This is a genomic window from Candidatus Brocadiaceae bacterium, from assembly GCA_012728835.1.
Taxonomy (GTDB): domain Bacteria; phylum Planctomycetota; class Brocadiia; order SM23-32; family SM23-32; genus JAAYEJ01.
Genome location: JAAYEJ010000012.1, coordinates 171471 through 211903, shown reverse-complemented (window position 1 = coordinate 211903; position 40433 = coordinate 171471). Strand labels below are relative to the sequence as shown.

The following is a 40433-nucleotide window of genomic DNA, read 5'->3' as shown; positions in this document are numbered from 1 at the left end:
TGGCGCGGCTCCGCAACGCGCCGCCGAAGAAGCGCACGAAGCTGCCGCCCGAGCAGGCGAAGTGGGCCAGCCTGGGCCACGCGACGATCCTGACGGTCACGGCCGTCTGCGTGGCGGCGCTGGCGGCGTGGATCCTCCTGCGGCGCCGCGCCGAACGGGAACTCTCGGCGCCGGCTGTCGGACGCCGCCGGAGTATGAAGGAGGGTGCTGCGAGAGCCGGGACGGAGAGGAAGACCGGTTGACGGCCGCACCGAATGCCGCCATAATCCCTGTGGTCGGCGAAGCGGGAGCGGGCACTGCTGAGGAGTTACCCGCCTGGGCTTGCCGGCCGGCTGTGTGGAGGGATGGCCGGCTGGGCCGGCGACGCCCCCCATTCCTCAGAGAGCCTCGTTCTGAGTAGCTCGGCGTTTCACTGTCTGAGGAACGGGGTACGGTACACCGACAAGCCGGAGGCCGTGTTTCAGTTCCTCGGTGATCATTGCATGATTGTGAAGACATGACACGTGGGGGAGACAGGGACGAGGCACGCGCCGTGCTGAAGCTGTCGATGTGCAGGGGCGTCAGCCACGGCACGATCTTCGCGCTCGTGGCGCATTTCGGCTCCGCCCGGGCGGCGGCCGAAGCCCCTCGCAGCGCCCTGAAGGCCGTCCCGGGGCTCTCCGCCCCGGCGCTGGGCGGCCTCGGCCGCCCGCCGTCGGATGACGACGTCGAACGCGAATGGGAGCTGGCCACCGACTGCCGCACGGAGCTTGTGCCCTTCACATCCGAGCGCTATCCGCCGCTGCTGCGCTCGCTGGAACGCGACGCGCCCGCCCTGCTGCGCGTGCGCGGCGATTACGCGCGCCGCGATCAGCTCGCGGTGGCCGTTGTCGGCACGCGCCGGTGCACGCCCTACGGCCGGCAGCAGGCGGGGCGGCTGGCCGCCGACCTGGCCGGCATGGGCTTCACAATCGTCAGCGGCATGGCGGCCGGCATCGACACGGCCGCGCACCGGGGCGCTCTGCTGGCCAGGGGGCGCACGGTGGCCGTGCTCGGCTGCGGCATTCAGACCGCGCTCTTGTCGCCCGACGCGGAACTGGCCCTGGCCGTCGCCGAGGCGGGCGCGCTCGTGAGCGAACTCCCGATGGAGGCCCGCCCGCATCCCGGCCATTTCCCGCAGCGCAACCGCATCATCAGCGGCCTCTCGCTGGCCACCGTCGTGGTGGAGGCCGCGGACCGCAGCGGCGGCCTCATCACCGCCCGCTTGGCCGGCGAGCAGGGCCGGACGGTCTGCGCCGTGCCCGGCAACGTCGACAGCCCGGCCAGCCGCGGCTGCCACGCGCTCATCCGCGACGGGGCGGTCCTCGTGCGCAGCGCCCACGACGTCGTCGAAGCGCTCGGCCCCCTGAGCGAGCCCATCGCGCTGGCGCCCGACGAATCCTCAGAGGAGCGCCCTCTGGTCGACCCTCGCGTGCTGGCCCTCAACGAGCGCGAGCGGGCCATCCTGGATCTCGTCGGCCCCAGTCCGCAGCACATCGACGAGCTGGTTGTCGCCGCCGACCTCCCCCCGTCCATCGTCTCCAGCACCCTCATGACCCTGGCCATCCGGGGCCTCATCCGCCAGCTCCCCGGCCAGCGCTACGCCACCTCCACGTGAGCCTCGCACCTGTCATCGAAGGCTTCGGCCGTCCCCGGCTCACTCTGCCGGTGCGGATTCGGCGGAGGGCGAAGCGGGCGGATAGAGAACGGCGCCCGTGCGGGGGTGGATCTTCGTACTGGGTGCGCTCGAGCCGCTTGGCCAGGTTCCGCCTGCGATTGCGCAGGATTCTGCTATCCTTGTCTTTCACTCGAAATGCCCCATCTGGATAGAGTTGTCTTTTTGGGAGAGACGCATTCTATCCAATAGAGACGGGCATTTCGAGTTTTTCATTGCATCCGACGCGCCCCGACTGCGCTTGAATAGGGCCTAGTCGCCCCTGCCCGGCCACTCGCCGGGCCCTCACGGACAGGCACAACCATGGGTCCTCGGCCCGGGGCCTCCCAGGTGCCCTCGCCGCACGCCTGCTTGATCAGCAGAACAAGGTTCTCGGCCCGCGTGGCAAGTGCGCCGATATCCGGCTCGGCCGTTCGCCCCTGGGTTCTGCCTTCGGCGCTCACCAGCAAGTCGGCGACGTTGTACCCGCGCATCTCATGCGTAGCCAGCGCGGCGGGGCTGCCGATCTTCACCAGCCCGCCGTCCACCTTCCACGCCATGCCGGTCAGGTCGGCGATCCGGTTGAGGCCGTTCTCCAGCGTGGTGTCCACGGCCAGCGTCACCGGCGCGCCGTCCCTCGGCAGATCTTTACGTCGCAGGCTGAAGTTGACGCCGGTCGTTTCTTGCACGAATACGACTACTTGCGCCAACGGCGTCCTGTCAAAACGCAGGCTGACCTGCTGCTTCAGCTGCTCGCGGACAGCCCTGTCTTCCGTCGGGTCGCCGGCGACCCTTCCTGCGGCGCCCTTCGCCCCTTAGTGCACGTCCCAGGACTCATAGCGCGTACCCTTGATGTCCCGCGGGGACATTACCCGTGCCTGCACGGTCACCTGGAACAGGAGCGCCTTGTCGTCGGCCGCGGCGATCTGCACAGTCTTCGCAACGCCCTGATCCAGCAGCAGCTCGAACTGCCATTCGCGCGTGCGAACCATCGGAACATCCATCAGATCCAGGCCGCCACCGCGAACGACGCCCTCCTTGTCACGAAGCTCGGCCTTCAGATGAAGGGCGATCTTGCCGGGTGCAGCCGTCTGGATGCGCGGTGTGACCTCGAACTTCAACCCTTCCGTCCATGTCCCCACGCTCGGCTCGGCGGCATCCGGTGTCCCGTCACCAAACACATACATCTGTTCGGTGCTAAGCTCGATCCGCGCCATCTCGCGGTCCCGAACCACCGCAGCGGGCCTCGACAGCGTCTTCTGGCCTTCGGTTGTGAACTGACTAAGCGCCATCTCCACCAGCACGATCGGACCTTGCGCCGCAGGCTGTGCCAGAGCTGTCGCAGCCGGGCCTCTTGTGGCCTCCCGCACCGCCTCCGCCGCCGCCTCGTCGGGGGACACCTGCGCCGCGGGGGCCTGCTCCGCTTGCGGCGCCATCACCACATTCACGTCCGTCTTCTGCCCCGGTTGGAGCGAGACGTTCCGGAACTCCACGCGGTCACGCGGCCGTACCTCCAGACGGAACTCCTTGACCTGAGCGGCATCAACTGCGCGGAACCTCGCCGTTGTCTCCCACGGACCTCCGGCGTCGCTCACTTCCGTGGACGCGGCAGTGGGCAAGCGAACCCGACCGGATGAGTCAATCCCAACCACGCGCCTATCGCAGTATCCTGCCTCGTCGCTGGCGGTGATGCGAACGTCCTTCCCATCAAGGCAGGCGTTTGTGAAACTCACGTGACTCCGATCCAAAGCCGGAACGCCTCCGGGTCCGGATGTGCCGATGGTATGCCATGTGCCCGAGGCAACGCCGAGGGTCACGGTGCAGGCTTCCTCTCCGTCCATGATCGAGGCCGCCAACCCGCGCACATCCGACCTGAGCTTGCCGTCCACTTCCACATTGCCGCCGCCGGCATGGGCACGCGCTCCATCAATCGCCCAATTGAGCCATATGTCATCTGTCGGAGCGCCGGAAAGGCGGACGACGAACTCGCGCCACATGCCTCGAGTGTCTACGCCCGACGGAAGCCCGTCGTAGCCTGCCACCGGCAACGGAGAACCGTCCGGCCGCCACCAGGGCTTTCCGGCGGACGGGTGGTAAGAGACGCCGATCAGCTCCACCGTGACGCCGTTCGGCAGCGTGGCGGTGAAATGCGGCAAGACTTCCTCTTCCGTACCGCCGGCCGCTGCGATTCCCTCTTCGGCTACCGCCCCGCCTTCGGCCGGAGCCGTGCCGCCGCTCACCAGCGGAACGGCCGCAATGGCAAGCAGTACGGCCACCGTGAGAATGCCTGCCAGCCAGCGGCTGGAGGAGGCCCGTTCACGGGCGTCCGGCTTGCCCAGGATGCGGCGGACGCGGGCGAGGAGGTCGCCGCCGCGGGCGCTCAGGCCCGGCGAGGGGGCTGCCCGCAGGGCCTCCATCGCGGCCAGAGCGCGGCCGTAGAGCACCCCGCCGCCGCAGGCCGCCACCGCCACGTCGTCGCAGCACTGCTCGCGCTCGATCCGCATCCGCCTCGACAGCCACCACACCGCCGGATGGTAGAAGAGCAGCATCTCGATGACGGCCTGCAGCACGTTGACCAGGCCGTCGTGACGCCGGATGTGCGCAAGTTCATGCGCGAGCACGGCCTCCAGTTGCTCGGGCGTCAGGCCCGTCAGCGCCGCCGTGGGCAGCAGGATCACCGGTCGCAGCCAGCCGATCACCGTCGGCACCGTCGCGATGCCGGACTGCACGAGCCGCACCGGGCGCGACACCCGCAGCCGCGCCGCCAGCGCCGACAGCGTCGCGCGCAAGCCGGCGGGGACGTCGGACGTGCACCGCCGCTTCAGCCGCCGCACCTGCACCCATCCGCCCGCCCGCCAGGCCGTCAGCAGCAGCACGCCCACGAGCCATCCGCCCACGATGTGCGGCAGCCACGGCCGGAGGGCGGCCTCGATCCGCTGCCGGAGCGAGACGGGCGGCGGCTCGGGCGCCGCGATCACTTCGACAGGCGCCGGGCTCAACGGCGGGACGGCAGGCGCTAACGCGGGCGCGGGCTCGGCCATGGTCTCAATGTCGGGAGCCCATGCCATTGGCTCCGCCGGTGCCGGTGCCGGCGGGTCCACGGGCGAAGTCGCCCCGACCGCAAGGAACGTCACGACCGGGGCGGCTGCCAGGATCAGCAGGCCGGCCGTCGCCACCAGGTAGCGACCGGCCGGTCCCCGCTTGCGCAGCAGCGCCAGGACCGCGGCGGCCGCCGCCCAGACCAGCGCGCCCTGCCAGACCAGGTGCAGCAGCGTCCACCCCAGCCGCGCCGCCTGAGGACCCCTCAAGACCTCCCCGAGGATGTTCATCGCCCCTCATCCTCCATTTCATCGAGCAACCGCCGGATCTCGGCCAGCTCCTGCTCCGATGCGCGGTGTTCCGAGAGGACGCGCAGGATGAGCTGCGCGGCCGAGCCGTCGAAGGCGCGCTTCATGAGGCGCCGGACGAGCCGCGCCTGCGTCTGTTCCTTCGGCTGGCGCGGCCGGTAGACCTGCGGCCGCACGGACTCGTCGCGGGCCAGCATGCCCTTTTCGAGCATGATCTGCATGATCTTCAGGGTGGTGGTCTTGCCCGTGGGGCGGAGCGCGTTGACGGCTTCATTGACTTCGTTGACCGTGCTCGGCCCGCGTTCCCAGAGCACGCTGAGCACTTCCAGTTCCGCTTCCGTCGGTCCGTCGGTCGGCCGTCTGGCCATCTGCCCGCTCCTTGAGTCGCTGTCGCCCGGGGCCTGTTCCCCGGAACTGCGGACATGATACGTCAGAATTCGTATCTTGTCAACGATGAAATTCGTTGATTGGCCATGGCAGCGGACTCCGGGCGGCTGACGGACGAAGACAACCGGGCCAGAGGGGTCCGGCGCAGAACGAGCCCGCCCGCCGTTTGCCGGTGCCTTGGGCTTCGTCTTCGTTCCTGGCGCCTCGGCGTGGGGCCGGCCGTTTCTCACCATTCGCCGGCACACGAACACAGCCGAGGGCCTGCCCGGCGGGGCAGGCGGCTGGGCCACATGGACGGCGCGCACAGGAACCCACTTCGGTCCGGCAGCGGTTCGAGCGGTCGTCCGTTCTTGGCGTCTTGGCGGCTTTGCGTGAGACCGCCGTTCTTCTGCCGTCCTGGATGGAACACGGGTGAGGGTCGGCTCCGGGTGCCCGGCCGGCGAGATGCTTCGACGCCCGCAGCCGAGGCGCCTCAGCATGACAGCAGCGGGGGGCAGCGGAAAAGCGGGCGTGACGAAGCACGCCCCTCCAGGGCCCACTGGGGCCAATGTCGGCTCGAGCTGTAGTCCGTTCTTGGCGTCTTGGCGGCTTTGCGTGAGACCGCCGTTCTTCTGCCGTCCTGGGTGGAAAACGGGTAAGGGTGGGTGCGGGAACGGCGAGGTGCTTCGGCGCCCGGAGCGGCGCCTCAGCATGCCACCTCCGGGGAGCGAACAGCGGACCGGACCGAACAGGTCGCTCCACCGGCGGCCGCGTGCCGTCGGCGGCGCTACCCGCAGAACTCGGTGAGTCCGACACGCGGCCCACGGCAGGGACGGGCCTGATCGAGCGGTCTCCGACGACGTGAAGCCGGTGCGCAGCGCTCCATGCATGGCCCGAAGCGCTACTCCACCCCGCCGTGCTCGCGCAGCAGGTCGGCGATCTCCTCATGGCCGTTCTGGACGGCGAGGCCCGTCGGCGTGCGGCCCCGCAGTTCGGTGGCGTTCACGTCCGCGCCGGCGGCTGCCCAGCCAATCAGACAGTCAGAGCAGCATTGAGCGATGCCAACGGCGTTCGCGAGACTGCCCCACTGCGCCGGATTGAAAGTCGCCTCAATCCTGCGCCGCCCGGATGCGCCGCGCCTCGCGCAGCCCGGCCAGGTATGCAAGGAGGTCGCCCGCCGAGGCTTGGTCTTGGTCAATCAGGTTGCCATCCGGACCCACCAGGCAGCCGCCCAACGGCGCGGTGACCCCGTATGCTTCGAAGACGCCCCCAGGGCCGGGGCCGTCGGGCGTGCAGATGCATATGGGGAATTCCAGGCCGTGGGCCCGTGCGAAGGAACGGACATCATCAGGTGCGTCCCAGGCGGTGAATACGCCGACCAGACGGACGCCCAACTCCGGCAGCATTTCGGCCCACTCGCCGAGGGTCTCTGCCTGAAGCTCACAAGGAGGAAAGCTGGCCGACATGAACACCAGCAGCACGTGGCTGCCGCGCAGATCCTCCAGATTGACCTGTTCTTCGCTGATCCAGGTCACGCCGCTGAGCGCAGGCGCGGTGCTCCCCATCCGTTCAGCCGTCCGGCGCCTTCGCTCGAACTCCATGTGTAGCGCTTCGTCCGCAGAAAGTAGCTGCCTCGGCTCGGGCTGCCCCATCTCGGCAGACCATTCGTAGTTCACCGCCTTGATGCCCATCGGGTCGAAGGTGAAGTCCGCGACCTGCGCCCCCTCCGGGATCTGCAGGTCAAACACCGACTCGGGCAGTTCAGGATTCACCTCGATGCGGGTGATACGGAGAACGGAGTGGCGCTCGCTCGTCCCGTCTTCGTCGGTGTCGTAGACGTCGGCGCGCATGGGCACGATGAGTCCGAGCGGGAGTTCCTTGTGTTCACTGTAGTCGAGTCGGCGCGATTCCACGGCGTGCTCCCGTTGGGCGCGCCATGTTTCCTCCTGCGAGGCGCCTCCCTGATCGTGTACCCGCTCCGCCACTTCCCTGGGCATTCCCCGTCGATCGACGTACGTGATCAACCGCATCAGCCGGCGAGACTCAGAGTCGAATTCCAGGATGGAGAACCAGCCGTGGTGGCCGCAGCGGGCTGCCACTGCGAGCCGTCCGGGCGGCGACCGGTGTATGTCGGGCGGAACGGCGCAGAACTCGTGTTCGCCAAATAGTGTGTTGTAGAGTTCACGCGCGACATCCAGTGCTTCATCAGCGGACAGCGCCTTCCCGGACAGTGCTTCGGCAGCTCGGCGAAACCTCTCCGGATGCTGCCTGCATTTCGCCTCCAGAAACGCGTGGTACGAGGCATTGTCCCACCAATGCTGCGCAACGGGGAAGAACGACCGGGCCAGCCCTGGTCCTATCATGAGGCTCACGCTGGCGAATGCCTGCAGACTCGCGCTGGGCACTTGGCCAGCCCGCAGCGTCAGCCCAACGGTCTGATCCGGGCCGCCGACCCATGTTATGCCGGAACCGTCCTGCGGCCAATGAAGCCGCCAGTAGATGCGCCGCCCTTGCCAGGCAACAGAGAAGGCACTCAGCCGAGCGCCATCTCCGCGCATGACGCTCTCTTCCCACTCGAGCAGGAACGAAGTGGCCTCGTCGACGCCAGCCTGTTGCTTCAGGAACTCCTGTCCCATCTGCTCGGGCGACAGCGGGGCCGGCCGGTCCAGGGCTTCGGAATCCTCCGCGGGCACAGCCGATTCGATCTGCTCGGTCACCGGTCCAGGAGCCTCCGCGGGCAGGGCAGCCGCAGCGCCCAGAACCGCGCCAGCGACGACAAGGCCAACGGCGGCCGCCTTCGCCAGGCTCAGGCCGAGGATCGTGTAGCTGGCACCCGCCGCCTTCTCGGCTGCCGTCGCGCCCAGGCCCGCCAGCACCGCCGCCGCGAACGTGCCGCCGGGGGCCGTCGTCGAGAGCGTGTCCTCGACCAGCGCCGCGACCCTGCCGCGCAGCATTTGCCGGCCGCGCGCCAGGCGCTGCCGGACCGTTGCGCTGGAGATCTGGAGGTCGCGCGCCACGCGGCGGGTTGACTGCTCCTCGCGGTAGTAGAGGACGAGCGGGACGCGGTAGGTCTCCGGGATGGCCCGCAGGGCGTCCCAGACGATGTGCTCTCGCTCCTTCGCCGTGGCCTGCTCGAGCGGCGTGGGCAAGGCGGACTCGACGGCCGGCACGTCCTCCACGGAGGCCGCACGGGCCTGGACGTCATGCTGGCGGCGGCGCAGATGCTCGGCCGTCAGGTTGCGGGCAATGCCGCAGAGCCAGGCGCGGAGCCGCGACGGATCGCGCAGGGAGGCCAGCCCCTTCCAGGCGGACAGGAAGGTCTCCTGGGCCAGATCCTCGCTGGCGGCCACGTCGCCGGTGGCGCTGTAGGTGATGGCGCAGACGAGCGCCTGGTAACGCCGCACGATCCGCGCGAACGCGTCGTGATCGCCACTCAAGGATGCCTTCAGCAGTCTCGCGTTGCCCGCCATCGTCCCGCCCTCCCGGGTCCACTACCTTGCCATTTCCCCTTGCTGGTTACAAGTCGTACATTGGCCCCAAAGTGTGACAGGAAATCCGGGCCCGCCTTCACAGCCGAGGGCCTGCCCGGCAGGGCAGGCGGCTGTGCTACATAGACTGCGCGCGCAGGGACCCATCCCAATCCAGCAGCGATTCGAGCCTTAGTCCGTGCTTTGCGCCTTTGCGTGAGACCGTATGTTCCCTCGCCGTCGTGCGTGGAAGCAGGTAAGGGCCGGTTCGGGTGCGGGAACGGCGAGATGCTTCGGCGCCCGCAGCCGAGGCGCCTCAGCATGACAGCAGCGGGGGGCAGCGGAAAAGCGGGCGTGACGAAGCACGCCCCTCCAGGGCCCACTGGGGGCAATGTCGGTTCGAGCTGTAGTCCGTTCTTGGCGTCTTGGCGTCTTTGCGTGAGACCGCCGTTCTTCTGCCGTCCTGGGTGGAAAACGGGTAAGGGTGGGTGCGGGAACGGCGAGGTGCTTCGGCGCCCGGAGCGGCGCCTCAGCATGCCACCTCCGGGGGAGGAACAGCGGACCTGACGGAGCAGGTCCCTCCAGGGCTTGCGCCCTCCACGTGCCGTTCGTGATTGGCAGGCCGTTCTCTGCGCCCTCGGCGCCCTCTGCGGTAGATGTCGTCGCCTTCGTGGTTGCCGGCGTTCTTGACACGCACGGCCCGCCCTGCTGAAATGGTCGGCGACACTTCAGCGGAGGCTTGCGCGGCGCATGGACGAGGTGCATTCCGAGGATGCAGGGCTCGGGGCCCTGATCGGCGAGGAGGTCGTCGTGGACGTCAAGGGGCGCTACGTCTACCTGGGGACTCTGCACGGGGTCGCGCGCGACAGCCTCGTGCTGCACAACGCCGACGTGCACGCCTGCGAGGACTCCCAGAGCACCAACGAGTTCTACGTGCTCGAGGCGAAGAAGAACGGCGTGCGCGCCAATCGCAGGGTGGTCTACCTGATGCGTGCCGATGTGCTGAGCATCTCGCGCCTGCAGGACGTCGTCGACTACTGACCGCCCGCCTGCAGCGCCTCCTCGCTCCCCTGCGCGGGGGGCGCGTAGCCCGGGTCCAGGGCGAGCGCGTGCCGGAACGCGACGAGCGCCTCTTCGGCCCGCCCCTGGGCCTTCAGACGCCAGAGCCCGAGCAGCCAGTATCCGCGCGCCGACCGGGGGAACCCCGCCAGGTAATCGGCGAAGGCCTGCTCGGTCGCCGCTTCATCGTCGCCGGCCACCGCGTCCAGGACGTCGGCCAGTGCGGCCAGATGCGGCGGCAGGTCGTGGCGGGCCGGTTCGGGGAGGGGCGCGAACCGCCCCGTCTCTCCGGCGGCCGCCGCGGCCCGGTAGAAGGCCGCCAGCAGGGCGAACGGGCCCGGCCGTGCCGCCCGGCGCGCGGCCGCGTCCGCATGGTCCGCCGCGTCCGCCCACCGGCCGGCGCGTTCGGCTTCGAGGGCCGCCCCGAGGCGACGCCAACCCTCGGCGTCGGCTTCCGTGACGGCCGGCGTCGGCGCGGGCGCATCGGGATTCCGCCGTGCGGCCGCATCGGCCAGGACCTCCCCGACCGCCCGTTCGAGGGACGCCCAGCCGTCCGGCGCGCCGTCCTCGACGGCCGTCTCCCTCCACGCCATCCACGGCTCCCCTGCCGGGCGTTGCAGCACCACCATCCAGCGCCGCCGGCCGAGCCCCGCGGCCGGGTGCGCCGTGAGGACGTACTCCGCATCGAGCGCCCGGGCGGCGTCCTCCGGCGTGCGGCCGTCACCCGCCACCTCCTGCACAGCGCCCGGGTCGACGCCCTCGAGAGCCGGGAAATACGCAAGCGCATGGCGCATGAGCTGCAGGACGGCCTCCGCATCGCCGGGCGGCAGTTCGGTGTCCCCGCGCCCGACCGTCAGGAGCACCCGGCCCGTCCCGTGCGCCATCCGCCGGGGCGCGACGCGCCCGCGCCGGCGGCACATCAGCGTGCCCGGCACGATGGCCAGTGCGAACAGCAGCAGGGTGACCAGCGTCCAGGCGACCGTCCAGCGCACGGCGCTGCGCGTGCGTTCGGACGGCGTGAGGGCCCCCGCGACGGGCACGATCCGCCGCCGTCGACTGAGGTCCACGGCGAGCTTCCGGAGTTCTTCGAGGGCCTGTGCGGGCGTCGCCGGACGCTCGGCCGGGTCGCGGGCCATCAAGCGGTGCACGAACGCGGCGACGGCCTCGGGGACATCCGGGCGCAGGACCAGCGCGTCGGGCGCGGGGCCGGCCCGGTGTGCGGCGGCCACCTCGGCGGCCGTGCGGCCGGCGTACGGCGGCCGGCCGGTGAGCATCTCGAACGCCACGGCCCCCAGCGAGTAGAGGTCCGAGCGCACGTCGCCCGGGCGGCCGCCGGCCGTCTCGGGAGCCATGTAGAAGACGCGGCCCGACGGCCGCCCGGCGGGGCCGAGCGTCAGGCGGTCCAGGTCCTCGGGCCGTGCCGGCGCCGACAGGTGATCGAGCACGGGCGAGCCGTCCACCGCCAGCAGGATGCCCTCCGGGGTCACGTTCCCGTGGACGAGGCCGGCCTGGTCCACGGCCGCCAGGCCGGTCAGCACGCCCTCCAGGACCTCGATCACGCGGTTGACCGACAGGGGAGCCTTCTCGTCGATCAGCGCGCGCAGGTCCGACGGCGTCCACTCCTGGATGATGAACCAGCAGTCCGAGCGCCGGCCGATGTCCAGGACGCTCGCCACGCGGGTGCTGCGGAGCCCGCGCGTGGCGGCGGCCGCCCGGAAGTGGTCCTCCAGGCAGGATGCATGGCGCGCGGCGAACTCGGCGGTGAACACCTCCACGCGCGCGGTCGTCCGCAGCGGACGGTAGTCGGCGCGGTAGACGGAATGCGTGGGCCGGACGGCCAGCCGCTTGCGGAGGCGGGCGCCGGCGATCGTGCGGCGCCGGAAGGGGTCGGCGTCCCGCAGGGGCGGGCGCTCGTCGTCGCCGGCCAGCCGGGCCCCGCAGGCCGAGCAGTGGAGTTGCGCCCCAACGGGCACCGCTCCGATCCGGTATCGGCGGCCGCACCGGGTGCAGTAGAGGGCGGGATTCGACATGTCCGGAGTCTACTCCAAAGCCTGCGCGGCGGCAACGGCTGGGGGCGGATGCCGGCAGGGACAGCCTCGCTGCCTGCCAGTCTGGCAGGTTCCGGCCAAATCTGCAGTCGGGTTCGGCCGCCGCCTGGGGCGTCGCGGGCCGCTCGGGTCCATCGTCCCTGTATCTGCCGGGGAAAACGGGTAGAATGGCGGCTTCCGTCGGGCCGCTCCGTGCATCGGCACGAGGTTTGCGAATCTCGGGGCGGCCCCTCCCAGTGTACGGGGGCAGTTCCAGGGTTCCCATCGGGGAAGCGCAACACGTCCAACACGGAGGTATGAGCAATGGCCAGGATCAGGCCCCTCGGAGACCGGGTTCTCATCAAGAGGCTGGAGGCCGAGGAGAAGACGGCCGGCGGGATCGTCCTGCCGGACACGGCCAAGGAGAAGCCGAAGAAGGGCAAGGTGGTTGCGGTCGGCGAGGGCAAGCAGCTGGATTCGGGCGAGAAGGTCGCCTGCCAGGTCAAGAAGGGCGACGTGGTGCTGTTCGGGTCCTTCGCCGGCACGGAAGTCACCGTGGAGGGCGATGAGTACATCCTGATGTCCGAGGACGAGATCCTGGCGATCGTAGAATAGAGGAGGGACCGGCAAGATGGCCGCCAAGAAGATCGCATTTGACGCAGAGGCCCGCGAGGCCATGCGGCGCGGCGTCACGCAGTTGGCGCGCGCCGTGAAGACCACGCTGGGTCCGCGCGGACGCAACGTCGTGATCGAGAAGAGCTTCGGCGCCCCGACGGTGACCAAGGACGGCGTGGCCGTCGCCAAGGAAGTCGAACTGCCCGACAACGTGGAGAACATCGGGGCCGAGCTGGTCAAGCAGGCCGCGGCCAAGACGAGCGAGGACGCGGGCGACGGCACCACGACGGCCACCATCCTGGCCGAGGCCGTCTTCGAGGAGGCCCTGAAGAACATCGCCGCCGGGGCCGACGCGATGGCCCTGAGGCGCGGGGTCGACAGGGGCGTGGCCGCGATGGTCGAACGCCTCAAGAAGATGTCGCGCCCCGTGAAGGGCAAGGAGGAGATCGCGTTCGTGGGGGCGATCGCCGCCAACAACGACCCCGAGATCGGCAACCAGATCGCCGAGGCCATGGAGAAGGTCGGCAAGGACGGCGTCATCACCGTCGAAGAGGGCAAGACCCTGGAGACGACGGTCGACCTCGTCGAGGGGATGCAGTTCGACCGCGGCTACCTGAGCCCGCATTTCGTCACGGACCGCGAGAACATGGAGTGCGTCCTGGAGGACTGCCAGATCCTGGTCCACCAGGAGAAGATCACCAGCGTGCAGGACCTCGTGCCCCTGCTGGAGCAGGTGGTCAGCTCGCACCGTCCGCTGCTGATCGTCGCCGAGGACGTCGAGAGCGAGGCGCTGGCCACCCTGGTGCTGAACAAGCTGCGCGGGCTGCTGCCCTGCTGTGCGGTCAAGGCCCCCGGGTTCGGCGACCGCCGCAAGGCCATGATGCAGGACATCGCCGTGCTGGTCGGCGGCCAGGTCATCAGCGAGGAGCTGGGCCTGGAGCTGAAGTCCGTCGGCCTGGCCGACCTCGGCCGCGCCAAGAAGGTGGTCATCACGCATGACAACACGACCATCATCCAGGGCGCCGGCTCCACCGAGGACGTGCAGGGCCGAATCAACCAGGTCAAGAAGGAGATCGAGACCACCACCAGCGACTACGACCGTGAGAAGCTGGAAGAGCGCCTGGCCAAGCTGGCCGGCGGCGTGGCCCAGATCAACGTCGGCGCGGCCACCGAGGTGGAGATGAAGGAGAAGCAGCACCGCGTCGAAGACGCCGTGCACGCCACCCGCGCGGCCGTCGAGGAAGGCATCGTGCCCGGCGGCGGCGTCGCGCTCGTGCGGGCCGCCAAGGTCCTGGACAACGTCGAGGCATCCGGCGACGAGGCCGTGGGCGTCGACATCATCCGAAGGGCCGTGCGCCGGCCGCTCATGCAGATCGCCGAGAACGCCGGCCTGGACGGCGCGATCGTCCTGGACAAGGTGCTGCAGGGCAAGAAGGAAAGCTGGGGCTACGACGCCTCCAAGGCCGAGTACTGCGACCTGGTCGAGCGCGGCGTGATCGATCCCACCAAGGTCGTGCGCACGGCCTTGCAGAACGGCGCCAGCGTGGCCTCCGTGCTGCTGACGACGGACGCCATCGTCAGTGAGATCCCCGAGAAGAAGAAGCCGGCCGCTCCGCCCATGCCGGACTATTGAGCGGACTGAGTCGGTTCGGCGTATCCGAGGCCCCGTGGCCTGCCGCGGGGCCTCGTCCTTTCAGGGCGCCTCCGCAGCAGGCTCCGTGACGGGTGCCGCGTCGGCCTCCGCGCGTGCACGCACGTGATACGGCATGTGACCGGCAGGGCTCCAGTTGCCGTTGCCGTCGTGGGCGATGACGTGGACCCAGTGCGTGCCGGGCTCCTCGAGCCGATAGCCCCCGGCCTCCTCCGTGGCGGTGACCTCCCTCGGCGGGATGGTGTGCATCTGCCGGTCCACGACGACCGAGTAGCCCTCCACGCCCGTGATGTCCTCGGACTGCCAGGTGAACTCCGCCTGCGGATCGCCATAGGCGGCGAACGCCAGGTTGTCGACGAGCATCCGGGCGTTCCGGTTGTTGGCTCCGCGGATATCGTCGCGGAAGTCGACGGCCGTCAGCCGGTAGGCCGACGCCTCCGGGGCGACCTTGCGGACCATCTCCAGAAGGTCCACGCAGACATGGTGCCACTGCCCGTCCGCGAGCGAACCGGGCACGGACCCGATCACCTGAAACGCCGGCCGTGGGCCCGTCATCGTGACCGTGTACCAGGCGGCATTGACCTGCACGTGCATGTCCGCCGCCACGGGCGTCGCCATGCACAGATCGAAACACAGGAGCGCGTGACCGGTCAGATCATGCTCTCCGCGCCACGCCGAGAGGTTCAGCGCGGCATTGTCCTGGCTGGCGGCGATCTCCAGGCAGTGCCCGCCGATGGCTGCGTCGTGCTGGACCCGCTTCAGGGCAAAGCCCCGTCCCCCCGGCTTCACCTGCCACTGGCCGATCCCCTCCTCGAAGTCGGCCTGGGGGACCCAGAGCCCCGTTGCGCTCGCCAGGGCGGGCCTCGTGGGCGGGACCCCGTCCAGCGAGTGATCCATGACCCACTGCCACCGGTGGGTGTCCATGGGATTGCCCGCGAAGTCCGCAGCGCTCACCTCCAGTTGCATGGTCGTCCCGTCCGGGATGTGCCGCTCATCCTGCGGCCGGCCCACCACCCAGTCCCAGACCATCTGCCCGGTCTGCAGGTCGTAGTCGACGCCCGGGCTGTGCGGCCGATAGGAGCGCCCGTTCACCTTGAGGATCAGCGTGTCCGGGTCGACGGCCGAGCCCTTGTCCTCCACGGCAACCGAGATCCGCGAGGACGCCGAGCGGACGTCGGGCCCGGGGCTGGTGCGCGCGAAGACGGGCGGGGTGCCGTCGACGCGGAAGCGGAATGAACGGACGGGCCCCCAGTTGCCGGCCCGGTCGCGGGCCTTCACGTGCAGATACGCGTCCGGGACCGGCAGATCCGTGAAGGTGGCGCCGCCCTCGACCGTGTCGATCTCGTCGTCCGGACTGTCGTCCGGCGCGGCCGACATCCTGTAGCTGTATCCGGCGACGCCGCCGACGTCGTGGGCGTGCCAGCGCAGCGTCACCTCCCCGCACCCGGTCACCAGGGGCACGAACCGGAAGTTGTCGATGTTGTAGGACGCCCCCAGGGAGTTGGCGCGGTAGCCGAAGTCGCCCAGGGCCACCCAGCGCTGTTCGAAGACGCCCATCGCATACGGCAGCTTCTTGAGCCCCTCCAGCAGGTTGAACTCGCACCGGCGCCAGGTGTCGTCGGCCTCGAAACCGCTCACGTTGCCGAGGAACGTCCCGTGCCTCGCACCGTCCGAGATGCCGACGGTTGCATTGCCGCGCACGGTCGGCATCGTCAGATCGAACTGCACGCCCGGCGCCGCCCTGCAGTCGAACTCCAGCAGGGGGTAAGCGCCGGCATTCAGCCGACCCCGGCGGGCGAAGGCGGTGAACGCGCTCCCCCATCGCAGGTTCTGCACCTTCAGACTGCGGCGGCCCGATGCGGCGGTGGACGCGTCCAGCAGCAGGGCGGTGTCGCGGCTGCCCTCCCAGGCGACGCGACCGGTCTCGAAGTCCTCGCCCGGCAGGTAGCCGTCGAGCACGACCGGCGTCGGCGGGTTCACGTCGGCGTCCCGAGAGGCCGTCAGGGACGTCGCGAAGGACCCGCTCCGGCCGGCGGTGTCCTTGTACGTGACCGCCAGCGCCACCTCCTGCCCGTCTTCGAAGACGAGCCCCGTCCCGGCCAGGTCGATCCGCAGCCGGGCCGCGGGCCAGTCGACCTCGAACAGGCCGTCCCGAAGCTCGATCGCCTGCCCGTCGACCTCGAGGCTCAGCGTCGTCGGGTCGAGGAACGGGGCGGCGTGCGAGTTCATCCGGAGGGCGATGGGCCCGAGCCCCCAGGCGGCCCCTTCGGCCGGTTCGGCGGCGGCAAGGGCCAGGGGCTCGGCGGCGACGAAGAACGGCAGGTGGGCGACCCCGCTCACCGTGCCGTCCGCCCGCCGCACCCGTGCGTGGCAGAACCACTCCCCGCCGTCGAGCGAATCGCGGCGGAGCGGACCCTCCGCACCCGGTATCGTGAGCGGGTGCCGGTCGATCGTGCCGACGACGGCCCCTTCGGGCACGTCGGCGGAGCGACACTCGGCCCCGAAGTCGGCCGGACCTTTGGAGGTGACCCGGAAGTCATCGATGCCGTAGGCGAGGCCGGGGCCGTTGCCCCCGATGCCGGCCTGCAGCAGCCCGCGATGCAGATTCCCGAAGACGGCGTTCTCGAGCCTTCCGTCCGCCGGGCCGTCGGCGCCCCGATAGGCGCTGCCCAGAGGGAACCGGGCCTCGTGCCACCGATCGTCCGCCTCGACGGCGATCCGGCCGAGCCGCCGGTAGAAGGCGCTCTCCTCGTCCGGGCCGGTCATGTGGACGTAGTAGTACTGGTCCCCCTGCTTGAAGTAGAGGTTCACGCGGACCTCGGGGGGAATCCGGTAGCGGAAGCTCACCGTGTGCACGTCGGCGGGACGGATACGGGCATCGCCGAGGGGAGCGATGGCCTCGAACAGGCCGCCGCCGCCCGTGTTGGTCACACGCAGGAACCGCCGGCCCGGGGAGCCAACATCGTCGACGATCTCCGGCACGGCGCTCTGCTGCCCCTCGTAGGTGTGCCAACCGCGGGGGCCGCCCTCGAAATCGTCGAAGAAGCCGGGGTGCGTCCGGGAGACGATCAGCGGCGCCGGCACACGGGGCCCGGTCTCCGGCACGCGCATCTCCTCGGGGGCGGGCACCAGCCGGCCGGGCACTTCGCGGGTTTCATAGGATATCTTCACGCGCGCGACGACGATCGTGGCATCGTAGGTCCACACGGCCGGCGCGAAGCGGTCGATCGGCTCCGGGTCGACAAACGTGCAGGCGGGATGGTTGTCGACGTACGAGGCCAGTTCCCCGCCCTGCTTGCGCGCCTTGATGTAGTACCACGCCCCGTGGATGGGACGGCCGCTGCTGATCCACGGCACGGGCAGCACGCGCTGCTGCGTATCCTCCCGGCGCACGTTCGGCAGAAGGCGTTCGGTCGTCCGGGCCAGGCATTCGGAGCCCTTGAGCATGTAGGTCACGCTGTCGCTCCAGGCGGGGTCCCAGCCGGCCACGATGAAGTTGTAGCCGCTGTCCAGGCGCCCGGGCTCGGCGCAGAGGGCCAGGTTGTAGTCGCCCACGCGCCAGTAGCGGCTGCCCATCTGCCGCGTCGCCATGCGAGGCCCCATGTGGGCCTCGATGGTCACGTCGCCGCTGTAGACGTACTTGTTGTGCAGGGCCGCGTTCTGTGTGGCCAGTGCCGTCATGAACGACCAGCGCGGATCGCACGTGAACCGGGTGGTGATGCGCCAGTCGCCGACGCGGATCCAGTCGGCCGGCGCCTCCTCGAAGTAGTAGTCCTTGACCTGGAAGCGTCTCAGGTTCAGGCCGGCAAGCTGGTCTTTGGACACGCCGGTCAGCGCCACCTTGCGCCCCGGGAGCGGGTCGGGGTCACGGAACGTCAGCACCTCGCGTCCCCCAACGGTCACCCACAGATACGGAGCCTCCCGGCAGACGACGAGCCGCCCGGCCTCGACCTGGGCCGGCTCCAGCGTGACGGCCGCCACCCCGTCGCCGAGCCGCAGCAGCGTGAGCCGGACGCGGCCGCCCTCGGCCCGCTTCTGGGCCAGGCAGTAGCCGGACGCCTGGGCGATCTCCGTCGCGCAGTGGATCACGGACGCCCGCCCACCCATGGGCAGTTCGATCTCCGAACGCCCGTAGAAGTCGCCCACGTGCCACCAGGCGTCGCCGCGCCCCTCGACGGGCCACCACGCCCCCTCCGGGCTCGACCAGTGCTTCATGAAGGGGTCGTCGCGGAATATCTCGGCCTGCGGCAGGCGCTCCTGGTCCTCCTCGCGCTCGAACGCGACCCGGAGGTCCCGGAAGGTCGCCTCGGGGAAGCCCTCGGCGAATACCCTGACGCCGCCGGCTCCCGGGGTCTCCCGGGGCACGTGCAGGCAGAGCCGGCCCTCGACATACACGTTCAGTTCGCCGGGCCGGGTCAGGTCGGCGGCGAGGGCCAGCGTGCCGCCGTCGGTCACGGGCAGGTCTCGACAGGCCGCCGCCGACACCGGCGGGGTGCCGTCCATCGTGAAGACGGTCAGGTGCGGCCCGTCCGCGTCGCACGAGAGCGCGATCCGGACGGCTGCGACGCCGGCATCGTTCAGGCCGAGGTCGAAGCCGATGGTCTGCCCCGGGGCGGGCATGGAGACCGAGGCGCTCACCCGGGCGTCGGGCCATCCGGCGTGCCCCATGGTCATCCGCCCGTCGCGGTCGCGCAGGACGGCTGCCCAGTTGGCCGGCCGCGCCGGTCGGGCCGCCTCGCGCACGTCCCACCGGCCTTCTCGCGAGGTCGTGTGCCGCTCCAGCCACACCGGGTCATCAAAGTCGTAGGCGGTCACGCTGCGCACGTGCACGTCGTCGAAGACGGCCGCGTTGTCCGCGTCTCCGCCCTGCACGTAGAGCCCGATGAGGCCGCCAATGCACTCGTCGGACCGGAGGTCCAGGATGGGGGCGTCGTCCAGGTACGCACGGATGCGACGGCCGCAGGTGCGCACGGCCAGGCGGTACCACTGCTCCCGCCGGCCGTTGACCCACGCGCAAGCCAGCTCGCGGGTCTCGCCTCCCTTCACGCGCAGCAGCCGGATCGGCGTCGGCCCCGTGGTCTCGCGCACGCCGTCCCACCGGAGCACGAACATGTCGTCCGGACCGCGCACGTCGAAGGCCAGGCCGGCGGCGTCCGCGCCTTCGTTCCGCAGCGCGGCGGTCAGGTCGAAGTCGTCCCAGAACCAGTACCCCGTGGTCAGGACTCCCACACCGTCGGCGCTGCCGCTGATGCAGAACGGATTGGCGCTCCGCTCGTTCTGGGGTTCCTTGCCTTCTCCTGCGGCCCGGGTGCTCTCGGGATCGTCGCGAACCGAGTGCAACTGCCAGAGGCCGCACTGGGCCGTCCACTGCCCCAGGCTCATCTCGTCCTGGGGGCGCATGAACGTGTCCGCAAACCGCAGAGCGGCGACGGCCTGGAGCACCGGCTCCCCGGCGGGCGCACACAGGGCGGGGTCGACGGCGAGGATGTCGCCGGCGAGGCGGTCGGCGTCCGCCACTTCCGCCAGCACATGGCCGTCGGCGGCCACGGTGACCAGCCAGGCACGGCGCTTGATGAGCAGCGTGAGGGGCCCTGCCTGCGGAAGGGGCGAGCGCGAGCCGGCGGCCAGTTCGCGCGGCCCGGCGGCCGTCAGGCAGTGCAGCGCCCACCCGGTGCGGTCGGCCTCGAACCGATAGCCGCGCCCGGCCTCGTCGGCTCCGAACAGCACTGAGAGCCCGTCCACCGACTCCCGGCCCGGCAAGGGGCCGAGCGCAAGCCGCGCGCTGTAGGTGGGATGGTCACAACGGCCGACGACGACGTACGTCCGGTCATGCACGTCCAGCACCTGACCGGCGGCCGGCCCGCTGACGAACGCCAACACGAAGAACGCAAGGAGAACGGCGCGTGCCATAGCGTCTCCCGGGCAGGGTACACGGAGTTCCCGGACTTGTTGCAGGTACTATAGCACGGCCCCGGAGGGGGGGCAAAGGGCGGGCGCGGCCCGGTCTCAGTCGCTCTGCTTCCCGCGCCGCTCGATGGAGCCGAGGCCCAGGCGGCCGAGCAGGCTCTGAACGTCGGGGGCGGGCTCCCCGGCGACCTTCTGCTCCTGTTCGCCCGGGGCCGCGGGCCTGGGGGCGGGCGGCTGCTCGTCCGACGGAACCGGCTTCCTGGCGACCGCCGCCTGGCCCTTGCCCGGGCCGTCGTTCAGCGACGCCTTCTCGACGCGTCGGCTGTGGACGCCCAGAGTGCTTCGCGGGGTGCGGATGCCGCCGGCCAGAGGCCCGACGGGCACCTCGCGAACCGGCCGGGGTTCGGAGCGATCGGACTCCCGTTCGCGCCGCTGGCGAGGCTCGCGACGGGGCCGCTCGCGGCGCGCGCTCTCGGACCGCATGGAGAGCGCGATCCGCTTCTTGTCGAGTTCCACGCGCACCACGCGAACCTGCACGACGTCGCCGACGGAGACGACGTCATACGGGCTCTGGACGTAGGAGTCGGACAGCTCGCTGATGTGCACAAGCCCGTCCTCGCCCACGCCGATGTCGACGAACACGCCGAAGTCGACGATGTTGCGCACGGTGCCGCTGACCCACTCGTCGGCCTCCAGGTCCTCCAGCGTGGGCCGGCGGCGGCGCAGCAGGGGCCCCTGCCCGTCCGCCCGCGGGTCGGGCCAGGGCTCGGCCAGTTCCGTGATGATGTCCTTCAGAAGCAGGTAGTGCACGCCGAACTGCTTCTCCAGGTCGGCGAGTTTGATCTCCGAGGCCCGCTCCTTGACCTTCGCGCGCACGTCCGGATCGCCCAGGTCGGCCACGGCGATCTCCAATTGCCGGCATATCTCCTCGGCCACCGGGTAGAACCGCGTGTGGATGCGCGTGCGGTCCAGAGGGCAGTCCGAATCCTGAACGCGCAGGAACCCCGCGGCCTGGTCATAGGCGGCCTGGTCGATCTTGGGCACCTCGCGCAGTTGCCGGCGGTTCTTCAGCGCGCCGTAGCGGTCGCGGTACTCGACGACCTCCAGGGCCTTCTCCGGCCCCAGACCGCTGACATAGCGCAGCAGACTGAAGTGGGCGGTGTTGACCTCCACGCCCACGCGGCAGACGCACTCCTCCAGGACGCGGTCCAGCAGCTTCTTCAGGGCGCCGCCGTTCACATCCTCGGCGTAGGGCGCCGGGCAGAGTTCGCGCGGGTTGACCTTGACCAGTTCCGAGAGGGGATCCTGCAGGCGCCGGCACAGGGCGACGGCGTAGCGTTCGTCCGGGGCGACTTCGGCCAGTTCGTTCTTGGCCGAACGGCTGCGCGCGTAGGCCTCCACCCCGACTTCCGAGACGACCGTGTAGCGCAGGTCGGGCAGCGGGCCGGCGATCAGTTCCGCGACCAGCGCCTCGGTCTCCTGCGCACCCGTTCCGTCGCCGATGGCCACCATCTCGACCCGGTGCGTCTCGACCAGTTGCACAAGGACGCGCTTGGCCTCTTCGGGCTGGTTCTGGGGCGGATGGGGGTAGACGGTCGTCGTCTCCAGCAACTCGCCCGCCTCGTCCACGACGGCCAGGTTGCACCCGCTCCGGTAGCCGGGGTGGATGCCGATCATCCGGCACCGCACGGGCTTGGCCATCAGCAGGTTCGTGACGTTGCGCCGGATGACGTCGAGGGCCAGTTCCTCGGCCTGCTTGCAGAGGTCCTTGTCCAGCTCGCGGGCGGCGATGTCCGTCAGGATGTTGCCGAGGCTGTAGTTGATGCAGGCCGCCAGGAACTCGGGGCCGTTCAGCCCCTGCAGGGCCCGGCCGTCGGGGCCGGGGAGGTTCGCGCCCATCTCGGCGCGGATCTGCTCCCACTGCGCAACGCCGCCGGGGAAGTACAGCTCGGCGGCCGCCCGGATCATGGGCTCCAGCGGCGGCTCGAAGCGGTACTGCAGCGCCTTCATGCGCTTGCCGCGCAGGATCGACAACATGTGGTACGGGTGCAGCCGGGCGACCTTCTGGCGGTAGTCGAAGTACTGCTTGAACTCGCGCGCCATGCGGCCGGGCAGAGAGCGCGACACGCGCCGCACGACGATCTCGGCCTCCTGCCGGAAGACCTCGCGCTGGCGGTTGCGGTGGCTGCGCTCCTCGGCCACCCAGTCGCTGACGATGTGGAAGACGCCCTCCAGAACGGCGGCCTCATCGGCGAGCCCCTTCTCGGCATCGACATAGGGCTCGGCGGCCGCCTTCATGTCCGCAACGAACTCCTCCTGCGAGAGGACCTTCGCGGCGATGTCCTGCAGCCCCTGGGCGAGGGCCTGGCGCGAGTGCGAGCGCTTGCGCGGCCGGTAGGGCACGTAGTGGTCGATCAGCTCCCGCATGTCGGCGGCGCGGGATATCTTCTCCTCCAGCTCGTCGGTGAGGATCTCCCGCTCCTGGAGCTTCTTGAGCACCTTTCGCCGGCGCGAGTCCAGCTTCTCGAGTCGGCGGCGCTCTTCCATCAGTTCGTGAAAGCCGTCGGCCTCCAGCGAACCGGCCAGCTCCTTGTGGTACCGCATGACGTACGGGATGCTGAAGCCCGCGTCCAGCAGGCGCAGTATCTCGTTGGCTTGCTCGGCGGTCAGGTGATACCTGGCCGCGACGGACTTGAGGGCCTTCTCAGGCATTGGCGACAGCTTCGTCTTCTGCTATTGCCCCTGGGAAGAAGATGAACGGCGACAGGGGGAGGATTGCGGCCGTGTGCACCCGCACGGAGCGGGATGCCTCTTCAGCAAGTCTCCTCGTAATTTTAGACGTTGCCCCTCACCTTGTCAATGGGAAGTGCGGCTCCGTGTCAAAACCAACGCGCACCGGCCGCGGCCCGCCGCTCACTCGCTTGAAATCTCCATTCGAAAGCGCTCTGCTATTGAAGGAGGAGTCCGGGAAGCCTGTCCCGCAGAACCTGAGCGTCGAGGCGCGCACGGCCATGCAGGAACAAGAGAAGAACGACCGACCGAAGGTGAAGGTGGACGAGGACTGGAAGAAGGCCGTCGCCGAGGACAAGGCCCGGGCACGCACACAGGATTCCGCCGGCACCGGCGGTACGCGGCCGCACCCGCACCTGCCCGAACCCAGCATCCAGCTCTTCATGGCCGGGCTCTACGGCCAGACGCTCGTGCTGCTGGGCGAGATGGAGAATCCCGCGACCGGGCAGAAGGAGGAGGACATCGACGAGGCCGCCTACATGGTGGACACCATTGCGATGCTCAAGCAGAAGATGGAGGGCAACCTGACCCCCGAGGAAGGCGCCTACGTGCAGACCATCCTGACCGACCTGCGCATGCGCTACGTACGGGCCGCGCAGGGAACCGAGCAGAACCGGCCCGCCCCTGAAGACCCGGCGACCCCCTGAGGGCCGGGACGGGCGGGGTGCCCACGGAGCACCCGATGGACCTGTCCATGGTGATCGGCGACTGGCCGTACGACTCCGAAGACGCCAACAACGTGCGCAAGGTGCCCGGGGTCGACGGCACGATCAAGGTCCAGCTCCGAATCCGCTGCGGACTGATTCAGTGGGAGACCGAGGGGCGGCCCGACGGCCGGCCGGCCCATAGCTTCCCGTCCATGCTCGACTACTGCAGCCATCTGGTGTCGCACCGGCGGTTCCCCTCCGCCGACTCCGCCCTCGGCCGCAGACTGGTCGAGGAACTGGCCGAGGAGATGTTCGACTACTACCGCCGGGGACGCGCCCTGTTCCTGCTGGGCGATTACCGGCGCTCGCTCGCCGACGCCGTCCACAACCTGCGCATCCTCAGGCTCGTACGCAACGAGTGCCGGGACGCCAGCGCGGTGTCCAACTACGACCGATACCGGCCGAATCTGCTCCTGGAGCGCTCCCGCTCGGAGATGCTCCTCCACCTCCAGGAGGGCGACGTCCGCCTGGCGCTGGACGCCCTGAGCCGAGGCGTGCGGGACATCGAGGCGTTCTACGCCGAGTATGACATGCACGACAAACTGGGAGAGAGCACCGAGCGCCAGATACTGGTCGACCTGAGGCGGAGCCTCCGGGAGAAGCACAACGTGCCCCTCAACGACGAAGAACTGCTCCACAGCCTTCGCGTCGAACAGGAGATCGCCATCAGCCGGGAGAACTACGAGATGGCCGCCCGGCTCCGGGACAAGATCCGGCTGCTGCGCCACCGGGCCGACGGCACGGACTGACGGCGCGCGCCCCGGGGGCCGCTTCGCTGCAGGAGCATCCGCCGATGCCTGACGAACCGCAGAGCCATGCGCACGCCGAGTCCCAGGCGGACGGCTCCGACGCCTGGCAGGGCCTGCCTCTGCAGTTGGAGGGCACCCCGGGCGAGGAAGACACCCCCCTGTCCGGCCGCGACACCGTCGCTCAGACCCTGCCCCCGCAGCGCCCGCCGGCCGTCTGCCGGAGCGCCCCACTGGCGCACGCCCTCCTTCTCTGGTCCGGCATGCCCGCGCTGGCGCTCGCGCTGGCCGCGCTGACGGCCACCGCCCTCCAGGGCGTGCTGCGCGTGGACTGGCGCGGCCCCCTGCTGGCCTTCGACGCGGCCGTGGTGCTGCTGGTCCTCTGCGGCCTGGCCGCCGCCGGCGTGCCTGCCGCCCGACTGTGCCGTCGCTTCGCGGGGGTCGCGGGCCTCGCCGTTGCCGCGCTGACCGTCCTGGGCACCCTGCTCCATGCGATCGACGAGTTCATCCACGGCGCGCCTCCGGCGTCGATGCTCCCGGAAGCGCTGGCCTTCGGCCTGCTCGGGCTGGGGGGCTGCGTCGTGTTCGTGGAGTTCCTGCGGGACCGCGGCTGGGCGTATCGGACGGCCGCGGCGGCCGCGGCGGCCTTTGTCCCCCTGGCGGTTCTGCGCATGGGGCAGACCACGGCACCGGCCGCCGCGCGCGAATCCCTGGCGCTCTGGACGAAGGCCGACTACGCGGTGGCGCTGGCGGCCTGCGCCGTCGTCGGCGCCGGCCTGGCCACCTCGCGGCGGCTGCTCGGTGTCCGCCGGAGCCGCTGGAGGACGCCCCTGAGCGTGGCCTGGCTGCTCATCCTGCTGGCTGCGGTCGCGTTCACGACGTTTCTGATGATCCGCAACGAAGGCGTGCAGCGCGCGTCGGTGAGTCTCTGGGCGGCGGCCGCCGCCTGGTGCGCGCCGGCCTACGGCGTCCTGCTGACGGCCGGCCTGACGTCCGCCTGGAGGCGCCGCGGGCCCGCCGGAGCGGATGCCCTTCAGTCGACGGCATTCGCCTGGCAACTGGTGGCCGCCGTGGGCCTGGTCCTTCTGGCCCTCGGCCTGCACAGCCACGGATGGACGGCGGGCCTCGATTCCCTGCTGATCGCCGGCGGCGTGGCCGCGGCCCTGGCCGTCGCCCGGCTGGCCACGCGGTACGGCTCCTGGACGGGCCGGTGGGCGCTGCTGCCGATCGCGGGCGCCGCCATGGCCGCCGCCTGCAGCCTGCGCCGGCTCTTCGACCTGGGCGCCGGCATGAACGTGGGCCGGACGGAGGCATGGGACCTGGCCGCCGCCCTTCTCTGGTGCATCGTCGTGGTCGGGTTCGCCCATGCGTTCTTCGGCGCGCTCGTGGCGCGGCGGCAGAGCCGCGCCGTGCATCCCGCGCGCGCCCTTCAGGACGACGTCGCGCTACTGACCACGGCCGGCGGCCTCCTGGCCGGGCTGTGGCTTGCAGCCGCCCTGGCGCTGTGGCTGGGCCGTCCGGAGGCGGTTGCCGGCGTACGCACGGTTCTGGCCGTCGGCGCCTCCTTCCTGAATGACCTCGCGACGCTGGGCAGCGCGCCGGGCGCCTGGACGGCCGTCGGCCGCGCGGCCGACGCGGCCCTGTCCGTACCCGCTGTGCGGCTTCTGGCGGGAGTCGCCGCTGCGGGCGCGGTGCTCGTGCACGTCCTGGCCCGCAGCGGCGTGCGCTGGGCGCTCCGGGCGGTCGCGGCGGCCTGGTGTGCGGCGCTGACGGCGGCCACGGCGTTCGCCCTGACCTGCGCGGGCGGCCTGTTCACCGCCCCGCCGGCAGCGGAATGGGCGACCACGGCCGGTCGCGTCCTCGCCTCCCGCTTCCCGGCCCGCCTGGCCGCCATGCTGCTTCTGAGCGCCATGGTCGCCCGGTTCTGGCAGGCCGCGCCGTCCGCACTGCGTTCGGCCCGGGCGGGCGCACGTGCGGCCGGCCCGGCATGGCCGCACCGCCCCGGCTGGGCCAGCGCCCATCTGCGGTTCCTGGTCATCGCGGGCGTGGTCCTGTCGGCCGTGGGTCTGACGCTCGCCGTGCTGATCGACCTGCATCCGCAGGCCGAGGGCATCCTGTTCGAGTGGACCCGGCTGGCGCGCGGTTGGGCGCAGGGCGCCGCCGGCCTGGCATGGCGGATCGGGCGCAGGGCGGGCACCCAGGGGCGCTTCGCGATCGCTGTCGGCGCAGCCGCCTACGCGCTGCTGATGGTCCACGAGGAGGCGCGGAACGGCCGGCCGGCCGTCTATCCCCTGGTGGCCGTGCTGTGGCTGGGCCTTCTGACCCCCTTGGGGGCCGACCTGGTGCGCCAGGCCCGGGCGCTGCCGCGCCCCGCGATGCCGGGTCGCATCGCCGCCCTCGGCGTGGCGGGCGCCCTCGCCCTGATCCTCGGCCTGGCCGCCCTGGCCCTGCTGGTCCGCTGGCGGGCGGTGCGGCGCGAGGGCGGCCTGGACGAACCGGACCAATCGCCCGCCGCCGCGGTCAGCCGGGCGGCCGGGCAGGCATTGGGCACCCTGGGGCTGCTCCTGACCTTGGCCGGCGGGCTGGCCGTGCTGCACGGCATGCTGGAAGGACGGGCCGCGTCTGCGGGTATCGCCTCCGGACTGGGCCGAATCGCATCGGATGTGGGCGGCCTGGGCGCCCTGCAGGTGGCCAGGCTCGAGCTGGCTCTGAGCGAGCGGGGCAACGCCGGGATCGTCGCCCTTCTGCTGGCCGCGGCGGCCGGGCTCTCGCTGCTGCTGCACGCGGTGGCGCGCCATCGAGTGCTCTTCGCGCGCAGCGCCGTCTACGCCGTCTGGTTCGTGGGAGCCCTGGCGGCCCTCGTGGCCCTGGGTCTCCTTGCACACGGGCACCCGCCGGGCACCTGGTCGGGCGCCCGGATCGGCGGCTGCCTGGCCCTGGGCGCCCTGATTGTCCGCACCGGCATCGCGCTGGCCAGCCCCGGGGGCTGGCTGGAGCAGCGCGCCGGGGGCTTCCGGTGACGCATCCCCTCGGGGCTGCTATAATGGCCGGCGGTTCCCCGTCCGACGACGGCCGCCGGAGCACAGATGAAGAAGCCGAACCTCGGCATGTTGATCAAGCCCGTCAGCGCCGACTGCAACATGGCGTGCGGCTACTGCTATTACCGTCACGTGGGCGCCCTCTACCCGGCCGCGCAGGGGCATCGCATGGCCCCGGAGGTGTTCGAGGCGGTCTGCGAGCAGTACCTGGCCCTGGACCCGTGCGAGGTGAAGGTCGGCTGGCAGGGCGGCGAGCCCACACTGATGGGGCTGGATTTCTTCCGCCGGGCCGTCCGGATCCAGGCCGACCACGCACGCCCGGGCGACTGCTTCGGCAACAGCCTCCAGACCAACGGCGTCGTCCTCGACGACGAATGGTGTCGCTTCCTGGCGGAGAACCGCTTCCTGGTCGGTCTGAGCATCGACGGCCCCGAGGACCTGAACGCCCAGCGCCGCTTCGCGGACGGCCGCCCCGGGTACAGGACCGCCATGGGCGCGCTCGAGCGCCTGCGGACGCACGGCGTCGAGTTCAACGTGCTGGTCGTCATCAGCCGGGCCAACGTGCACGCACCCGAGCGGGTCTTCGAGTTCCTGCGCGCGCACGACCTGCACTACAGCCAGTTCATTCCCTGCACCGAGCCGGCAGGGGCCCCCGGGGCGACCTCCGAGCAGTCGATCACCGCGGCCGAATACGCCGAGTTCATGCTCAGGATCTTCGATGCCTGGGTGGCCAACGACGATTCGTCCTACTACGTGCGGCGGATCGACAACTGGCTGCACCAGTTCTTCGGGCTGCCTCCGGAGTGCTGCGAGTACCGTCCCGACTGCTCGAACCTGCTGACCATCGAGTGGAACGGGGACGTCTACCCGTGCGACTTCTTCGTCGAGCCCCGCTTCCGGATGGGCAACGTGCGGACGCAGACGCTGGAGAGGATGCTGCAGGGCCGGCCGTTCCGGGACTTCGTGCGGGGCGCCGAGTCGGTGCCGCCGGCCTGCACCGAGTGCGAATGGCTGGCCGTCTGCCATGCCGGCTGCTACCGGCACCGCCGGAAGCTCGGGCTCTCCGACACGGACAGACCCTACCTGTGCGAAGCAAACCGGCGGCTCTTCGCGCACGTGTTCGCCGAGTTCCGCCGTCTCAAGGACGGTCCGCCGGGGCCGCACCTGCACGCGTTTCTGAACCGGATCGCACAGGAGGTCGCTGCGCCGCCGCCTCCGCGCGCGGCCGCCACGCGCCCGCCGGCACGCCCGCACGGACGTGCGCCCGGCCGCAACGCCCTCTGCCCCTGCGGCAGCGGCCTGAAGTTCAAACACTGCTGCGGACGGGCCCGGCCCGAGACCGCTCCGCCGGGCGGCCGGTGCGCCGCCCCGAACCGACGCTGAGGGAGAGACGAGGTTGGCCGAGAAAGACCACATCGAGGTTGCGGTGATCGAACGCACCGTCTACCTGAAACCACTCGGATTCGCCACGCAGGCGAACAGCCTGGGCATTCCCGACTTCATCGGCGCCATGTTTCGGGCCGGGTGCAACTCCGTAACGTTCGACCTGGCCTGCTGCAAGGGCATGGACAGCACGTTCCTGGGCGTCATCGCCGAGGCGGCCACGGCCCGCGTCCGGGGCCAGGGCCGGACGGTGGTCGTGCTGAACGCCGACGAGATGCTCGCCCGCCAGCTCTGCCGCATCGGCCTGCTGCCCATGGTCTCCCTCCACCAGGAACGGGTGGACCTGCCCGAGGGCGCCGAACTGCGCCAGATCGACTTCCTGCACTTCCCGAAGACGGAGTACGAGAGGCTGCAGAAGGTCAGGGAACTGCATGAACGCCTGTCGGAGTTGAACGAGCACAACCGCCTGCTGTTCGGACCGTTCCTGCGAATGCTGGAAGAGGAGCTGGCCGCCGGGGCCGACAACGCAAGAACCCCCCAGGAGTAGAGCCCGCCGGGAGGACGACGTGAAGTTCGCCATCTGCAACGAGATGTTCAAGGACCTGTCCTTCGCCGAGGTCTGCCGGTTCGCAGCCGACGTGGGCTATGAAGGGGTGGAGATCGCGCCGTTCACCGTGGCCGATTCCATCGAAGACGTCGACGCCGGACGGCGAGAGGAACTGCGGCGGGCGGCCGCAGACGCGGGCGTGGAGATCGTGGGCCTGCACTGGCTCCTGGCCAGCCCCAAGGGCCTGCACCTGAACAGCCACGACCGCGCCGTGCGGGGCCGGACGGTCCGGTATCTGGATGCCCTGATCGCATTCTGCGGCGACATCGGGGGACGCACGCTCGTGTTCGGATCGCCCCGCCAGCGCAACGTCCTGCCGGGCCAGACCTACCGCGAGGTGTGGGACAACGCCGTCCGCGTCTTCGGAGAACTGGCCCCCCGCGCGGTCGAATGCGGCGTCTGCCTGTGCATCGAGGCCCTCGGCCCGGTCGAGACGAACTTCATCAACACCGCCGCCGAGGCGCGGCGACTCGTGGACGCCGTCGACCATCCGGGCTTCCGCATGATGCTCGACGTGAAGGGCATGAGCGACGACGACGAACCGATCCCCGACATCATCCGCCGCCACGCCGACCGCATGGAACACTTCCATGCGAACGATGCGAGCACCATGGCGCCGGGGTTCGGCAAGACGGACTTCGCCTCGATCGGGGCCGCGCTGCGGGAGGTCGCCTATGACGGATGGGTCTCGGTGGAGCCGATCGACTTCTCGCCCGACCCGAACACCATCGCCCGCGAGAGCCTGCGGTATCTGAACGAGCACCTTCTGCCGAAGGGCTGAGATGGCCACTGCATGCCCTGCACGGTCGTGCCGGCAACGACACCGGGCGGGACGCCCGGCGCTGCCCGGGGAGGGCGGGACGGGAGGCAGTGGAGGACTTGTGTCAGACCAGCCGACCCGGCCCGGAGACTGAGGATGGAGCCGCCATGCAGGAACTGAAGATCGCCCTCGAAGGCACGCCGCGCAATGTCCGCTTCTGCCCGGTGACCGCCGCCGTCAACCGCTCGCTCCGCGAACTCGAAGGCTGCGTGTTGATCGACGCAGCGCGCGGCGCCCCCGTTCCCTATCAGGCCGAGTCCACGCCCGGCGGCACCCGCATCCACTGGATCGTGGACTCCCTGGCGCCCGGCCAGCACGCGGAGTACGCCCTGGAGCCCGGCGACGCCCGACCTGCGGGCCCCGGCGTGAAGGTCAAGCCCGATGGCGACGACGCCCTGCGCATCGAGATCGGCGGCAAGTTGTTCACCCGCTACCTCTACGGCGGCGACGCCGCGCACCCCTGCCTCTATCCGCTCCGCGGGCCGTTCGGCGCGGGCGTCACGCGCGCCTACCCCCAGGAGGCCCTGCCGGACGACTCCACCGACCACATCCACCATCGCTCGCTCTGGGTCGCCTGGGGCGACGTGAACGGGTCCGACAACTGGAGCGAGCAAGAGGGGCACGGACGCGTCGTGCACCGCTACTTCGACGCCGTCGAGAGCGGCCCCGTCTTCGGCCGCGTCGTCGCCCTGAGCGACTGGCAGGACGCCCACGGAACGCCGCTCATGCAGGACCGCGTCGAGTTCCGCTTCTACAACGTGCCGCCCAGCTTCCGCCTGCTGGACGTGGACGTGACGCTCTATGCCGGCGACGACGACGTGCGCCTGGGCGACACCAAGGAGGGCGGCGTCCTCTCCGTGCGCGTCGCGCAGTCCATGGAGGGCCGCCGCGGCGGCCGCATCCGGAACGCTCACGGCGCCGTCACAGAGGCCGAGACCTGGGGCAAGCGCGCCGCCTGGTGCGACTACTCCGGCGTCGTGGACGGCCACACCGTCGGCATCGCCCTGTTCGACCACCCGTCGAACTTCCGCCACCCGACCTACTGGCACGTGCGCGACTACGGACTGATGACGTCCAATCCGTTCGGCCTGTCCTTCTTCGAGGGCCAGGGCCATGACGGCACGCACGTGATCCCCGCCGGCGCGAACCTGACGTTCCGCCATCGGATACTGATCCACGCCGGCGACGCCGCGACCGGCGACGTGCGCGATCAGTACCTGAACTGGGCGTTCGCGCCGGCCCCGACCATCGTCGAATAGGAGACGCGCAGCCATGAGCGCCCCAGGGCTGTGGAAGCTGGCCCCCGCCGTCGTGACGAAGCCCTGGGGGCTCGTGCATCAGGAGGCGCTGTCCGCCACGGGCATCGAGGTGGGGCTGGGCGAGTTCTGGCTCGCCTCGGCCCAGACCGGGGTGGGCAACTACAGCAATGCCGTCGTCGACCCGCCCCTGCGGCGCACCCTGGCCGAACTGCTCTCGAAGGCCGCCGCGCGCGGAGACGCCGCCCTGGAGGCCCTGATCGGCCGGCGGGCGGCGGCCCATCTGCGCGAGACGCCCCACCGGGGCAAGACCGAGGCCTGGTGCGTGCGCGCGGTCCGGGGACGAACGGGCGTGGCCGCCGGACCGGCCACCGCGCAGGACGCCGAGCGACTGCGGGACCTGATTCTCACGGAGGGACTGCCCCCGGACGTGACGGCCTGGTCTGAGGAGGTGCAGCGCCTGTTCGGCCTCATCGAACCGCTGCAGGGCGGCGAGGTCTTCCTGGCGCCCGCCGGCGCGCTCCACACGATGTTCGCTGTGGGACCCGACAGCCGCCTCGTCATCGACGAGATCCAGCAGGGCTACGGTGAGGCGCGGTTGCCGACGCTGAGCAAGATACTGTGCGTGCAGAATGACCTGCTCAGCGTGCAGGTGCATCCGGACGACCGCACCGTCGCCGACGCCGCGGCCGGGCGCACGGCCGTCGCGCAGGACCTCCAGGCGAACCCGACGGTGCGCGTCTACGACTTCGGCCGGCGGCCCGGAGAGGACCCCGAACTGGGCTTCCGCCTGGTCGAGCCCGACGCCGGCCTCCGGGCCGTGCCGCCGGTGACCGTCCGGCCGGCCGACGGCCTGCGCATCGAGGCCCTCGTGGCCGACCCGCATTTCGCCCGCAGCCGGGTCTTCCTGGACGCCGCCGGCCGCACGACGGCGACGCCCCTCTGCGCCGGCTACCACGTGCTGCACTGCCTCGAGGGCAAGGGACGACTGACCGCCGCCGAACGGACCATGCCGGTCCGGCGCGGGGAGACGGTGTTCGTGCCCGCATGCCTCGAGGCCGAACTGCGGATCGAGGCGGACGCGGACTGCGCCTTCTTCGACGATTCGTTCGCCCCGGTCGAGTCCCTGGTGGACCTTCTGACGCGCAACGGGGCCGCAGCCGACCAGGTGGAGCGCCTTCTGGCGCCGCCGCGGGCGGTCATCCGGGCCGAATGACCGGGCAAGGACACGTCCCATGAACATCACGGACATCCGGCTCTACGCGCTCCTGACCGAACGGTTCTGCCGGCTGCACTGGCAGAGAACGGCCGAGGCGCTGCTGGCCGGAGGCGTCGACGCCGTCCAGTTGCGCGAGAAGGACCTGTCCGACCGCGAACTGCTGGTCCGCTCGTGCACCTTGCGGAAGCAGACCGAAGCGGCCGGCGCCCTGCTGATCGTCAACGACCGCCCCGACGTCGCCGTGCTGGCGGGCGCGGACGGAGTCCACCTCGGACAGGACGATCTCCCGCCCGCCGAGGCGCGCCGCATCGTCGGGCCGGATCTGCTCATCGGCTGGTCGACGCATTCGGCCCGGCAGGCCGCGCAGGCCCGGGACCTTCCGCTCGACTATATCGGCGTCGGCCCCTTCGCGCCGACCGCCACGAAGGGCTACGAGGTCGGCTTCGGGGCCGATCTGGTGCGGGCGGAGCGGGCCGCCACGCCCCTGCCCATGGTGGCGATCGGGGGCATCACGGCCGACAACGCCGCCGATGCCATCGAGGCGGGCGCGACGGCCGTGGCCGTGTGCGCCGCCCTGTGCGACACCGACGATCCGGAGGCGGCGGCGCGCCGGCTGCGCGCGGCCGTGGTCGCCGCCACAGAACGCCGCGAAGGCAGGCAGCCATGAACGAGATGCCCGACATCCTGGCCCGCATCTGCCGGGCGAAGCGAGACGAGATCGACGCGCTGGCCCGCGTCGGCCGGTCGGCGCTGCTGGCCCGGGCGGCCCGGCAGCCCGCCCCGCGCGCATTCCGGAAGGCGCTGTGCGACGCGCCCGGCACCGCGCTGATCGCGGAGGTGAAGAAGGCGTCGCCGTCGGTGGGCGTCATCCGGGCCGACTTCGACCCGGCGCGCATGGCCCGCGACTACGAGCGCGGGGGCGCGGCCGCGCTGAGCGTGCTGACGGACCGGCCGTTCTTCCAGGGAAGCCCCGACTTCGTCGAGCACGTCCGGCAGGCGACCGCCCTGCCCGTGCTCCGCAAGGACTTCCTCCTGGACCCCCTGCAGGTCATCGAAGCGCGCGGCCTGGGCGCCGACGCGTGCCTTCTGATCGTCGCCGCGCTCGAGGCCGCCGCGCTGCGCGACCTGATGGCTCTGGCCCGCGACCTGCACATGGATGCGCTGGTCGAGGCCCACGACGGGCACGAGCTGGACGTCGCGCTGGACGCGGGCGCCGACCTGGTGGGCGTCAACAACCGCAACCTGCGCACCTTCGAGGTGACTCTGGAGACGGCGGAGCGCCTGGCGGGCCGCGTGCCCGACGGCGTGGTGCTGGTCGCGGAGAGCGGCATCCGAACCCCGGCCGACGTCGAGCGGCTGAGGGCCTGCGGGGTCAAGGCGATCCTGGTCGGCGAGACGCTGATGCGGGCGGCGGATCCGGGGGCGGCCGCCCGTGCCCTCATGGGCGGCCCGGCATAGCGCGCAGCGCCTCCACGATCCGCCGGTTGGCCGACGGCATCGGGTAGGCGTCGAGTTCCTGCACGGGCACCCACTGATGCGTCGCGTCCAGCGGCAACGCGTCGGGCGGTTCGCACAGGAAGGCGTGCAGGCGCACCTCGAACACGGTGTAGCAGTGCGTCAGCTCGACGAGCTTCGGCCCGACGCGGCAGGCCACGGCCAGTTCCTCACGGCACTCGCGTTCGAGCGCGCGCGCGGGGGTCTCGCCGCCGGCCGCCTTGCCCCCGGGGAACTCCCACATGCGCGCAAACAGCCCCGTGCGCGGGCGCTGCTGCAAGTAGACCTTGCCGCCGCGGGCGAAGACGGCCACCGCCGCGCGCACCTTCTGGAGCTTGCGGCGCCCGGGCGGCGGGATGTCGTACTGGCGTCCCCGGACGAAGGCTCCGCACCGTTCCCGCAGGAAGCACTCCCCGCACCGCGGCGACCGCGGCCGGCAGATCAGGCTGCCGAAATCCATCAGGGCCTGGTTGTACTGCGCGGAGCGGCCCGCCGGCAGGGCCGCCTGGGCCCGGCGCATCGCCTCGCGACGGACCTGCGCGTCGCCCGGACGCCCCGGCAGGCAGCACAGCCGCATGAACACACGGATGAGGTTCGTGTCCAGGGCCACCTCGTCGCGCCCGAACGCCAGGCTCAGCACGGCGGAGGCGACGTACGGCCCGATACCCGGCAGCGCAAGCAGTTCCGCCCGCGTCGACGGCACGAGGCCGCCGTGGTCGCGCACCATGCGGCGGGCGGCCCGGTGGGCGTGGATCGCGCGGCGGTAGTAGCCCAACCCCTCCCAGGCGGCGAGCACCTCGCGCTCGTCGGACTCGGCCAGTGAGCGCACGTCGGGAAAGCGCTTCATCCAGTCCGCATAGCGCGCCGCCACCGTGCCGACGACCGTCTGCTGCAGCATGATCTCGCTGATCCAGACGGAGTACGGCGTCGGGTCCCGCCGCCAGGGCAGGTCGCGGGCGTTGCCCCCGTACCACTTCACCAGGCGCCGGCCCAGCCGGCGCGCCGCCTTCTCGTCCATGCCGTCCCGCATGCGTCGGCCCCGTCACGTGTTCCTGAAGGCGCGGGCGGTCAGAAGTCCGGCGAGTTCTGCAGGTGCATCCGGACGTCCAGTATCTCCTCGGGCGTCAGCCCCCGCCGGCGGACGTGCAGCACCTCCAGGGCCGTCATGCTGTAGAGAAGGGGGTAGCGCTCGCGGCGGTTCAGGAGGACCTCCCGCAGGAAGCCGCTGAGCACTTCCCAGTGCTTCTCGAAGCCGATGCGGATGGGAACGGGGCTGCTCGGCCAGTCGTGGCCTTCCAGGCTGAAGACCGCCTCCGGCTGGTGGAAGTACCAGTGCTCCAGTGAGTCCACGAAGGCATCGATGACCTCCCGGGCCGGCTCGCCCTCGTATCCGTAGCCCAGGTCGCCGGTGACGATGAGGCTCCGGACGGCGCCCGGCGTGGCGGGGTGGTACGGCGGAGCGTAGCGGTCGGGATGGACCTTCTCCACCTCATCCCGCCAGTTGTAGTCGATGTCCCTGGCCCAGTAGACCTCGCGACTGACCTGGCGAAGCGTCTCACGGTGGATGCGCGGGTCGCCGGGCCGTTCGAAGCCGCCTCCCCCGCTCTTCCAGTGATAGAGCCGGTCGCAGCCCATGATGTTGCCGTGCAACCAGTTGGCGCCGCCGCCGCAGTCCAGCCGCACCTCGTCGGCGGTGCGCGCCCAGAGCGCCTGCCCGTCGGGGTTGTGGTGCAGCGAGTGGTTCTCAAACTCGCAGCCGCGGTCGAAACACCGCTGGAGGAGCATGGTGCAGTATTCGAAGTCATGGCGCGAGAGGCAGGCCACGTACATGCGCGGCGCCCATCGGACGTCCCGGGCGGCCAGTTCCTCGATCAGCCCGACGAAGCGCTCCATGGACTCGATCGTCGTGCAGTCATCGAAGGAAACATGCAGGAAACGGGGCTGCCCGTACGTGTCGGCCGGCGCAGGCGGCACGGGCGGGAGCGGCCGATCGACGGCCGCCGCCGGTGCGTCGAGCGTGCGCAGGGCGGACTGCATGGCCAGGGCGGTCGCGCGATCCGCCTCGGCGGCCAGCGCGGCCGCCAGCGGCGGCACCGCGTCTGCGACCCCGAGCCTGCCGAGCAACCGGGCCGCAAGGCGCCGCACGCCGGCATCCCCATGGCCGAGCGCCTCAAGAAGCTCGCCGCGACCGAACGGGTCGTCCAGAGCCGCCAGGGCGTAGGCCAGGTACAGCCGCCGGTGGAACACGTCCGCAGGTTCCTTGAGCCGGCCGTAAACCGCCTTCAGCTCGTTCAGCACGCGCACGTCCCCCAGTGCGGCCACCACCTCGGCCGCCCGCCGGAAGACGCCGTCATTGACGGAGTCGCCCCCCCTGTCCGCAGCGGGCTCGCGTTCCGGCGCGGTCAGGTAGTGCCGCGTCAGAAGGACGGCCCCGTCGTCCGGCCGGAGCTTCCCGATGATCTCCGTGATGAGCCGCTGGTGCTCGCGCCAGTTGCCTTCGTCCTCAATCACCTCGCGGACGAGGGGCAGGACGGAGGCGTCGCCGTGCTCCAGGAGCACATGCAGCGCCTCCATGCGGATGAAGCCGCCGGGCAGGCGGATCTTGTCCCGGGCCAGTTGGACGATCCGTTCCCGGCGGGCGGGGTCTCCCATGATGCGCAGGGCTCGGATGGCAAAAAGCCCCGGGCTGTCCTCGCCGAACACCTCGCACTCGCCGGCGATGCGCAGCAGTTCGTCGGTCGCCTGCCGGAGGTCCATCAGGACGGCATACTGGGCGGCCATCTGAACGACCGGCCTCGGGTACTGCCCGGCCAGGACGGACAGGACGGTCGGCACGCCGGCCTCGCTCCCGAGCCGGTGGAGGGCCAGGGCGGCGGCCAGGCGGTTGAAGTACTCCTCGTCCCGCAGCGACGATTCAGGGCCGATCCTCTTCCACCACCACAGCCCGGGGCCGCTGCCGGGCGGCGCCGGTGGGGGGGGCACGAAGTTCAGCGCCTTCTCCAGGGCGGGGACGGCCCGCCGGTCACCCAGCTTCGACAGCACGGCAATGGCGCCCCGGCGAACCCAGGACGACTCGTCCTCCATCGCCGCCAGCGCGGCGTCGAGGGCCGACTCGTCGTGCGTGAACACAAGCTGGGCGATGGCGGCCCTGCGCACGTCGAGGTCATCGCTCTTCAGGGCCTCGCAGAAGACGGCCACGTGCTCCGGCCGATTCTCCAGCCCGAGACGGTACAGCAGGGCGACCTCGGGGCCCCGGTCCTCGAACGTGAACCCCCGGTTCGGATGGTTGGCCGCCGCAACCGCCTCCCGGGCGCCAAAGAACAGGGCGACGGCGAACACGAAGACCAGGCAGGCGACCGGAACGGTTATCATTCGCAACCTCCCCCCCGAGAAGGCCGGAGACGGACGCAGACGGCACGCGGCCCGCGATGCTATCACGACGCGGGGTGCCGGGCAACCTCAGGCGACGCCGGGGGGCAGGGGTGGTATACTGCCGTGCAACTCCATCAAGGGGCAGAGCATGAGCATCCTGGTGACGGGCGGCGCCGGCTTCATCGGCAGCTATGTGGTCGAGGAGCTGGCGGCGCGCGACGAGCATGTGATCTGTCTGGACAACTTCGACGCGTTCTACCCCCCGGAGGCGAAGCGCCGGAACATCGGGCAGGCGCTCGAGAGCGGGCTGGTGGAGCTTGTGGAAGGCGACATCCGGGACGCCTCCCTGTGCCGGTCGCTGCTGGCCCGGCCGGGCGTGACGGCCGTGATCCACCTGGCGGCCAGGGCCGGTGTGCGCCCGTCCATCGAGCAGCCGGCCCTCTACGAGGAGGTCAACTGCCGGGGGACGGTGAACCTGCTGGAGGCCGCGCGGCAGGCGGACGACCTGGAGGTCTTCCTGTTCGCCTCCAGTTCGTCGGTCTACGGCGTCAGCGAAAGGGTCCCGTTCCGCGAGGACGATCCGGTGCCCTGCCCCATCTCGCCGTATGCGGCCACCAAGCGCGCCGGGGAGCTTCTCTGCCACGTCTACCACCACCTGTACGGACTGCACGTCGCGTGCCTGCGCTTCTTCACCGTCTGCGGGCCGCGCCAGCGCCCGGACCTGGCCGTCCACAAGTTCACCCGGCTGATCGCGGCAGGCGAACCGATCCCCGTCTTCGGCGACGGCACGAGCCGGCGCGACTACACCCACGTGGGCAACGTCGTGGACGGGATCCTGGCCGCCCTGGAGGCGGCGCCGGCGTTCGAGATCATCAACCTGGGCAATTCCGAACCGCTGGAACTGCGCGCGCTGATCCGGCTCATCGAGGAGGCGCTGGGCCGGGAGGCCCGCATCGAGCGGCTGCCCGAGCAGCCGGGCGATGTCCCGGTCACGTATGCCGACGTGTCCAAGGCGCGCCGGCTGCTCGGCTACGACCCGCACCGCCCGATTGGACAGGCCGTGGCGGAGTTTGTAGAATGGTTCCTGCGCGACGGCGTACGGGGTCCGTGACGCCGCTCCCGCCGCGCATCCTCGCTCTCCCCGGATGTCCTGCAATGTCAGAACCCGAACGAACCGTTCCTTCCTGCGGCGACGTGCCGGCGGCGGTCGAGGCATTCCGCCGGGGCGAGTTTGTGATCGTCGTGGACGACGCCGACCGCGAGAACGAAGGCGACGTCTGCCTTGCCGCCGAGCACGTGACGCCGGACTCGATCGCCTTCCTGCTCAACCACGTGCGGGGGTTCCTCTGTCTGGCCATCGGGGCGGAACTGGCCGAGAGGCTCGAGTTGCCTCCGATGGTGGAGGACAACCGAAGCGCCTTCGGCACGCCGTTCACGGTCACGGTCGATGCGCGCGACGGCGTCACGACCGGCGTGAGCGCCCGCGACCGGGCCCATACGATCCGCACGATGCTCTCGGAGGACGCCGGGCCGGACGACCTGGTGCGGCCGGGCCACGTGCTGCCCCTCCTGGCGCGTCCGGGAGGGGTGCTCGTGCGCGCCGGGCACACGGAGGCCGCCGTCGATCTGGCCCGCATGGCGGGGCTCAAGCCCGCCGCGATCGTCTGCGAGGCCATGAACCCGGACGGCACGATGGCCAAGCTGCCGGAGCTGCAGGCGCTGGCACGCAAGTTCGACATGCGGATCTGCACCATCGCGGACCTGATCCGGCACCGGCACCAGTCGGAGTACCTCGTCCGGCGGAGTGTCTGCGTGGATCTGCCGACCCGTTACGGACGGTTCAAGGCGCACTTCTACCGCTCCATGGTCGACGAGAAGCAGCACGTCGCCGTCTGCTCCGGGCCGGTGGGCGCCTCCGGCGATGCCCCGGCCCCTCCCATCGACGCCCCGGTGCTGGTGCGCGTGCACGACGAATGCTTCACGGGCGACACGCTGCACTCACTGCGCTGCGACTGCGGCGAGCAGTTGGAGCGCGCCCTGCAGATGATCGGCGACGCCGACTGCGGCGTGCTGCTCTACATGCGCCAGGAAGGGCGGGGAATCGGCCTGGAGAACAAGCTCCACGCCTACGCGCTCCAGGAGAACGGCCTGGACACGGTGGAGGCGAACATCGAGCTGGGGTTCCCGGCCGACAAGCGGGAGTACGGCGTGGGCGCGCAGATCCTGCGACACCTCGGGGTGCGCAAGATGCGGCTCATCTCGAACAACCCCCGGAAGTTCCACGCCCTGAGCGGCTACGGACTGGAGATCGTCGAACGCGTGCCCATCCAGGTGCCCCCCCGGGCGGAGAACCTGCGCTACCTGCGCACGAAGCAGGAGAAGATGGGGCACATGCTCGACCTGCAGTTCCCGGAGGAGCCTCCCCGGCCGGACGCCGCCGGCGGCCCCTCGCCCGACAACAAGGAGTGAAGGCTGATGACCGCTGAACAGCCGAGCACCACCCCTCAGCCGCCGAGCACAGTGCGGATCTGGAGCAGACGCCTGCGGCTGACCACGCTGTTGGTCGTCGTCGTGCTGGTGCTGATCGTGATGTTCCAGAACGGCGCGCGGCAGGACTACCATGTGCTCTTCTGGAGCACACGCGTCTCGCCCCTGCTGATGCTCCTGGTCGTCTTCCTGTGCGGGGCGGCCGCCGGGGCCCTGGCCGTGACCCTGCGTCGACGTCGGTGACGGACCTGTCGCCGCGCCCGAACTGAGGACCGACCGACGGCCTGGGTCACTCCCGGCCGGCGATATCCTCCACCACCCACACGGTTTCCTGCAGGACTCCGTCCTCCCCGAAGATCGGCACGCCGCGACAGGTCAGGCGTCGCGGCTCCGCCTTGTCGGC

29 protein-coding genes (1 of these 29 only partly in view) are annotated in these 40433 nt (G+C 70.8%); 18 read left to right on the top strand and 11 right to left on the bottom strand.

From position 1 onward, the window contains the following. On the top strand, window positions 1-242 hold a 242-nt coding region (locus tag GXY85_02560; protein NLW49710.1), incomplete at its 5' end, for a hypothetical protein. A gap of 254 nt (window positions 243-496) precedes the next feature. After that, window positions 497-1636, top strand: coding sequence for a DNA-protecting protein DprA (dprA, locus tag GXY85_02555; GenBank protein NLW49709.1), 1140 nt, complete (start codon window positions 497-499; stop codon window positions 1634-1636). Between the two features lie 269 nt (window positions 1637-1905). Here dprA and GXY85_02550 read toward each other — a convergent pair whose 3' ends face one another. From GXY85_02550 to GXY85_02530, 5 genes are all read right to left on the bottom strand, one after another. Continuing rightward, entirely contained in the window at window positions 1906-2382 is a 477-nt protein-coding gene (locus tag GXY85_02550; protein NLW49708.1) for a hypothetical protein, read from the bottom strand. 105 nt (window positions 2383-2487) lie between these two features. Further along, on the bottom strand, window positions 2488-5001 hold the full coding sequence (locus GXY85_02545) for a M48 family metalloprotease (GenBank protein ID NLW49707.1): 2514 nt from the start codon (window positions 4999-5001) through the stop codon (window positions 2488-2490). After that, window positions 4998-5387 carry a BlaI/MecI/CopY family transcriptional regulator gene (locus GXY85_02540; GenBank protein ID NLW49706.1) on the bottom strand — a complete coding sequence of 130 codons (390 nt, stop codon included), beginning with the start codon at window positions 5385-5387 and terminating at the stop codon, window positions 4998-5000. The genes GXY85_02545 and GXY85_02540 overlap by 4 nt, the downstream gene beginning before the upstream one ends. Before the next feature lie 899 nt (window positions 5388-6286). Beyond that, the gene (locus GXY85_02535) at window positions 6287-6418 is read right to left on the bottom strand and encodes an ankyrin repeat domain-containing protein (protein ID NLW49705.1); all 132 of its coding nucleotides are present in this window, start codon (window positions 6416-6418) and stop codon (window positions 6287-6289) included. 76 nt (window positions 6419-6494) lie between these two features. Beyond that, window positions 6495-8855 (bottom strand): sigma-70 family RNA polymerase sigma factor, encoded by a 2361-nt coding sequence (locus GXY85_02530; GenBank protein NLW49704.1) that lies wholly within the window; start codon window positions 8853-8855, stop codon window positions 6495-6497. A 747-nt stretch (window positions 8856-9602) separates the two neighbouring features. Between GXY85_02530 and GXY85_02525 the strand changes: the two genes are divergently transcribed. After that, window positions 9603-9893 (top strand): hypothetical protein, encoded by a 291-nt coding sequence (locus GXY85_02525; protein NLW49703.1) that lies wholly within the window; start codon window positions 9603-9605, stop codon window positions 9891-9893. Here GXY85_02525 and GXY85_02520 read toward each other — a convergent pair. Further along, the gene (locus GXY85_02520) at window positions 9887-11941 is read right to left on the bottom strand and encodes a serine/threonine protein kinase (GenBank protein ID NLW49702.1); all 2055 of its coding nucleotides are present in this window, start codon (window positions 11939-11941) and stop codon (window positions 9887-9889) included. The two genes, GXY85_02525 and GXY85_02520, sit on opposite strands and share 7 nt — an antisense overlap. A 321-nt stretch (window positions 11942-12262) precedes the next feature. On the opposite strand from GXY85_02520, the gene GXY85_02515 reads away from it, so the two are divergent. Together GXY85_02515 and groL are read left to right on the top strand one after the other, a co-directional pair. Further along, window positions 12263-12553 carry a co-chaperone GroES gene (locus GXY85_02515; GenBank protein NLW49701.1) on the top strand — a complete coding sequence of 97 codons (291 nt, stop codon included), beginning with the start codon at window positions 12263-12265 and terminating at the stop codon, window positions 12551-12553. A gap of 16 nt (window positions 12554-12569) precedes the next feature. Beyond that, a complete protein-coding gene (gene groL, locus GXY85_02510; protein NLW49700.1) occupies window positions 12570-14186 on the top strand; it encodes a chaperonin GroEL in 1617 nt (538 codons plus the stop codon). A 60-nt stretch (window positions 14187-14246) separates the two neighbouring features. Here groL and GXY85_02505 read toward each other — a convergent pair whose 3' ends face one another. Continuing rightward, a complete protein-coding gene (locus tag GXY85_02505) occupies window positions 14247-20114 on the bottom strand; it encodes a hypothetical protein (GenBank protein ID NLW49699.1) in 5868 nt (1955 codons plus the stop codon). 96 nt (window positions 20115-20210) lie between these two features. Continuing rightward, on the bottom strand, window positions 20211-22823 hold the full coding sequence (locus GXY85_02500) for a S1 RNA-binding domain-containing protein (protein ID NLW49698.1): 2613 nt from the start codon (window positions 22821-22823) through the stop codon (window positions 20211-20213). A gap of 299 nt (window positions 22824-23122) precedes the next feature. Between GXY85_02500 and GXY85_02495 the strand changes: the two genes are divergently transcribed. From GXY85_02495 to trpC, 10 genes are all read left to right on the top strand, one after another. Beyond that, the gene (locus GXY85_02495) at window positions 23123-23548 is read left to right on the top strand and encodes a DUF1844 domain-containing protein (protein NLW49697.1); all 426 of its coding nucleotides are present in this window, start codon (window positions 23123-23125) and stop codon (window positions 23546-23548) included. 35 nt (window positions 23549-23583) lie between these two features. Next, entirely contained in the window at window positions 23584-24357 is a 774-nt protein-coding gene (locus tag GXY85_02490; protein ID NLW49696.1) for a hypothetical protein, read from the top strand. 44 nt (window positions 24358-24401) lie between these two features. Further along, complete coding sequence (locus GXY85_02485; GenBank protein NLW49695.1) at window positions 24402-27374, top strand: hypothetical protein; 2973 nt, start codon at window positions 24402-24404, stop codon at window positions 27372-27374. A gap of 66 nt (window positions 27375-27440) precedes the next feature. Further along, complete coding sequence (locus GXY85_02480; protein ID NLW49694.1) at window positions 27441-28775, top strand: anaerobic sulfatase maturase; 1335 nt, start codon at window positions 27441-27443, stop codon at window positions 28773-28775. Window positions 28776-28788: 13 nt separating this feature from the next. After that, complete coding sequence (locus tag GXY85_02475) at window positions 28789-29322, top strand: hypothetical protein (protein NLW49693.1); 534 nt, start codon at window positions 28789-28791, stop codon at window positions 29320-29322. Between the two features lie 19 nt (window positions 29323-29341). Next, window positions 29342-30163: a sugar phosphate isomerase/epimerase gene (locus tag GXY85_02470; GenBank protein NLW49692.1), complete on the top strand. Its 822-nt coding sequence runs from the start codon at window positions 29342-29344 to the stop codon at window positions 30161-30163. Between the two features lie 146 nt (window positions 30164-30309). Then, window positions 30310-31461, top strand: a complete 1152-nt coding sequence (locus tag GXY85_02465) for a hypothetical protein (GenBank protein NLW49691.1) — start codon at window positions 30310-30312, stop codon at window positions 31459-31461. Between the two features lie 13 nt (window positions 31462-31474). After that, window positions 31475-32674, top strand: coding sequence for a hypothetical protein (locus GXY85_02460; GenBank protein ID NLW49690.1), 1200 nt, complete (start codon window positions 31475-31477; stop codon window positions 32672-32674). Between the two features lie 19 nt (window positions 32675-32693). After that, a complete protein-coding gene (thiE, locus tag GXY85_02455) occupies window positions 32694-33344 on the top strand; it encodes a thiamine phosphate synthase (GenBank protein ID NLW49689.1) in 651 nt (216 codons plus the stop codon). 5 nt (window positions 33345-33349) lie between these two features. After that, window positions 33350-34135 (top strand): indole-3-glycerol phosphate synthase TrpC, encoded by a 786-nt coding sequence (gene trpC / locus GXY85_02450; GenBank protein ID NLW49688.1) that lies wholly within the window; start codon window positions 33350-33352, stop codon window positions 34133-34135. On the opposite strand, the gene GXY85_02445 is transcribed toward trpC, so the two are convergent. Next, the gene (locus tag GXY85_02445) at window positions 34116-35189 is read right to left on the bottom strand and encodes an A/G-specific adenine glycosylase (protein ID NLW49687.1); all 1074 of its coding nucleotides are present in this window, start codon (window positions 35187-35189) and stop codon (window positions 34116-34118) included. The genes trpC and GXY85_02445 overlap by 20 nt on opposite strands. A 50-nt stretch (window positions 35190-35239) precedes the next feature. Further along, the gene (locus GXY85_02440) at window positions 35240-37543 is read right to left on the bottom strand and encodes a hypothetical protein (GenBank protein ID NLW49686.1); all 2304 of its coding nucleotides are present in this window, start codon (window positions 37541-37543) and stop codon (window positions 35240-35242) included. Window positions 37544-37691: 148 nt separating this feature from the next. On the opposite strand from GXY85_02440, the gene GXY85_02435 reads away from it, so the two are divergent. The 3 genes from GXY85_02435 to GXY85_02425 are packed head-to-tail and all read left to right on the top strand — an operon-like array spanning window position 37692 to window position 40273. Continuing rightward, entirely contained in the window at window positions 37692-38654 is a 963-nt protein-coding gene (locus tag GXY85_02435; GenBank protein ID NLW49685.1) for an NAD-dependent epimerase/dehydratase family protein, read from the top strand. A 44-nt stretch (window positions 38655-38698) separates the two neighbouring features. After that, window positions 38699-40012 (top strand): bifunctional 3,4-dihydroxy-2-butanone-4-phosphate synthase/GTP cyclohydrolase II, encoded by a 1314-nt coding sequence (locus GXY85_02430; protein NLW49684.1) that lies wholly within the window; start codon window positions 38699-38701, stop codon window positions 40010-40012. A 6-nt stretch (window positions 40013-40018) separates the two neighbouring features. Beyond that, a complete protein-coding gene (locus tag GXY85_02425) occupies window positions 40019-40273 on the top strand; it encodes a hypothetical protein (protein NLW49683.1) in 255 nt (84 codons plus the stop codon). A 46-nt stretch (window positions 40274-40319) separates the two neighbouring features. Here GXY85_02425 and GXY85_02420 read toward each other — a convergent pair whose 3' ends face one another. Beyond that, window positions 40320-40433, bottom strand: partial view of a GAF domain-containing protein gene (locus tag GXY85_02420; protein NLW49682.1) — the final stretch only. It continues 924 nt past the right edge of the window; 114 of the gene's 1038 nt are visible here — the last part of the coding sequence; the start codon falls outside the window, past its right edge; the stop codon is at window positions 40320-40322.

What these genes read in the sequence shown, in the direction of transcription:
- dprA (NLW49709.1), top strand. Translation starts at nt 497, where the DNA reads ATGACACGTGGGGGAGACAGGGACGAGGCACGCGCCGTGCTGAAGCTG.
- GXY85_02545 (NLW49707.1), bottom strand. Translation starts at nt 5,001, where the DNA reads ATGAACATCCTCGGGGAGGTCTTGAGGGGTCCTCAGGCGGCGCGGCTG.
- GXY85_02540 (NLW49706.1), bottom strand. Translation starts at nt 5,387, where the DNA reads ATGGCCAGACGGCCGACCGACGGACCGACGGAAGCGGAACTGGAAGTG.
- GXY85_02530 (NLW49704.1), bottom strand. Translation starts at nt 8,855, where the DNA reads ATGGCGGGCAACGCGAGACTGCTGAAGGCATCCTTGAGTGGCGATCAC.
- GXY85_02525 (NLW49703.1), top strand. Translation starts at nt 9,603, where the DNA reads ATGGACGAGGTGCATTCCGAGGATGCAGGGCTCGGGGCCCTGATCGGC.
- GXY85_02520 (NLW49702.1), bottom strand. Translation starts at nt 11,941, where the DNA reads ATGTCGAATCCCGCCCTCTACTGCACCCGGTGCGGCCGCCGATACCGG.
- GXY85_02515 (NLW49701.1), top strand. Translation starts at nt 12,263, where the DNA reads ATGGCCAGGATCAGGCCCCTCGGAGACCGGGTTCTCATCAAGAGGCTG.
- groL (NLW49700.1), top strand. Translation starts at nt 12,570, where the DNA reads ATGGCCGCCAAGAAGATCGCATTTGACGCAGAGGCCCGCGAGGCCATG.
- GXY85_02505 (NLW49699.1), bottom strand. Translation starts at nt 20,114, where the DNA reads ATGGCACGCGCCGTTCTCCTTGCGTTCTTCGTGTTGGCGTTCGTCAGC.
- GXY85_02500 (NLW49698.1), bottom strand. Translation starts at nt 22,823, where the DNA reads ATGCCTGAGAAGGCCCTCAAGTCCGTCGCGGCCAGGTATCACCTGACC.
- GXY85_02495 (NLW49697.1), top strand. Translation starts at nt 23,123, where the DNA reads ATGCAGGAACAAGAGAAGAACGACCGACCGAAGGTGAAGGTGGACGAG.
- GXY85_02490 (NLW49696.1), top strand. Translation starts at nt 23,584, where the DNA reads ATGGACCTGTCCATGGTGATCGGCGACTGGCCGTACGACTCCGAAGAC.
- GXY85_02485 (NLW49695.1), top strand. Translation starts at nt 24,402, where the DNA reads ATGCCTGACGAACCGCAGAGCCATGCGCACGCCGAGTCCCAGGCGGAC.
- GXY85_02480 (NLW49694.1), top strand. Translation starts at nt 27,441, where the DNA reads ATGAAGAAGCCGAACCTCGGCATGTTGATCAAGCCCGTCAGCGCCGAC.
- GXY85_02465 (NLW49691.1), top strand. Translation starts at nt 30,310, where the DNA reads ATGCAGGAACTGAAGATCGCCCTCGAAGGCACGCCGCGCAATGTCCGC.
- GXY85_02460 (NLW49690.1), top strand. Translation starts at nt 31,475, where the DNA reads ATGAGCGCCCCAGGGCTGTGGAAGCTGGCCCCCGCCGTCGTGACGAAG.
- thiE (NLW49689.1), top strand. Translation starts at nt 32,694, where the DNA reads ATGAACATCACGGACATCCGGCTCTACGCGCTCCTGACCGAACGGTTC.
- trpC (NLW49688.1), top strand. Translation starts at nt 33,350, where the DNA reads ATGCCCGACATCCTGGCCCGCATCTGCCGGGCGAAGCGAGACGAGATC.
- GXY85_02445 (NLW49687.1), bottom strand. Translation starts at nt 35,189, where the DNA reads ATGGACGAGAAGGCGGCGCGCCGGCTGGGCCGGCGCCTGGTGAAGTGG.
- GXY85_02440 (NLW49686.1), bottom strand. Translation starts at nt 37,543, where the DNA reads ATGATAACCGTTCCGGTCGCCTGCCTGGTCTTCGTGTTCGCCGTCGCC.
- GXY85_02435 (NLW49685.1), top strand. Translation starts at nt 37,692, where the DNA reads ATGAGCATCCTGGTGACGGGCGGCGCCGGCTTCATCGGCAGCTATGTG.
- GXY85_02430 (NLW49684.1), top strand. Translation starts at nt 38,699, where the DNA reads ATGTCAGAACCCGAACGAACCGTTCCTTCCTGCGGCGACGTGCCGGCG.
- GXY85_02425 (NLW49683.1), top strand. Translation starts at nt 40,019, where the DNA reads ATGACCGCTGAACAGCCGAGCACCACCCCTCAGCCGCCGAGCACAGTG.